At 63.8% G+C, this 56958-nt stretch carries 49 protein-coding genes, 2 tRNA genes and 1 riboswitch (2 of these 52 cut by a window edge); of the genes, 16 read left to right on the top strand and 35 right to left on the bottom strand.

Annotation, left to right across the window (positions count from 1 at the left end; genetic code table 11):
• Together nirB and HU750_RS02115 are read right to left on the bottom strand one after the other, a co-directional pair.
• Positions 1-1778, bottom strand: the 5' portion of a protein-coding gene (nirB, locus tag HU750_RS02120; RefSeq protein ID WP_186676167.1) for a nitrite reductase large subunit NirB. Its footprint begins 775 nt before the window's first position; 1778 of the gene's 2553 nt are visible here — the first part of the coding sequence; the start codon lies at positions 1776-1778; the stop codon falls past the left edge of the window.
• Between the two features lie 287 nt (positions 1779-2065).
• Positions 2066-6097, bottom strand: a complete 4032-nt coding sequence (locus HU750_RS02115; protein WP_186676165.1) for a bifunctional nitrate reductase/sulfite reductase flavoprotein subunit alpha — start codon at positions 6095-6097, stop codon at positions 2066-2068.
• A gap of 288 nt (positions 6098-6385) precedes the next feature.
• Here HU750_RS02115 and map point away from each other — a divergent pair, with 288 nt between their 5' ends.
• Positions 6386-7162 carry a type I methionyl aminopeptidase gene (map, locus tag HU750_RS02110; RefSeq protein ID WP_099453192.1) on the top strand — a complete coding sequence of 259 codons (777 nt, stop codon included), beginning with the start codon at positions 6386-6388 and terminating at the stop codon, positions 7160-7162.
• 229 nt (positions 7163-7391) lie between these two features.
• On the opposite strand, the gene HU750_RS02105 is transcribed toward map, so the two are convergent.
• Both HU750_RS02105 and HU750_RS02100 read right to left on the bottom strand, forming a co-directional pair.
• Positions 7392-7468, bottom strand: a tRNA-Asp gene (locus HU750_RS02105).
• Positions 7469-7481: 13 nt separating this feature from the next.
• Positions 7482-7557 (bottom strand) — tRNA-Val (locus HU750_RS02100).
• Positions 7558-7774: 217 nt separating this feature from the next.
• On the opposite strand from HU750_RS02100, the gene rdgC reads away from it, so the two are divergent.
• The 3 genes from rdgC (at position 7775) to sugE (ending at position 10374) form a co-directional block, all read left to right on the top strand.
• Positions 7775-8695, top strand: a complete 921-nt coding sequence (rdgC, locus tag HU750_RS02095; protein ID WP_085272776.1) for a recombination-associated protein RdgC — start codon at positions 7775-7777, stop codon at positions 8693-8695.
• A gap of 165 nt (positions 8696-8860) precedes the next feature.
• A complete protein-coding gene (locus HU750_RS02090; protein ID WP_027595888.1) occupies positions 8861-9826 on the top strand; it encodes a bile acid:sodium symporter family protein in 966 nt (321 codons plus the stop codon).
• A 230-nt stretch (positions 9827-10056) separates the two neighbouring features.
• Entirely contained in the window at positions 10057-10374 is a 318-nt protein-coding gene (gene sugE, locus HU750_RS02085) for a quaternary ammonium compound efflux SMR transporter SugE (RefSeq protein ID WP_019470182.1), read from the top strand.
• A 10-nt stretch (positions 10375-10384) separates the two neighbouring features.
• On the opposite strand, the gene HU750_RS02080 is transcribed toward sugE, so the two are convergent.
• Positions 10385-12262, bottom strand: a complete 1878-nt coding sequence (locus HU750_RS02080; RefSeq protein ID WP_186676163.1) for an MFS transporter — start codon at positions 12260-12262, stop codon at positions 10385-10387.
• Positions 12263-12515: 253 nt separating this feature from the next.
• Between HU750_RS02080 and bglX the strand changes: the two genes are divergently transcribed.
• The 3 genes from bglX to HU750_RS02065 all read left to right on the top strand — a co-directional run bounded on the left by bglX (position 12516) and on the right by HU750_RS02065 (position 19831).
• A complete protein-coding gene (gene bglX, locus HU750_RS02075) occupies positions 12516-14846 on the top strand; it encodes a beta-glucosidase BglX (protein ID WP_186676161.1) in 2331 nt (776 codons plus the stop codon).
• 115 nt (positions 14847-14961) lie between these two features.
• Positions 14962-16140: an MFS transporter gene (locus HU750_RS02070; protein WP_186676158.1), complete on the top strand. Its 1179-nt coding sequence runs from the start codon at positions 14962-14964 to the stop codon at positions 16138-16140.
• Positions 16141-16354: 214 nt separating this feature from the next.
• Positions 16355-19831, top strand: a complete 3477-nt coding sequence (locus HU750_RS02065; protein WP_186676156.1) for a hybrid sensor histidine kinase/response regulator — start codon at positions 16355-16357, stop codon at positions 19829-19831.
• Here the strand turns inward: HU750_RS02065 and HU750_RS02060 are convergent.
• Both HU750_RS02060 and HU750_RS02055 read right to left on the bottom strand, forming a co-directional pair.
• Positions 19803-21176, bottom strand: coding sequence for a DNA recombination protein RmuC (locus tag HU750_RS02060; protein WP_172960404.1), 1374 nt, complete (start codon positions 21174-21176; stop codon positions 19803-19805). The two genes, HU750_RS02065 and HU750_RS02060, sit on opposite strands and share 29 nt — an antisense overlap.
• 194 nt (positions 21177-21370) lie before the next feature.
• Positions 21371-21790 carry a tetratricopeptide repeat protein gene (locus HU750_RS02055; protein ID WP_186676146.1) on the bottom strand — a complete coding sequence of 140 codons (420 nt, stop codon included), beginning with the start codon at positions 21788-21790 and terminating at the stop codon, positions 21371-21373.
• A gap of 955 nt (positions 21791-22745) precedes the next feature.
• Between HU750_RS02055 and HU750_RS02050 the strand changes: the two genes are divergently transcribed.
• The 3 genes from HU750_RS02050 to HU750_RS02040 all read left to right on the top strand — a co-directional run bounded on the left by HU750_RS02050 (position 22746) and on the right by HU750_RS02040 (position 25114).
• On the top strand, positions 22746-22970 hold the full coding sequence (locus HU750_RS02050; RefSeq protein WP_027595881.1) for a hypothetical protein: 225 nt from the start codon (positions 22746-22748) through the stop codon (positions 22968-22970).
• Positions 22971-23219: 249 nt separating this feature from the next.
• Positions 23220-23702 (top strand): hypothetical protein, encoded by a 483-nt coding sequence (locus HU750_RS02045; protein WP_027595880.1) that lies wholly within the window; start codon positions 23220-23222, stop codon positions 23700-23702.
• A 146-nt stretch (positions 23703-23848) separates the two neighbouring features.
• Positions 23849-25114: an OmpP1/FadL family transporter gene (locus tag HU750_RS02040; protein ID WP_027595879.1), complete on the top strand. Its 1266-nt coding sequence runs from the start codon at positions 23849-23851 to the stop codon at positions 25112-25114.
• Between the two features lie 42 nt (positions 25115-25156).
• Here the strand turns inward: HU750_RS02040 and HU750_RS02035 are convergent, their stop codons facing one another.
• Positions 25157-26086, bottom strand: a complete 930-nt coding sequence (locus HU750_RS02035; protein ID WP_186676142.1) for a LysR family transcriptional regulator — start codon at positions 26084-26086, stop codon at positions 25157-25159.
• A gap of 115 nt (positions 26087-26201) precedes the next feature.
• Here HU750_RS02035 and HU750_RS02030 point away from each other — a divergent pair, with 115 nt between their 5' ends.
• Complete coding sequence (locus tag HU750_RS02030; protein WP_186676140.1) at positions 26202-26462, top strand: DUF2798 domain-containing protein; 261 nt, start codon at positions 26202-26204, stop codon at positions 26460-26462.
• Between the two features lie 51 nt (positions 26463-26513).
• Here the strand turns inward: HU750_RS02030 and HU750_RS02025 are convergent, their stop codons facing one another.
• The 15 genes from HU750_RS02025 to cobO form a co-directional block, all read right to left on the bottom strand.
• Positions 26514-27065, bottom strand: a complete 552-nt coding sequence (locus tag HU750_RS02025) for a glutathione peroxidase (RefSeq protein ID WP_186676137.1) — start codon at positions 27063-27065, stop codon at positions 26514-26516.
• A 46-nt stretch (positions 27066-27111) separates the two neighbouring features.
• The gene (locus HU750_RS27290) at positions 27112-27234 is read right to left on the bottom strand and encodes a hypothetical protein (RefSeq protein ID WP_258703717.1); all 123 of its coding nucleotides are present in this window, start codon (positions 27232-27234) and stop codon (positions 27112-27114) included.
• The gene (locus tag HU750_RS02020; RefSeq protein WP_189674418.1) at positions 27231-28433 is read right to left on the bottom strand and encodes an MFS transporter; all 1203 of its coding nucleotides are present in this window, start codon (positions 28431-28433) and stop codon (positions 27231-27233) included. The genes HU750_RS27290 and HU750_RS02020 overlap by 4 nt, the downstream gene beginning before the upstream one ends.
• 62 nt (positions 28434-28495) lie before the next feature.
• Positions 28496-28900 (bottom strand): MarR family winged helix-turn-helix transcriptional regulator, encoded by a 405-nt coding sequence (locus HU750_RS02015; RefSeq protein WP_186676135.1) that lies wholly within the window; start codon positions 28898-28900, stop codon positions 28496-28498.
• Positions 28901-28958: 58 nt separating this feature from the next.
• Positions 28959-30074 (bottom strand): glycoside hydrolase family 5 protein, encoded by a 1116-nt coding sequence (locus tag HU750_RS02010; RefSeq protein ID WP_514132415.1) that lies wholly within the window; start codon positions 30072-30074, stop codon positions 28959-28961.
• A gap of 174 nt (positions 30075-30248) precedes the next feature.
• Positions 30249-30983: an adenosylcobinamide-GDP ribazoletransferase gene (locus HU750_RS02005; RefSeq protein WP_186676122.1), complete on the bottom strand. Its 735-nt coding sequence runs from the start codon at positions 30981-30983 to the stop codon at positions 30249-30251.
• 1 nt (position 30984) lies between these two features.
• Entirely contained in the window at positions 30985-31551 is a 567-nt protein-coding gene (cobC, locus tag HU750_RS02000; protein ID WP_027595872.1) for an alpha-ribazole phosphatase family protein, read from the bottom strand.
• On the bottom strand, positions 31548-32603 hold the full coding sequence (cobT, locus tag HU750_RS01995) for a nicotinate-nucleotide--dimethylbenzimidazole phosphoribosyltransferase (protein ID WP_186676119.1): 1056 nt from the start codon (positions 32601-32603) through the stop codon (positions 31548-31550). Before cobT ends, cobC begins: the two co-directional genes overlap by 4 nt.
• The gene (gene cobU, locus HU750_RS01990) at positions 32600-33121 is read right to left on the bottom strand and encodes a bifunctional adenosylcobinamide kinase/adenosylcobinamide-phosphate guanylyltransferase (RefSeq protein ID WP_186676116.1); all 522 of its coding nucleotides are present in this window, start codon (positions 33119-33121) and stop codon (positions 32600-32602) included. The genes cobT and cobU overlap by 4 nt, the downstream gene beginning before the upstream one ends.
• 1 nt (position 33122) lies before the next feature.
• Positions 33123-34577, bottom strand: a complete 1455-nt coding sequence (locus HU750_RS01985; protein WP_085272765.1) for a cobyric acid synthase — start codon at positions 34575-34577, stop codon at positions 33123-33125.
• Positions 34574-35566: a threonine-phosphate decarboxylase CobD gene (gene cobD, locus HU750_RS01980; RefSeq protein WP_186676114.1), complete on the bottom strand. Its 993-nt coding sequence runs from the start codon at positions 35564-35566 to the stop codon at positions 34574-34576. The genes HU750_RS01985 and cobD overlap by 4 nt, the downstream gene beginning before the upstream one ends.
• Positions 35559-36467: an adenosylcobinamide-phosphate synthase CbiB gene (gene cbiB, locus HU750_RS01975; RefSeq protein ID WP_186676106.1), complete on the bottom strand. Its 909-nt coding sequence runs from the start codon at positions 36465-36467 to the stop codon at positions 35559-35561. Before cbiB ends, cobD begins: the two co-directional genes overlap by 8 nt.
• Positions 36464-37114 carry a 5,6-dimethylbenzimidazole synthase gene (gene bluB / locus HU750_RS01970; RefSeq protein WP_085272762.1) on the bottom strand — a complete coding sequence of 217 codons (651 nt, stop codon included), beginning with the start codon at positions 37112-37114 and terminating at the stop codon, positions 36464-36466. The genes cbiB and bluB overlap by 4 nt, the downstream gene beginning before the upstream one ends.
• Entirely contained in the window at positions 37111-38406 is a 1296-nt protein-coding gene (locus HU750_RS01965; RefSeq protein ID WP_186676105.1) for a cobyrinic acid a,c-diamide synthase CobB, read from the bottom strand. Before HU750_RS01965 ends, bluB begins: the two co-directional genes overlap by 4 nt.
• Positions 38403-39014, bottom strand: coding sequence for a cob(I)yrinic acid a,c-diamide adenosyltransferase (gene cobO / locus HU750_RS01960; RefSeq protein ID WP_095064096.1), 612 nt, complete (start codon positions 39012-39014; stop codon positions 38403-38405). The genes HU750_RS01965 and cobO overlap by 4 nt, the downstream gene beginning before the upstream one ends.
• A 120-nt stretch (positions 39015-39134) precedes the next feature.
• Positions 39135-39356, bottom strand: a riboswitch (cobalamin riboswitch).
• Between the two features lie 239 nt (positions 39357-39595).
• Here cobO and HU750_RS01955 point away from each other — a divergent pair.
• The gene (locus HU750_RS01955; protein WP_186676102.1) at positions 39596-40912 is read left to right on the top strand and encodes a PQQ-dependent sugar dehydrogenase; all 1317 of its coding nucleotides are present in this window, start codon (positions 39596-39598) and stop codon (positions 40910-40912) included.
• Positions 40913-41036: 124 nt separating this feature from the next.
• On the opposite strand, the gene HU750_RS01950 is transcribed toward HU750_RS01955, so the two are convergent.
• From HU750_RS01950 to HU750_RS01930, 5 genes are all read right to left on the bottom strand, one after another.
• Positions 41037-41570, bottom strand: coding sequence for a C40 family peptidase (locus HU750_RS01950; protein ID WP_099453169.1), 534 nt, complete (start codon positions 41568-41570; stop codon positions 41037-41039).
• A 139-nt stretch (positions 41571-41709) separates the two neighbouring features.
• Positions 41710-42351, bottom strand: coding sequence for a C40 family peptidase (locus HU750_RS01945; protein WP_186676100.1), 642 nt, complete (start codon positions 42349-42351; stop codon positions 41710-41712).
• A 127-nt stretch (positions 42352-42478) separates the two neighbouring features.
• Positions 42479-43186, bottom strand: coding sequence for a DnaA regulatory inactivator Hda (gene hda, locus HU750_RS01940; protein WP_027595859.1), 708 nt, complete (start codon positions 43184-43186; stop codon positions 42479-42481).
• A gap of 150 nt (positions 43187-43336) precedes the next feature.
• A complete protein-coding gene (locus HU750_RS01935) occupies positions 43337-44413 on the bottom strand; it encodes an AI-2E family transporter (protein ID WP_186676096.1) in 1077 nt (358 codons plus the stop codon).
• A 9-nt stretch (positions 44414-44422) separates the two neighbouring features.
• Entirely contained in the window at positions 44423-45478 is a 1056-nt protein-coding gene (locus HU750_RS01930) for a DUF2066 domain-containing protein (protein WP_186676095.1), read from the bottom strand.
• Between the two features lie 437 nt (positions 45479-45915).
• Here HU750_RS01930 and purM point away from each other — a divergent pair, with 437 nt between their 5' ends.
• From purM to HU750_RS01910, 4 genes are all read left to right on the top strand, one after another.
• Complete coding sequence (gene purM, locus HU750_RS01925; RefSeq protein WP_027595856.1) at positions 45916-46974, top strand: phosphoribosylformylglycinamidine cyclo-ligase; 1059 nt, start codon at positions 45916-45918, stop codon at positions 46972-46974.
• Entirely contained in the window at positions 46974-47627 is a 654-nt protein-coding gene (gene purN, locus HU750_RS01920; protein ID WP_085272756.1) for a phosphoribosylglycinamide formyltransferase, read from the top strand. Before purM ends, purN begins: the two co-directional genes overlap by 1 nt.
• Positions 47628-47635: 8 nt before the next feature.
• Positions 47636-48346, top strand: a complete 711-nt coding sequence (locus HU750_RS01915; protein ID WP_027595854.1) for a DUF3108 domain-containing protein — start codon at positions 47636-47638, stop codon at positions 48344-48346.
• A gap of 493 nt (positions 48347-48839) precedes the next feature.
• Positions 48840-49022, top strand: coding sequence for a hypothetical protein (locus HU750_RS01910; RefSeq protein WP_027595853.1), 183 nt, complete (start codon positions 48840-48842; stop codon positions 49020-49022).
• Positions 49023-49079: 57 nt separating this feature from the next.
• Here the strand turns inward: HU750_RS01910 and HU750_RS01905 are convergent, their stop codons facing one another.
• The 7 genes from HU750_RS01905 to HU750_RS01875 all read right to left on the bottom strand — a co-directional run.
• The gene (locus HU750_RS01905; protein WP_099453166.1) at positions 49080-49619 is read right to left on the bottom strand and encodes a DUF2058 domain-containing protein; all 540 of its coding nucleotides are present in this window, start codon (positions 49617-49619) and stop codon (positions 49080-49082) included.
• A 22-nt stretch (positions 49620-49641) separates the two neighbouring features.
• Positions 49642-50475 (bottom strand): nucleoside triphosphate pyrophosphohydrolase, encoded by an 834-nt coding sequence (mazG, locus tag HU750_RS01900; RefSeq protein ID WP_027595851.1) that lies wholly within the window; start codon positions 50473-50475, stop codon positions 49642-49644.
• A gap of 144 nt (positions 50476-50619) precedes the next feature.
• On the bottom strand, positions 50620-52860 hold the full coding sequence (gene relA / locus HU750_RS01895; protein WP_027595850.1) for a GTP diphosphokinase: 2241 nt from the start codon (positions 52858-52860) through the stop codon (positions 50620-50622).
• Between the two features lie 96 nt (positions 52861-52956).
• A complete protein-coding gene (rlmD, locus tag HU750_RS01890) occupies positions 52957-54315 on the bottom strand; it encodes a 23S rRNA (uracil(1939)-C(5))-methyltransferase RlmD (protein ID WP_099428505.1) in 1359 nt (452 codons plus the stop codon).
• Entirely contained in the window at positions 54316-55215 is a 900-nt protein-coding gene (gene cysM / locus HU750_RS01885) for a cysteine synthase CysM (RefSeq protein ID WP_025754883.1), read from the bottom strand.
• Positions 55216-55309: 94 nt separating this feature from the next.
• A complete protein-coding gene (locus tag HU750_RS01880) occupies positions 55310-56698 on the bottom strand; it encodes a sensor histidine kinase (RefSeq protein WP_186676094.1) in 1389 nt (462 codons plus the stop codon).
• Between the two features lie 3 nt (positions 56699-56701).
• Positions 56702-56958 carry the end of a response regulator transcription factor gene (locus HU750_RS01875; RefSeq protein ID WP_186676093.1) on the bottom strand. It continues 460 nt past the right edge of the window, so the window shows 257 of its 717 coding nt (coding positions 461-717); its start codon lies off the right edge, out of view — the gene reads right to left on this strand; it ends in the stop codon at positions 56702-56704.

The following is a 56958-nucleotide window of genomic DNA, read 5'->3' as shown; positions in this document are numbered from 1 at the left end:
GCCACTTGGCCGATCACGATCAGCTTGTCCGGGGTGATTTCGCCTCCAGGGATGCGCGGCACCACCGAGTAGGTACCGTTTTTCTGCATGTTGGCCATGAAGGTGTCGTTGGTGTCCTGCAGCGGCACCAGCGCCGGGTCCATGATCGGCTGGTTCCAGCACGAGGCGAGGATATTGCCCACCGCCGGCTTGCAGATATCACAACCGACGTGGCCTTTGCCATGGCGCGCGAGCAAGTCATTGAAGGTGCGGATGCCGCCAACCCGCACCAGCCCGTAAAGCTCCTGGCGGGTGTAGGCAAAGTGTTCGCACAGGCTTTTGTCGACGGTCACGCCGCGGGCGGTCAGTTCGTGCTCGAACACCTGCTTGAGCAGGGCCGCACAGCCGCCGCAACCGCTGGCCGCTTTGGTGCAGCCCTTGACCGCAGCGAGGTCGCTGCAGCCGCTGTCGATAGCGGCGCAGACTGCGCCCTTGCTGACGTTGTGGCACGAGCAGATGGTCGCGCTGTCGGGCAGCGCATCGGCGCCCAAGGCCGGCGCGCCGCCCGTTTGCGGCAAAATCAGGGCGGCCGGGTCGGCAGGCAGGGCGATGCCGTTTTGCGCGTACTGCAGCAGGGTATCGTAGTAGCTGTTGTCACCGACCAGCACCGCGCCGAGCACATGCTTGCCACTGGCATCCACCACCAGCCGGCGATAGGCCGCATTGGCTTCGTCGATGAAGCGGTAGCTGCGCGAGCCCGGCGTAGCGCCATGGGCATCGCCGATCGAGCCGACATCCACGCCCAGCAGCTTGAGCTTGGTCGACATGTCGGCGCCGGTGAACGGCACCGCTTCATCGCCCACCAGCAGCGCCGCCAGGTTGCGCGCCATGCTGTAGCCCGGCGCGACCAAGCCGAACACGCTGCCATTCCATGAAGCGCACTCGCCGATGGCGAAGATGCGGGCGTCATGGGTGCGGCAGTGATTGTCGATCACCACCCCGCCGCGGGCGGCAATCTCCAGCCCGCACGCGCGGCCCAGCGCATCCTGCGGGCGGATACCGGCAGAGAACACGATCAGGTCGGTTTCCAGGTGCTCGCCGCCGTCGAAGTTCATGCGGTAGCGATACGCCTCACCGGCGCTGATCGACTGGGTCGCGCGGGACAGGTGCACGCCTACGCCCAAGGCCTCGACCTGCGCCTTGAGCGCCGCGCCGCCCTCGCCGTCCAACTGCACCGGCATCAGCCGAGGGGCGAACTCCACCACATGGGCTTCCAGGCCGAGCGACTTCAGCGCATTGGCTGCTTCAAGGCCCAACAAGCCCCCGCCGACCACCACCCCTCGGCGGGCACCCTGGGCGGCGGCGCGGATGGCGTCGAGGTCGTCGAGGGTGCGGTAGACCAGGCGGGCATTGCCGCTGGAGCCTTCGATCGGGGGTACGAAGGGGTATGAGCCGGTGGCCAGGATCAACTGGTCGTAGCCATAGCGGCCTTCGGCGGTGACCACTTCGCGGCGCGCGCGGTCGATCTCCAGCACAGGCTCGCCCAGGTGCAGGTGCACGCCTTGGCGGGTATAGAAGCCTTGCTCGCACAGGGCCAGGGTTTCGGCACAGCTGCCGCCGAAGTACTCGGACAGGTGCACACGGTCGTAGGCACGTTGGCGTTCTTCGCCGAACACCCGCACCTCGAACCGCTCCAAGGCGTCCCGCTCGATCAGTTGCTCGACGCAGTGGTGGCCGACCATGCCGTTGCCGACAATGACCAGTTTCTCGCGCTGTCCGCCGTTCGCTGTTGCCTTCATAGCCGATCCTCGATCAAAAAAAAACGCCTGGAGCCGAAGCTCCAGGCGCCTTTGCCTGTACTCATCAGGGTGTGCCCCTGGTTGATCGCCGTTGATCAGTGGGGCGTGTTGTGAAGCTGGTAAAGCAGGGAGTGTGCCAAAGACTGCCTGTTGGGCCTCTTCGCAGCACAAGGCTGCTCCTACAGGGAGTGTGCAGAACCGGTAGGAGCAGCCTTGTGCTGCGAAGAGGCCGTTACAGGCACCCCAAACCGCACAGCCAAGGTGCACCCCTCCCCATCCCGGTGCACTCAATACACATCGCGCCGATAGCGCTTGGCCTTGCTCAATGCCTCTACATACGCATCCGCCGCAGCCTCGCTCATACCGCCATGCTGCGCGACGATGACACGCAAGGCGCTGTCCACATCCTTGGCCATGCGCTGGGCATCGCCGCACACATAAAAGAACGCGCCCGCTTCCAGCCACCGCCAGAGGTCAGCGCCCTGCTCGTGCATGCGCTGCTGCACATAGATTTTCTCGGGCTGGTCGCGCGAGAAAGCGGTATCCAGGCGCACATGGCCGGTCGCCTGCCACGCTTGCAACTGCGCTTGGTAATAGAAATCGCTGGCGGCAGACTGCTCACCGAAAAACAGCCAGTTCTGCCCACGGGCCCCACGCGCTTCGCGTTCTTCCAGAAACGCCCGAAACGGCGCGATACCCGTGCCTGGGCCGACCATGATCACCGGCACATTGTCGTCCTCAGGCAGGCGAAAATGCTTCGATGCCTGCGGGAAGATCGCCACCTTGATGCCTTGCGCACGGTCGGCCAGAAAGGTCGAGCAGGCCCCTTTGCGCTGCCCGTAACGCACCGTCGAGACCGTCAGGTGAACCTGGCCGGGGTGCGCCAACGGGCTGGAACTGATTGAGTACAAGCGCGGCTGCAACGGCTTGAGCAGGTCAAGCCAGGTGGCCAATGGCAGGTCTTGCGGGAACTCGTGCAGTACGTCTGCCAACTGCCGCCCCCACAACCAGCTCTGCAGCTCGGCCTTGTGCTCAGGCTGAAGCAGCCGGCGCAGGTCCGCCGCCGTCTGGCTGAACACCTGCAACTGCGCAGGGGTGACCTTGGCGATTTCCAGGTGGGCTTGCATGGCAACGGCCAACGGCAGCGCAGGCTGGCCTTTGACCTCAACCAGGGCCTGGCCATCGAGGCGCATCAGTGCCAGCAACTCCTCGACCAACGCCGGGCAGTTACGCGGCCATACGCCCAAGGCATCGCCCGGCTGGTAGGTAAACGTGCTGCCCGACAGGTCGAACACCAGTTGGCGAGTCTCCTTGCTGGCACCTGGGGCGTTGAGCACGCGGTTTTCCAGCAAGGTGGCCGACCAGGGTTGCTGCTTGCTGTAGGCCTCCACGGGCGCGGGTGCGCTGCTTGCCTGGGGCGCGGCGGCGCTACCCAACTGCGATGACAAGGCGTCGAGCCAGGTGGCGAACGCCTCATCGAAGTCCGGCTCGCAGTCCACCCGTGGCAACAACCTTCGCCCGCCCAGCTCGGCCAGGCGCTGATCGAGCTTGCGGCCAAACCCGCAAAACTGGTCGTAACTGGAGTCACCCAAGGCCAACACGGCGTAAGGCACGTCGGCACAATGGGCGCCCTCCTCGCCTTGCAGGGCTTGCCAGAACGCCGTCGCACTGTCGGGCGCATCGCCATCGCCAAACGTACTGGCGATCAGTACGACACTGGCCGCGCCGTGCAACTGCTGCGGGCTGACCGCTGCCATGCAACTGAGCTGCACGGCGAGGCCGGCGCCACGCAGGCGTTCGGCACAGCGTTCGGCCAGTGCCTCACCGTTACCGGTTTGCGAGGCCCACAGCACCTGATGCTGGGGCGCCGCAAGCGCCGGGTTAGGCAGTTCCGAAGGCTGGGCGAACAACCCCGCCAATAGCCCATCGACGAACAGCCGCCGGCTTGCGGCCAGCGGCGCACTGGCCGGCAGGCTGGGCACCCCCTCAGCGCGGGCCTGGTCCAGGCCGAGCAAAAAGCCCTGCACGTAATGACGCTCCTCCTCGGCCAGCACCGGGGCTGGCAGGGTGTCCAAGCCAAGCAGACGGGACAGGGTGGCGGTCGGCATGCGGGCAGGCTCCGGGTTGGCAGTGGCGGCGCTCAGGTCAACGGCGTCGATACGTTCGCCGGCAACCCGCTGCAGGGCCACGGCGCAGTGTTTGAAGGCCGGCTGCAGCGACAGCGGGTCGACGGCATCGCAGGTCACGGCATTGATCGCCAGCTGCTCGCCCATCACATCGTTCCAGTGGAAGGGGGCGAAACAGTTGCCCGGCATGACCCGATCACTGACCCGTGCCGGCAACAACGCCTGCCCCCGCCGCGAGCGGACGGCCACCTGGTCCTTGTCGCGAATACCCAGGCGCGCGGCATCGTCAGGGTGCAGCTCGACAAAGGGGCCGGGCTCGAGTTTGTTCAGCGCAGGCACCTTGCCGGTCTTGGTCAGGGTGTGCCATTGGTGCTGCACGCGGCCGGTGTTGAGCACCATTGGGTAGTCCGCGTCGGGCAGCTCGGGCGCAGGCAGCCAAGGGCGGGCGAAGAAGCGCGCTTTGCCACTGGCCGTCGGAAACGCCAGCGCCGGGCGCTTGCCCTGGGCGTCGAGCAACAGCGGCTGGCTGCTGCCGTCGTTCTGGTAACGCAGCGGGCTGCGCGGGGCCTCATGGCCTGGCGCGCAGGGCCACTGGCGCGGCTGCGCGCGCAGGTCGGTGTAGCCGATACCGCGCAGGTCGTAGCCGGTTGCCGGGTTGTGGAAACGGCGAATTTCTTCGTACACCGCTTCGGCATCGGGGTAGTCGAAGGCTTCGGCATAGCCCATGGCGCAGGCGATGCGGGCGATGATCTGCCAGTCCGGCAGGCTTTGGCCTGGGGGTACCACGGCGCGGGGCATCAAGGTCAGGTTGCGTTCACTGTTGATCATCACGCCCTCGCCTTCGGCCCACAGCGCGGCCGGCAACAGGATGTCGGCGTAGCGGTTGGTCTCGGTGTCGAGAAACGCATCCTGGGTGATCACCAGTTCAGCCTGGCCCAGGCCGTCGATCACCTGCTGGCGGTTGGCGACGCTGGCCACGGGGTTGCTGCAGATGATCCAGCACGCCTTTACCTCGCCGCGCTTCATCTGCTCGAACAGCGCCACGGTGCCCTCGCCGCCTTCGCTGCGTAGGCTGCCTGGGGCCAGCTGCCACTGGTTTTCGACAAAGGCGCGGTCGGCCGCCACCAACGCCGATCGCTGCCCCGGCAGGCCCGGCCCCATGTAGCCCATCTCGCGGCCGCCCATGGCATTCGGTTGCCCGGTGAGGGAGAACGGCCCGCTGCCAGGGCGGCAAATGGCGCCGGTGGCCAGGTGCAGGTTGCAGATCGCGTTGCTGTGCCAGGTGCCATGGATGCTCTGGTTAAGGCCCATGGTCCAGCAGCTCATCCAGTCCTTGGCACCGCCGAGCCACTCGGCGGCGGTGCGGATGTCGGCTTCGCTCAGGTCGGTGATGGCGGCGACGCGGGCGGGGCTGTAGTCCTCCAGGAATGCAGGCAGGTCTTCCCAGCCCTCGGTGTGACGGGCGATGAAGTCAGCGTTTGTATGGCCGTTCTGGTGCAGCAGGTGCAGCAAGCCATTGAGCAGGGCCATGTCGGTGCCCGGGCGTACCTGCAAGAACAGGTCGGCCTTGTCTGCGGTGGCCGTGCGCCGGGGGTCGACGACGATCAACCTGGCGCCGGCTTTCAGCCGGTCGAGCAGGCGCAGGAACAGGATTGGGTGACAGTCGGCCATGTTGGCGCCGATCACCAGAAACACCTCCGCGTGCTCGAAGTCCTGGTAGCTGCCAGGCGGGCCATCGGCGCCCAATGACAGCTTGTAGCCGCTGCCAGCGCTGGCCATGCACAGCCGTGAGTTGGACTCGATATGGCGGGTGCGGATAAAACCCTTGGCCAGTTTGTTGGCGAGGTACTGCGCCTCCAGCGACATCTGCCCCGACACATACAAGGCCACGGCATCGGGGCCGTGCTGGTCGATAATGCCGCGCAGGCGCTCGGCGGCCTGGGCGATGGCCTGGTCCAAGCCTGTGCGCGCCGGTTGCTGGCTGCGTTGCTGGCGCAGGTAGGCGTCTTCCATGCGCCCGGCCGCGCTCAGCGGTACGTGCGCGGTCAGGCCCTTGGTGCACAGGCGGCCAAAATTGCTGGGGTGCTGCTTGTCGCCGCTGATCTTGCTGACTTTGCCATCGGCCACGCTCATGACAATGCCGCAGCCGACGCCGCAATACGGGCAGACACTGCGTACTTCGCTGCTGCTCATGGGCCGGTCTCCTGGTAAAAACACAAAAGGCGCCGGCTGCCCCGGCTTGCATGGCAAGCGGGGCAACACGGCGCCTTTGTCGTGAAAATGTGCGGGCAATCGGCATTGATTGCCCTGGGTAGAGGCAAGCCAGCAATTACCGGGCCAGCTGTACTGGGCTCATCGCGGGCAAGCCCGCTCCTACAGGGCCTGCGCTATGGGAAGGTTTGGCGCACCATGCGGTGGCATCTCGCAGGCTCGCAGCGCTATGCTGGGGCACATTTCAGCCAGAGTTACTGCCCTCCCCCCATGTCCCAGGTGATCCTCAAAACCCCCGCCCAACTCGACGTGATGCGCAACGCCGGTCAGCTACTGGCCCAGGTATTTGCAGAGCTCGACCGTTTCATACGCCCTGGCGTAACCACGATGCAGATCAACGACCATGCCGAGGCGTTCATCGTCGACAGCCTGAAGGCACGCCCGGCGAGCAAGGGCCAGTATGGGTTCCCCTACGCGCTCAATACGTCAGTGGACCATGTGGTCTGCCACGGCATGCCGAAGGCTGATGAAGTGCTGAAGGAAGGGTCGATCATCAATGTCGACATCACCCTCGAACAAGGCGGCTATATCGCCGATTCGTCGAAGATGTATTGCCTTGGGGTGATCAGCGATGAGGCCCGGCGGTTGGTCGACACCACCTATGACGCGCTATGGAAAGGCATCGAGCAGGTGCGCCCGGGGGCGACGCTGGGTGACATTGGCCATGCTATCCAGGCCCATGCCGAAGCTGCGGGCTACAGCGTGGTGCGCGAATATTGTGGGCATGGCATCGGCCAGCAGATGCATGAAAAGCCGGAGGTGCTGCATTACGGGCAGCGCGGCATGGGCATGGCGCTCAAGCCTGGCATGGTGTTTACCATCGAGCCGATGATCAACCAGGGCGGGCGTGGGACACGGACGTTGAAGGACGGGTGGACGGTGATCACCCGCGACCATACGCTTTCTGCGCAGTGGGAACATACGGTGGCGGTGACTGAGGCGGGGGTTGAGGTGCTGACGTTGCGGGAGGAAGAACGCAAGCGTTGATACCGCAGCGCGGCACAGACCCTGTGGGAGCGGGTTCACCCGCGAACACCGGCGAAGCCGGTGCCCTACACCGCGTCGCCTTCTTCACGGGTAAACCCGCTCCCACAGGTCCCTGCTAACTGAATACGATAGGCTTGGCGCAGCAAAATTCAGCACAAACAAAAAAAGCGACCCTAAGGTCGCTTTTTCTGTAACTTCCGGGTGTTCAGTTGGCCCTGGAAGTTGAATATGGCGCAGCGGACGGGACTCGAACCCGCGACCCCCGGCGTGACAGGCCGGTATTCTAACCGACTGAACTACCGCTGCGCTATACATCGAGTGGTGGGTGATGACGGGATCGAACCGCCGACCCTCTGCTTGTAAGGCAGATGCTCTCCCGGCTGAGCTAATCACCCTTTCGTCTCGGTGTGGCGCGCATTCTACGGATGAGCCCCTACCCTGGCAAGCACTTTTTTCGACTTTTTTAAAAATTTTTTCGAAGCCTTTCAAAGACCTAGCAACGCTGGGCTTTTCTTCCTTTATATAAGGGTGCTGGCCCTCTGACAGGGTTGGACGGGAACCACCGCTCGGAGAATAATGCCCGCCTTATGCATTAAGGAGAGATTGCCCCTCATGTGGTTCAAGAACCTGCTGACCTACCGCCTGACCCAGGATGTTCCATTCGAAGCCGAAGCACTGGAAACCGCCCTGGCCAGCAAGCCGGCCCGTCCCTGCGCCAGCCAGGAGCTGACCACCTATGGCTTCGTCGCGCCATTCGGCAAGGGCGAAGACGCTCCCCTGGTGCACGTCAGCGGCGAGTTCCTGCTGATCGCCGCGCGCAAGGAAGAACGTATCCTCCCAAGCAGCGTGGTGAATGACGCCGTCAAGGAGAAGGTCGAAGAGATCGAGACCGAGCAGATGCGCAAGGTCTATAAAAAGGAACGCGACCAGATCAAGGACGAGATCATCCAGGCCTTCCTGCCGCGCGCCTTCATTCGTCGCTCGATGATCTTCGCCGCCATCGCCCCGCGCCTGGGCGTGATCCTGGTCAACTCGGCCAGCGCCAAGCGTGCCGAAGACCTGCTGTCGACCCTGCGTGAAGTCATGGGCTCGCTGCCGGTACGCCCCGCTACCGTGAAGATCGCGCCAGCGGCCACCATGACCGACTGGGTCAAATCGCAGCAAGCGGCCGAAGGCTTCTATGTACTGGACGAGTGCGAGCTGCGCGACACCGCCGAAGACGGTGGCATCGTGCGCTGCAAGCGCCAGGACCTGACCAGCGAAGAAATCCAGCTGCACCTGAGCACCGGCAAGGTGGTTACCCAACTGGCCCTGGCCTGGCAAGACAAACTGTCGTTCGTGCTCGACGACAAGATGGTCATCAAGCGACTGAAGTTCGAAGAGCTGCTGCAAGAGCAGGCCGAACAGGATGGCGGTGATGAGGCCCAGCAGCAGTTCGATGCCAGCTTCCTGCTGATGATGATGACCTTTACCGAATTCCTCCCGGTGCTGTTCGAGGCCTTGGGTGGGGAGGAGATTCCGCAAGGGGTCTAACCTTCATGCTTTGCCGGTGCTGGCCTGATCGTTAATCGTTGGCCAGTACCGGCCCTTTCGCGGGCAAGCCCGCTGCCACAGGTGCTTGCTCACCCAGTGGCAGCGGGCTTGCCCGCGAAAGGGCCCTGGAAACTCACCTCTTTATATAAGTACAAGGACTTTCCCATGCGCGCCCTCGCCGCCCTCAGCCGCTTCGTCGGTAACACCTTCGCCCTCTGGGTGTTGGTGTTCGCCGTGCTGGCCTTCCTGCAACCGCAGTGGTTCATCGCCTTGAAAGTGGCCATCGTGCCGCTGCTGGGGCTGGTGATGTTCGGCATGGGCCTGACCCTCAAGCTCGACGACTTCGCTGCCCTCGCCCGCCAACCCTGGCGCGTGATGCTGGGGGTGGTGGCGCATTTCGTGATCATGCCGGGCATGGCCTGGCTGCTCTGCCAGCTGTTCCACTTGCCCGCCGAGATCGCCGTCGGGGTGATTCTGGTCGGCTGCTGCCCGAGCGGCACCGCCTCGAACGTGATGGTCTGGCTGTCCAAGGGCGACCTGGCGCTGGCGGTGGCGATCGCCGCGGTCACCACCCTGCTCGCCCCGCTGCTGACCCCAGCGCTGATCTGGTTCCTGGCCTCGGCCTGGCTGCCGGTCTCGTTCATGGACATGTTCTGGTCGATCCTGCAGCTGGTCATGCTGCCGATCGTGCTCGGCGTGCTGGCCCAGCGCCTGTTGGGCGCTCGGGTGCAGGCCGCCGTGCAGGTGTTGCCGCTGGTGTCGGTGGTGAGCATCGTCATGATCGTCTGCGCGGTGGTGGCGGCCAGCCAGGCGAAGATCGCCGAGTCGGGGCTGCTGATCATGGCGGTGGTGATGCTGCACAACAGCTTTGGCTATTTGCTGGGGTACCTGACCGGCAAGCTGTGCAAGTTACCGCTGGCCCAACGCAAGTCGCTGGCGCTGGAGGTGGGCATGCAGAACTCCGGGCTGGGGGCAGCACTGGCGGCGGCGCACTTCTCGCCATTGGCCGCGGTGCCGAGTGCGTTGTTCAGCGTTTGGCACAATATTTCCGGGGCGTTGCTGTCGACCTGGTTCCGTCGCCTGGAAGCGCCTTCGTCAGCCGTTGAGAATGGCGAGCCAGCCAGGGATTGATGCTGCCTGGCCCGGCCTCTTCGCGGGCAAGCCCGCTCCCACAGGTACCCCACTGCTCTCGGGGCATGTGGGGACCTGTGGGAGCGGGCTTGCCCCGCGAAGAGGCCGGCACAGGCTTGCCCAGTATTCAGAAAATGTGCACCCTATTGCCCACTGTGAGGACGACCTCACGACGCACCGCGTGACCATTCCGGGGACGGCCCCATCCTTTACAACGATGGAGACACAGCATGTCCTGGATCATTCTTTTCTTCGCCGGCCTGTTCGAGGTCGGCTGGGCCGTCGGCCTGAAATACACCGACGGTTTCAGCAAGCCAATCCCCACCGTACTCACCGTCGGCGCCATGGTCATCAGTCTCGGCCTGCTGGGCCTGGCCATGAAGGAGCTGCCGCTGGGCACCGCCTATGCCATCTGGACGGGCGTCGGCGCTGTGGGCACGGTAATCGCCGGGATCATCCTGTTTGGCGAATCCATGGCCTTGGTGCGGCTGGTCAGTGTGGCGCTGATCGTCTGTGGCCTGATCGGCCTGAAAGTCAGCGCCAGCTGACCCGCGCGCGCTAACGCAGGTCGCCGCGCAAGCGGCTGACCTGCTCACGCAACGCATCCGGCTGCGCCGCCTCCACCGGGATGGCGGCGCCAGCCACGATGGTCACCCGCGACCACAAGCGCTTGAAAAACCCCTTGCCCGGGTCTCGGCTGAAGAAGCTGCCCCACAGCCCCTGCAACGCCAAGGGAATCACCGGCACCGGGGTTTCGCTGAGAATGCGGTTGACCCCGCCTTTGAACACATCGATCTCGCCATCACCGGTCAACTTACCCTCCGGGAAGATACACACCAACTCACCCGCCGCCAGGTACTCGGCGATACGCGCGAAGGCACGCTCGTAAATGGCCTCGTCCTCACCGCGCCCGGCAATCGGGATGGCACCTGCGGTGCGGAACACGAAGTTGAGCACTGGCAGGTTGTAGATCTTGTAGTACATGACAAAGCGGATCGGCCGGCGAATCGCACCGCCGAGCAGCAGCGCGTCAACGAACGAAACGTGATTGCACACCAGCAGCGCCGCCCCTTCATCCGGGATGCGCTCCAGGTCGCGGTGCTCCACGCGGTACATCGAGTGGCTGAGCAGCCAGATCAGGAAGCGCATGGTGAACTCGGGCACGATCCTGAAGATGTAGGCGTTGACCGCGATGTTGAGCAACGACACCACCAGGAACAACTGCGGGATGGTCAGTTCGGCCACCCCCAGCAGGACGATGGTGAGGATTGCCGAAACCACCATGAACAACGCATTGAGGATGTTGTTGGCGGCGATCACCCGGGCCCGCTGATCTTCGGCCGTGCGCGCCTGGATCAAGGCATACAGGGGCACGATATAAAAGCCGCCGAACACCCCGAGCCCGACAATCGACACCAGGATCCACCAGGCCTGGCTCATGCCCAGCAGCGCCAGCCAGTCGTGCGGCAGCGCCGCCGCCGGCACATCGCCGGAATGCCACCACCAGAGCAGGCCGAACAGGGTCAGGCCGAACGAGCCGAACGGCACCAGGCCGATTTCCACCTTGCGCCCGCTAAGCCGCTCGCACAGCAGCGAGCCGAGGGCGATGCCCACCGAGAACAGGGTCAGCACCAGGGTCACTACAGTGCCGTCGCCATGCAGCCAGTCCTTGGCGTACGCCGGGATCTGGGTCAGGTAGATGGCGCCGACGAACCAGAACCACGAGTTGCCGACGATCGAGCGCGACACCGCAGGCGTCTGCCCCAGGCCCATGCGCAGGATCGCCCAGGACTGCTTGAAGATGTTCCAGTCCAGGCGCATCTGCGGCGACACCGCGGCGGCGCGCGGGATCCAGCGGCTGGCCAAATAGCCCAGCACCGCAGTGCCCACCACGCCCCCGGCCACCACCGTGGCATAGCTGGCCGACGACATCATCACCCCGGCGCCGATGGTGCCGGCGAGGATCGCCAAAAAGGTGCCCATTTCGACCAGCCCGTTACCGCCCACCAGCTCTTCTTCACGCAGGGCTTGGGGCAGGATCGAATACTTCACCGGCCCGAACAGCGCCGAATGGGTACCCATGCCGAACAACGCCACCAGCATCAACGCAAGGTGATTGGTGATAAAGCCCAAGGCGCCGATGGCCATGATGCCGATCTCGGCCAGCTTGATCGCACGGATCAGCGCATCCTTGGCGAACTTCTCGCCAAACTGCCCACCCAGCGCCGAAAACAGGAAGAACGGCAGGATGAACAGCAGCGCGCAGAGGTTGACCCAGATCGAACGGTCACCGTCCCCCAGGCTGAGCTTGAACAGGATCGCCAGGATCAGCGATTGCTTGAACAGGTTGTCGTTGAACGCACCCAGCGACTGGGTGATGAAGAACGGCAGGAAGCGCCGCTTGCCGAGCAAGGTGAATTGCGAGGTGTGACTCATCGTCCTTGTTCCTGAATTGGGCCACCGACGGCTGTTGTTCTATCTAGAGCCCGAATGAAAGGCGTTGGCGTCAAGGCCAGACGAGCTCCATTCCAGCGCAGTGTGGGCGACTGCGGACAGTTATCGTACAGAACCTGGGATGCGTGCAAAGCATTGGAAGCCACATTACCACTGTCAACTGACAGTTCTGTCAGTAGCCGCTCAACCCCGCGCCTGCCACCCTGAGGCCATGTGAGCTAAGAGAACGCCAAGGATGGAGTGCGGTGCATTCAAGCAACCTGCCCGGCGCAGCACGTCGCTGCTTACCTTGGGGCTGACCTTGCTGCTTCATGCAGCCAATGTCTCTGCTACGGGCGGCTCGCCCTCCATGGGGAAGGAACAGTTCCTTGCGGCCCTGCTGGAGCAGATGAGCCTGCCCGAAAAGGTCGGCCAGCTACGCATGAAGCATTCCCCAGGCACCCCACCCTCCCAATATGCGCTCGATACCGTGGCCAAGGGCGCGGTAGGCGCACTGTTTACCGAGCCGGGGGTTACCCGCGAGCAGCTGCGTGCTTATCAAGATGCCGCCGTGCAGCGTGGCCGCCTGGGCATACCGGTGTTCTTCGCAGGCGATGTGGTACACGGCCACCGCACGGTATTTCCGATCGGCCTGGGCCAAGCGTCGAGCTGGGACTTGCAAGCGATCGGCAGCGCCGCGCGGATCGCGGCCATTGAAGCCAGCGCCGATGGCCTGGACATGACATTTGCACCCATGGTCGATTTAAGCCGCGACCCTCGCTGGGGCAGGATGTCTGAAGGTTTCGGTGAAGATCCGTACCTGGTCTCGCGTATCGCCGAGAGGGTGACACAGCAGTTGCAAGGCCCGACGCTTGGCGCGGCTGACAGCATCATGGCCTGCGTAAAGCATTTCGCTGCCTACGGCGCAGTCGAAGGTGGGCGCGACTACAACACAACCAACGTCAGCACTCATCAGCTGTTTCAGGATTACCTGCCCCCTTATCAGGCAGCCCTGGAGGCGGGTGCGGGCGCAGTAATGACGGCGTTGACCACACTCAATGGTGTGCCCGCCACGGCCAATAGATGGCTGCTGCGAGACATCCTGCGCCAGCAATGGCGCTATCGGGGGCTGGTGATCAGTGATCACAGCGCCGTACAAGAACTGGTCGCGCACGGGACTGCCGCCGGTGGCGAAGATGCCGCCCAGGCCGCTTTGGTCGCGGGCACTCAGATGAGCATGAATGATCGTTATTTCGAGCAAGCGCTGGCTCAGCTTATCGAACAGGGCGCAGTCCCTGTCAGCCTGCTCGACGAGGCCGTACACCAAGTCCTGGCCACCAAATATGACCTGGGGCTATTCCACGACCCCTATCGCAGGTTGGGCCACGCCCAGCACGGCGCGCAGCCTTCACACGACCCAAAGCCGCTCCATCGCGCTCAAGCCAGGGAGGTGGCCCGACGCTCTCTGGTCCTGTTGAAAAATCAGAATGCGCTGTTGCCGCTCGTCAAACGAGGTACCGTCGCGGTGATAGGGCCCCTGGCCGACAACCCGGTCGATATCCTTGGCAGTTGGCACGCCAGCGGCCAACCTGGCCAGGCCATCAGCCTTTACCAAGGGCTGAAGACGGCAGTCGGTGACGATGCCAAGCTGTTGTACGCGTTGGGAGCCAACATCAGCGATAAGCGCGATGACTTTCTACTGCTCGCCGACAAAACGGTGAACTTCGACCCGCGTCCGCCCCTGGCCTTGCTTGCCGAAGCGGTAGCCATCGCCCAACAGGCCAACGTCATCGTGGTGGCGTTGGGCGAAGCGCGGGGCATGTCCCATGAAGGCGCCAGCAAAACCGACCTGAACCTGCCCACTCAACAACGTGAATTGCTGCAAGCGCTGAAACGCACGGGCAAACCTTTGGTGCTGGTATTGATGAATGGCCGACCGCTGACCATCGTCGAGGAGAGCCAATGGGCAGACGCCGTGCTGGAGACGTGGTTCAGCGGTACGGAAGGCGGCAATGCCATTGCCGATGTGCTGTTCGGTGACTACAACCCTTCCGGGAAGCTGCCTGTCACCTTCCCGCGCAGCGTCGGCCAGATCCCGCTGTACTACGCACAGTTGAATACCGGGCGCCCCTTCGACCCGCAGCAGCCTTCTGCCTATCGATCACATTACTTCGATACCGATAACACACCGCTCTATCCTTTTGGATACGGCCTCAGCTATACCCACTTCAGCCTTTCACCGCTGACCCTGTCTACTCATCGCCTGCGACCTGGGCACGCTATGCAGGTAAGCGTGACACTCAAGAACGAAGGGCAACGCACGGGCGAAACGACCGTGCAACTGTACCTTCGCGATCGCGTCGCCTCCGTGAGCCGTCCGCTCAAAGAGCTCAAGGGCTTCCAGAAGGTGCTGTTGGCGCCCGGGGAGTCACGCCAGATTGTCTTCGACATCGATACCTCCATGCTCGCCTTCTACAACCAGCACCTGCAGCGGGTGACAGAGCCAGGTACGTTCGATGTGATGATCGGGCTGGACTCGCAAGATTTACAGAAAGCCTCCTTCGAACTCGATGGCACCCCACCCTGATCCTCACTGCAGCGGCTCTTCGCGCCGCTGAACGACCTGCCGACTGGAAACGCGCGAGACAAACCCTCACTGCCCACCTATTCTTGGCCTCTTGCCCAGTGACAAGGACGTGGCAATGCTCGCCGCCCTCAAGCGCTACCCACCCGCCGTACGCCTGCTGCTCATCACCACCTTCACCCTGACCCTGGCGCGCGCCCTGACCCTGCCCTACCTGGTGGTGTACCTGGCCGATAACTTCCAACTGCCGGTCAGCCAGATCGGCCTGCTGATCGGCGGCGCGTTGATCATCGCCTCGCTGCTCAGCCTGTACGGCGGCCACCTGGTGGACACCGTGCGCAACCATACCCTGGTGATCGCCAGCACCTTGGTGTTTGCCCTGGCCTTCATCGGCGCCATCGCCAGCCGCTCGGCCGCGCTGTTCTTCCTGTGCCTGGTACTGATCAACCTCGCCCTGGCGGTGGTCGACATCGCGGCCAAGGCCGGCTTTTGTGCGCTGCTGCCAGTGGACGAACGGGCCGAGGTGTTCGCCATCAAATACACCTTGAGCAACGTCGGCTATGCCGCAGGCCCCTTGCTGGGCGTCGCGATGCTGGAGCTGGACGACCACCTGCCCTTCATCGCCTCCGCCTTGATCGGCCTGGGGATGGGCCTGGCCTACCAGCGCCTGGGGGACCGCGGCCTGCAGGGCGATGCCCCGGCGCAATCGGGTGCCGGGTTCGCGCAAGTGGCGCTGGGCTTGGCGCGTGACCGGCGGCTGGTGTGTTTCACCTTGGGCGGGGTCCTCAGCGCGGTGGTGTTCGGCCAGTTCACTGCCTATTTGTCGCAGTACCTGGTGGTGACGACCACGCCAAGCGAGGCGGCGCGCCTGGTCGGCTACCTGGTGACCACCAACGCCATCACGGTGATTGCCCTGCAATACCTGATCGGCCGGCGCATCAGCCGCCAGCGCCTGATGCCTTGGCTGCTGGCCGGGATGGGCCTGTTCATCGCCGGGCTGCTGGGGTTTTCATGGGCAAGCACGGTGCCGATGTGGTGCCTGGCGATGCTGGTGTTCACCCTGGGGGAAATCATCGTGATACCCGCCGAGTACATGTTCATCGACCTGATCGCCCCAGAGCACCTGCGCGGGGTGTATTACGGCGCACAGAACCTGTCCAACCTGGGCGCGGCGCTGGGGCCGGTGATGGTCGGGTTTGCCCTCGGGCACTGGTGGCCGGGGGTAATCTTCTACCTGCTGGTGTTGTCGGTGATACTGGCGGGGGTGTTTTACTGGCGGGGTACCCGCAGGTATTGATGTTGCCTGTACCGGCCTCTTCGCGGGTACTGCGCAGCGCTCAAGCCGGTGGTGTTCCTGTGGGAGCGGGTTTACCCGCGAAGAGGCTGGTACAGGCGTAGGCCGATCCCTGCGACGACTCGCCACTGCGACCATCGTCGGCGCTGACGAACCTGCGCCTGCGTGCCAGACTGATTGATCGGGACCGCGTTACCTTTTTTGCTCCGGAGTTTTCATGTCGTTGTCCAGTGGGCTGATCGCCGTGGTCGCCCTGGCCTATATGGCCATCATGTTCGCCATCGCCTTTTACGGCGACCGACGCAGCACACCGTTGCCGCCGAAGCTGCGTGCCTGGGTGTACAGCCTGTCGCTGGCCGTCTACTGCACCAGCTGGACCTTCTTCGGTGCCGTCGGCCAGGCTGCCGAACAGCTCTGGGCATTCCTGCCGATCTACCTGGGCCCAGTGCTGCTGCTGATCTTCGCACCCTGGGTGCTGCAGAAGATGGTGCTGATCAGCAAGCAGCAGAACATCACCTCGATCGCCGACTTCATTGCCGCACGCTACGGCAAATCGCAGACCCTGGCCGTGGTGGTGGCGCTGATCTGCCTGGTCGGCGTGCTGCCCTACATCGCCTTGCAGCTCAAAGGCATCGTGCTGGGCGTCAACCTGCTGATCGGCGCCAACGCCGACGCCACCGGCACCCGCGTGCAGGACACTGCGCTGGTGGTATCGCTGGTGCTGGCACTGTTCGCCATTGTCTTCGGCACGCGCAGCCTGGACGTGACCGAGCACCACCGCGGCATGGTCCTGGCGATCGCTTTCGAGTCATTGATCAAGCTGTTGGCGTTCCTGGCCGTGGGCATCTTCGTGGTGTTCAACCTGTACGACGGCTTTGACGACCTGTTCAGCCAGGCGCGCCAGTCGATCCAGCTGGAAAGCTACTGGCAGGAGACCATCAACTGGCCGTCGATGGTGGTGCAAACCGCGGTGGCCATGATGGCGATCATCTGCCTGCCACGGCAGTTCCATGTCACCGTGGTGGAGAACATCGAACCGCAGGACATGCGCCTGGCCCGCTGGGTGTTCCCGATGTACCTGGTGCTGGCTGCGCTGTTCGTGGTGCCAATCGCCCTGGCCGGGCAGATGCTGCTGCCGGGCACGGTGATGTCCGACTCGTTCGTCATCAGCCTGCCGCTGGCCGAAGCCCACCCGAGCCTGGCCCTGCTGGCCTTCATCGGTGGCGCCTCGGCGGCCACTGGCATGGTCATCGTCGAAGCCGTGGCGCTGTCGACCATGGTCTCCAACGACATGCTGCTGCCCTGGCTGCTGCGCCGCAACAATGCCGAGCGCCCGTTCGAAGCGTTCCGCCATTGGATGCTCTCGGTACGCCGGGTGACCATCGTGGTGATCCTGCTGCTGGCCTATGTCAGCTATCGCCTGCTCGGTTCGACCGCGAGCCTGGCGACCATCGGCCAGATCGCCTTCGCCGCCGTGACTCAGCTCACCCCGGCCATGCTCGGCGCGCTGTACTGGAAGCAAGCCAACCGGCGCGGCGTGTTCGCCGGCCTCGCCGCCGGCATCTTCCTGTGGTTCTACACCCTGGTGCTGCCGATTGCCGCCCATAGCGTGGGTTGGTCGCTCGAGCTGTTCCCGGGCCTGGCGTGGCTGCATGGCAACCCGCTGAACCTGCCAATCAGCCCATTGACCCAAGGCGTGGTGCTGTCGCTGGCGGGTAACTTCACCTTGTTTGCCTGGGTGTCGGTGCTGTCGCGCACGCGGGTGTCAGAGCACTGGCAGGCTGGCCGCTTCATCGGCCAGCAGACCAGCGCCCGCCCTAGCAGCAAACCGCTGCTGGCGGTGCAGATCGATGACCTGCTGACACTGGCCTCGCGCTTCGTCGGCGAAGAACGTGCGCGGCAGAGCTTCATCCGCTTCGCCTACCGCCAGGGCAAAGGCTTCAACCCCAACCAGAACGCCGACGGTGACTGGATCGAGCACACCGAACGCTTGCTCGCCGGGGTGCTCGGCACGTCGTCGACCCGAGCCGTGGTCAAGGCCGCCATCGAAGGCCGCGACATGCAGCTTGAAGACGTGGTGCGCATCGCCGACGAAGCCAGCGAAGTGCTGCAGTTCAACCGTGCGCTGCTGCAAGGGGCTATCGAGAACATCAACCAGGGCATCAGCGTGGTCGACCAGAACCTGCACCTGGTGGCCTGGAACCGCCGCTACCTGGAGCTGTTCAACTACCCCGACGGGCTGATCAGCGTTGGCCGGCCGATTGCCGACATCATCCGCTACAACGCCGAGCGCGGCCTGTGCGGCCCGGGCGAGGCGCAGGTTCACGTGGCGCGGCGCCTGCACTGGATGCGCCAAGGCCGCGCGCATTCCTCCGAGCGGCTGTTCCCCAACGGCCGGGTCATCGAGCTGATCGGCAACCCGATGCCCGGTGGCGGCTTCGTCATGAGCTTCACCGACATCACCCCGTTCCGCGAAGCCGAACAGGCGCTGCGCGATGCTAACGAGGGCCTGGAGCAGCGGGTGGCGGAGCGTACCCATGAGCTGTCGCAGCTCAACCAGGCGCTGTCCGAAGCCAAGAGCCAGGCCGAGGCAGTGAGCAAGTCCAAGACCCGCTTCCTGGCCGCAGTCAGCCACGACCTGATGCAACCACTGAACGCCGCGCGGCTGTTCTCCGCCGCCCTGTCGCAACAGGCCGAGGGCATGAACGAGGAGGCCCAGCAACTGGTGCAGCACATGGACAGCTCGCTGCGCTCGGCCGAAGAGCTGATCAGCGACCTGCTGGACATCTCGCGCCTGGAGAACAACAAGATCACCCCGGACGCCAAGCCGTTCGCCCTCAACGAGCTGTTCGACACCCTGGGCGCCGAGTTCAAGGTACTGGCCGCCGAGAAAGGGCTGGAGTTCCGCCTGCGCGGCAGCCGCCTGCGGGTCGACAGCGACATGAAGTTGCTGCGCCGCGTGCTGCAGAACTTCCTGACCAACGCCCTGCGCTATGGCAAAAGCCCGATTCTGCTGGGTGCCCGCCGCCAGGGCGAACGCCTGTGGCTGGAAGTGTGGGACCGCGGCCCGGGGATCGCCGACAACAAGCTGCAAGAGATTTTCCAAGAGTTCAAACGCCTGGACAGCCACCAGACCCGTGCCGAAAAAGGCCTGGGCCTGGGCCTGGCCATCGCCGACGGCCTGTGCCGGGTACTGGGCCATAGCCTGGAAGTGCGCTCATGGCCCGGCAAAGGCACGGTGTTCCGCGTCAGCGTCCCGATCGCCCGCCAGGCGGCGCCCGCGCCCAGCGCGCCGGCGGAGCAGACGGGCCAACCGCTGGCCGGGCTGCAGGTGCTGTGCATCGACAATGAAGACAGCATCCTGATTGGCATGAACAGCCTGCTCAGCCGTTGGGGCTGCCAGGTCTGGACCGCCCGCAACCGCGCCGAATGCGAGGCCTTGCTGGCCAACGGTATGCGCCCACACTTGGCGCTGGTGGACTACCACCTGGACGACGGCGAAACCGGCACCGAGCTGATGGGCTGGCTACGCGCCCGGCTGGGCGAGCCGGTGCCTGGGGTGGTGATCAGCGCCGACGGCAGCAAAGAGACCATCGCCCTGGTGCATGCCTCAGGCCTGGACTACCTGGCCAAGCCGGTCAAGCCAGCAGCCTTGCGCGCCCTGCTCAATCGGCATCTGAGCCTGGTTCAGTAACCGCTTCGTCCGGCAGGGCTTCATCGGACAGCGCCCGCTCCAGCAAGTCTGCCGGCAGGCTCTTGCTGGCACGGGCACCCAAGAGCTTGAGCTGCTCACTGCGGCTGACCAGGTTGCCACGCCCTTCGCACAGTTTGTTGCGCGCCGCGGCGTAGGCCTTGTCCACCTGCTGCAAGCGGTTGCCTAGCTCGTCCAGGTCTTGGATGAACAGCACGAACTTGTCATACAGCCAGCCGGCGCGCTCGGCGATCTCGCGGGCGTTCTGGCCTTGGCGTTCCTGCTTCCACAAGCTGTCGATCACCCTCAGTGTGGCCAGCAGCGTGGTCGGGCTGACAATCACGATGTGCCGGTCGAAGGCTTCCTGGAACAGGTTGGGCTCGGCCTGCAGGGCCGCCGAAAAAGCGGCCTCGATGGGCACGAAAAGCAGGACGAAATCCAGGCTGTGCAGGCCTTCGAGGCGGTTGTAGTCCTTGCTCGACAGGCCTTTGACGTGGCTGCGCAACGACTGCACATGCTGCTTGAGCGCGGCCTCGTCATTGCTGCCAACAAACTGCTGGTAAGCCGTGAGGCTGACCTTGGCGTCGACCACGACCTGCTTGTCGCCGGGCAACATGATCAGCACATCGGGCTGGAAACGCTCGCCATCGGCGCTCTTCAGGCTGACCTGGGTCTGGTATTCGCGACCCTTTTCCAGGCCCGCGTGCTCCAGTACCCGCTCCAGGATCATCTCGCCCCAGTTGCCTTGGGTTTTCTGGCCCTTGAGGGCCTGGGTGAGGTTGGTGGCTTCGTCGGACAGGCGCTGGTTAAGCTGCTGCAAGCGCTCCAGTTCCTTGCCCAGGGAGAAACGCTCGCGTGACTCCTGCTGGTAACTTTCCTCGACGCGCTTCTCAAAGGCCTGGATGCGGTCCTTGAGCGGGTCGAGCAGTTGGCCCAGGTGCTGCTGGCTGGTCTGGGCAAAGCGTTGTTCGCGCTCGTCGAAGATTTTCGTGGCCAGGTCGGAGAACTGGGCGCGCAGGGTGTCGCGGGCCTCTTGCAGGTCTTCCAGGCGTTGTTGGTGGTTTTCCTGCTGCTCGCGCAGCTCCGCCTCCAGGCGTGCGCCTTGGGCTTCCAGGCGGCGCAGTTCGGCTTCACGGTTGGCGCGTTCGAGGCTCCAGGCGTGGGCGGCATCGCGGGCATTGTCGCGGTCGATCTGCAGCAACTCCAGCTCACGGCCCTGGGCTGCCAGTTGGGCTTGCTTGACGGTGTTGGCTTCGCTGAGGTCGCTGACTTCGTCGCGGCTGGCGTCCAGTTGCGCCTGCAACCCGGCCAGGGACAACTGGGCAGCGTTAAGGCGCTCTTCGAGCAGGGCTTGTTCACCCTGCCGGGCGCCCTGGCGACGCTGCACCTGCATGACCCACACCAGGCAGGGCAACGCACCTGCCACCAAGCCCAGCAGAATGCTGGCCAGATCCACTGTCATGGTTACCCCGATCGAACATGATGAATGCTGCGCAGCTTATCAGCCTGGGAACTGGCCTTGCGCCTTTTCACGCGTCACCATCAACCGGAAAACCACTGCCCCAGCAGCCGCCGCGCTTCCTGCGAGCCCTGCGCAGCGGCCAGCTCCAGCCAGTAGCGGGCTTGGTCCGGCTCGTTGGCCTGGCACAACCGGGCATATTCCAGCTGTGCGCGGCGATCACCGGCGCGGGCAGCCTGGCGCAGCAACGCGTGGCCGATACGCCGGTCGCGGGCATTGCCGCAATCACGGCACAGCATCTGCCCCAGCCGGCTCTGGGCCACCACCACGCCTTGGCGCGCAGGCTGTTTCAGCAAGCGGCCTGCCAAATGCTTGACCTGAGGCTTGTCACCCAGGCGCGGGCTGTCGAGCAGCCACAGGGCCACTTTCAGGGAGAAGCGTTTGGGTGGATGCACTGAGGAGGCGTCAGCAGGGTTGGCGAGGTGTTTACCGCGAAACTTCATGAGCAACAGGCAAGGTGACTCGAAAGGCGCGCCACTCTACTCCATTTTTTCTGGCATAGCCTGTCGATTTCTGGAGGATTGAAAAAAAATTTCGATGATCTTTTCTTGACGTTTTCGAGTGGATGACCAACCGGTCTAGCGGCGCCCGAAGATTGTCCGACAGTTCCCTGGGTTGCTGGCACACCCGTCCTAGAGCAAGCGCTTGGGACAATCCACAGTTCCTGTGGATAACTCGGTGGACAACCCCCTCCAGCAGCCCTTAAACCCCCGTAAAATGGGGCCTCCAGTCAAACTGACGATTTTTTCACCAGCTAAAATTAGTGTTTTTTTTCATTGACTTAACTCACCAGTCAAGGCATTGGCGACGCTGTAGAGGGCTGTTGCGGGTGTGTTACAGCGTGCGCGCCAAATGTGAACAACTGCCCCTCACGCCTTCATATGGGTGCACAAAAACAGCACATCCTCGGTAATGACAGCCCTTTGCCCCCCTTCCCAGCCCGCGAAAGAAGCGCCATACTGCTCGGCTAGCCTGGGCAGGTGCACAAACACTTGCCAAAGCACTATATCTGCGGTAAGGTGCGCCTCGTTAGTACCAAGCTGAAAGTCAATTCTGGCCAGAAGCGTCCTTGCAACGCTGCTCTCCCAAAAGCACGCATTGCTGAAACCAGGACCGGCCACACTCGATGATTCCCTCGCCAGCCATACGCTGCCCAAGCACGAATCACCTTGCAGATTGATCAGGATTCCACCCCGACGGCCTAGAACCTTGGCCCCGGCGTGCTGCCTGCCCTCTTAAGTACCTACCAGTCAGCCCAAGCGCCCACATTTGATTGCGCTCTCTCTGGCTGCTTTGTTCCAGTCAGGTTCGTTTCGTCCCTTAATAAAGGCGTCACTGGAACGTTTCTATCATGCACGGATCATACCCTCCGTGTTTAAAGCAGGAACCTCCAATAATATGCAAACTCATCCACACATTCAGGCTGCCATTGGCACCCTTTCCCAGGCCTTCTCGCCGTTGAAGTGCCTTATCGTTGCCCCTCGCAAGGGCAGCTTCAGCTTTACCCTGGTGGACGAACACGGCGTCGCCTGCCACACCGAACGCCTGTACCCTGAACAGTACAGCCGCAAGGAACCCCTGCAGGCAGTGATCGCCCGGACCCGTCAGTCGCTCACCGCGTGAGCGGCGAATACGGCGGCATTCAGGCGCTGAATCTTTGCCCAGGTAGCCTGCCTGATCGTTCTTGGCGTAATTGCCCCATGGCATATAGCCTTGAACGTCAGGCAGCAATCGATTTAAAAACAGCTCTTTACACCACGATTATCACACTACACTTCAACTCGAGCGGTGCTAACCGCTTCCGGCGGGCCTGATCATTCACCAGCTGCCAAGCTCCAGCGCCCGTCCGGCCCTTACTTGCTCGAGGGCATCATGGGTATCGCGGCGAATGAATTGTGTCTGTATGTGATCCGACCCACCCTGGTCTACCTGGACCGCCACTGCCCTAGCGCTGAAGCCTTGCTACTGGGCATCGCCGCCAGCCAGTCGGCCCTCGGCTCAGCCTTGCACGACCGGCGTGGCCATGGCCTCTACCGCATCGGCGAAACCCGTCACCAGGCGCTCTGGGACGAGTATCTCGCCCGCGACCCTGACCTCGCCAGCCTGGTCCGCGGCCTGGCCAGCCAACACGCCTTTCTTGGCGGTCCGCACCTGGAACTCACAGTAAACCTTCGCTATTCCACCGCCATCGCCTGGATGCTGGTCGAGGCGCAAGCCACGCCCCTGCCTGCCGCTGACGACTTGCTGGGCCTGGCACGCATCTGGCGCCAGGTTTTCCACCCTCAGGGTCGCCTGCGCGACTTCACCCACGCCTGGCATACCTGCATAGATCAGAGATTGCCTCAGGCATCTTAAGAAACGCCCTACAGCTTTACCGGAAAAAATGGAATTTTGGTCGGATTGTCCTACAAAACCGCTCTATCTCCTGTGATTGAGGCTATAGCGCGGCAGGCAATTTGTTGGTAGCTTTTCGCCCCGGAGATCCCAAGGAGTTTCTAATAATGAAAAAAGTAATGCTCAAAACCTCCCTCGGTGTAGCCGTTGCGCTTGCTTCCAGCCAACTGCTCGCCAGCGGCTTTGCCCTGAACGAACAGAGCATCAGCAGCATGGGGACAGGTTTCGCGGGACGTTCTTCTTCTGCCGAAGATGCCAGCACCGTGTTTGGCAACCCAGCCGGCATGTCCCGCCTCAAGCGCGAACAGATCACCGTGGGCGGCGCCGCCGTCATCGCCAAGTCCGATATCTCGGGCCGTGGCAGCAACCTCGGGGGGGAAACCGATGGTGACATGGTGCCTGTCGTTGGCGTACCCATGGGCTACTACGTCAAGCCGATCGATGATCACTGGAGCGTCGGTTTCGGCGTCTACGTGCCCTTCGGCCTGGTGACCGACTACGGCAGCGACGATGCTGCTCGCTACTGGGGCAAAAAGAGCCACGTCGAGGTGGTGACCTTCCAGCCAACCGTCAGCTACGCCTTCAACGACAAGGTTTCGATCGGTTTCGGTCCAACCATCAACCGCATCAAGGGTGAACTGGGCTCGAGCCTGATCAACCCGTTCAGCCCTGGCCGCAACGACGGCGAAGTGAAGATCAAGGGCGATGACACCGCCGTGGGCTACAACATCGGTATCCTGGTCCAGGCCACCGACAGCACCCGCGTCGGCCTGACCTACCACTCGATGGTCGACTACAAGCTCGAAGGCAAGACCCGCGTCAGCACCCCGCTGATCGGGCCGTTCAACGGCAACAAGTTCGATGCCACCCTGAAGATCAAGACGCCTGAGTCTGTCGATCTTTCGGTCACCCACGAACTCGACGACCAGTGGACCCTGTACGCAGGCAGCACCTGGACCCGTTGGAGCCGCCTGGAAGACATCACCGTGCAGAACGATGTGCCGGCACCGCTGGCAGGTTCGGCATTCCAGACCATCACCGAAGAGCAGAACTGGCACGACACTTGGGCACACGCCATCGGCGCGTCGTACAAGGTCAACAAGGAGTGGGTACTGCGTACCGGCTTCACCGTCGACCAGTCGCCAACCAACAACCACGACCGTTCACCGCGCATCCCGACTGGCGATCGCAAGGTGTTCAGCCTGGGTGCCGGTTGGAGCCCAAGCGAAGACATGACCATCGACGTGGCGTATTCCTACCTGTGGGAAGAGGACACCAAAGTCAACCAGGTCAGCGCGACCAAAGGCAGCTACCAGGCCAAGTACGAAAACAGCGCTCACGGCGTCGGTGCATCCCTCACCTACCGCTTCTGAGTCGCACCCGCAGTATGGAAAACCGCCCTCGTGGCGGTTTTTTCATGCCTGGATCTTCCAGCTGTCACCCAGGCATTCATGGAGGTAGTCCATGAATGCACGCACCTTCACGGTCATGGCAAAACGATCTGCCAGGCACAGGTAGATATCCATGGGCTCGGTTTGGGCATAGGCCTGGCCGTTGTCGCTGTATTCGAACACAGGCACCAGCGCGCCGGACGCCAGGTACGGTCGCACGATGAACTCAGCCAGCCGCGTGATGCCGCCATCGTGCAGGGCCATCTGCGTCAAGGCGTCGATATCGTCACTGATCAGCACGGTGCCGAAATCCGCGTCAAAACGCAGCCCGTCGCGCATGAAGCCCCACCGCAGGAAGCGGCCGTCGACCGGGTAGCGGAACACCAGGCAGCGGTGATCGCGCAACGCCTCGGGCGTGGCAGGCACTCCGGCGCTTGCCAGGTAACCGGGAGAGGCGCAGCAGATGAACGGAATACGGGCAATGTGCCTCGCCAGCAGGTGGTCCTCCAGCTGCGGGGCGATGCGCAGGCTGACATCGACGTCCTCATGTGCATGATTGACTCGTCGATCAGTCGTTACCAACTCTATCGAAAGCTGGGGGTATCGGGCACTGAATGCCGGAATCAAGGGCGCCAGCACATGGCGACCGAAAGCCGAGGTGGAGGCGATGCAGAGGCGGCCCTGAGGCTCGCTGTCGGGGGTGGTGACGGCCAGTTCGGCCTGGGCAAGGTCTCGGTCCACCTGCCTGACCCGCTCGTAGTAGAGCGTGCCGGCGGGGGTCAAAGCCATGCTGCGCGTGGTGCGGGTGAGCAAGCGCACCTGCAGATGCGCTTCGAGGCGTGCGAGGTTCTGGCTCACCGCCGCCGGGCTGAGCCCCAGGCTGCGCGCACCGGCAGCGATGCTGCCGGCCTCGACCACCTTGATGAAGCTGCGGATGGCATTGAGCAGGTCCATGTCGAGCCCTTGGGATTCGTAAGAATCTCTTTATAAAGAACTCAATGACGATGGTCTACAGCCCTGCCACCGACGATTGCTAACCTGCGCCTCCACTCAACTTTCTGGAGTTCGCATGAGCAACCTGTCCCCTACGCGCAGCCGGCGCAAACTGCGCCCCAGTGCCACACCGTACGTGTTCGCCTTCTACATGTCGTCGATCATGGCGTTATTGATGTGCTTCGTGATCACTGCGGCCAACGCCGGGGTGAACCCGCAGTATGTGAGCAACGTATTGAAGGCCTACCAACTGGCCATGCCGGTAGCGTTTCTCTGCGTGCTGATAGTCAGGCCGGTGGTGCTACGGCTGGTGGCGATTACCGTTCACCCCCATTAAAAGCCCCCCGTTGTAGGAGCAGCCTTGTGCTGCTCCTACAAAAAAGCGGCACTACGGCTGCGATGCGATGGCCTTCTCGATCGATGCTCTGAATGCCGGGTCGTCCGGCTTAGTCAGGCTAGAGAAGCTGCCAATCACCTTGCCCTTGCGGTCCACCACGTATTTGTAGAAATTCCACTTCGGCGCATTGCTCTGGCTCGCCAGCTCGCTGAACAGCGGGATCGCATCCTTGCCACGCACCGGCTGGGCCTTGGTCATGGTGAAGGTCACCCCGTAATTGGCGTAGCAGACCTTGGCAATCTTCTCGCTGTCGGCATCTTCCTGCTTGAAATCATTAGAGGGCACACCGAGCATCTCCAAACCCTGCTCGTGGTACTCCTTATACGTCGCCTCAAGCCCCTCGAACTGCGGCGCAAACCCGCAATAGCTGGCGGTGTTGACCACCACCAGCGGCTTGCCGGCAAAGCGCTGGCACAGATCAACCTGCCCTTTGCCACGCAGTTCGGGCAAGCTGCCCTGCAACAAGGCCGGGCAATCCGCAGCCCAGCTCGACGTGGCGGCAAGCAGGGCCAGCACAGGCACCGTCAACCAATGTGCACGCATCGTTCGTTTCTCCCGCAAGACAATCCTTGAACTTGCAGGGTAGCGCTTAACAAACCCCCATGCCCAGTTGCATCAACGCCAACCCACCCTGGTGCCACCCCCACCACACCAGCGCCAGCAGCACGATCGCGGCAACGGCGAGCAAGCCTTGGGCCAGGTAGCGCTTCATGCGGTCTGGGCCTGCAGGCGAGCGACCGGGCGTTCACGCACCGGCCAGTTGAGGGCGGCGGCCAGCAGGCTGAGCAGGATCGAAATCTGCCAGACCAAGTCGTAGTTGCCCGTGCGGTCGTAGACCACCCCGCCCAACCAGCCGCCCAGGAAGGCGCCCAACTGGTGGAAGAGGAACACGATGCCGCCCAGCATCGACAGGTTGCGCACACCAAACAGTGTCGCCACTGTGCCGTTGGTCAACGGGACGGTAGAGAGCCACAGCAGGCCCATGGCGATGCCGAACAGGTAGGCGCTGAATTGGGTCACAGGCGCCCAGAGGAACAACACGATCACGACTGCGCGGAGCAGATAAAGCCCTGTAAGCAGGCGCGGCTTGGACATGCGCCCGCCCAGCCAGCCGGCGGTGAAGGTGCCGACGATGTTGAACAGGCCCACCAGTGCCAACACCGTGGTGCCCGTGGTCGCAGCCAGGTGTTGGTCGACCAGGTAGGCCGGCAGGTGCACGCCGATGAACACCACCTGGAACCCGCAGACGAAAAAGCCCAGCGCCAGCAGCCAGAACCCGGTATGCGAGCAGGCTTCACGCAGGGCCTGGCCCAAGGTCTGTTCGGCGCCATGGCTGGGCAGCGGGCGGTCACGCAACAGGCCGACGAGGGGCACGATCAATGCCACCATCAGGCCCAGGACCAGCAACGCGGCGGACCAGCCCAGCCATTCGATCAAGCCAAGGGTGCCGGGCAGCATGGCGAACTGGCCGAATGAACCGGCCGCACTCGCAATCCCCATCGCCATGCTGCGTTTGTCGGCCGGCACTGCGCGCCCAACCACACCCAGGATGACCGAGAACGAGGTGCCGGAAAGGCCGATGCCAATCAGCAGGCCGGCGCTCAACGACAGCGACCAGGCGGAGTCGGCCATCCCCATGAACATCAACCCGGCGGCGTAGAGAATGCCACCGATGATCACTACCCGCGCCGCGCCCACACGGTCAGCCAAGGCACCGGCGAACGGTTGTGCCAGCCCCCAGATGAGGTTCTGCAACGCGATGGCGAAGGCAAACACACCACGCCCCCAGCCAAAGTCGGCGCTCATCGGCGCCAGGAACAGGCCAAAGCCGTGTCGCACACCCAAGGACAGCGCCAGTATCAACGCTGCGCCCACAAGCACCCACCCGCTGGTTCGCCACACCGAAGTCATTGTCGTTATCTCCAGCACATCGCAAGGTTTGCGGGTATATACCCGCTTATAGTCGCACCAGCTCAAGCCAGTTGTTCCAGCAAGCGCACCAATTCGTCACGCTGCCCAACGCCCAGGCGCTCGACCAGCAACCCTTGGGCCTGCTCCCAGGCCGGGTAAGCCGCTTGCAACAGCGTTTTGCCGGCTTCGGTCAGCAGCACCACGCGGTTGCGCTGGTCGTCGCCGTCAGCCAAGGCCACCAGGCCATCGGCTTCGAGCACCCGCAGGTTGCGCCCCAAGGTGCTGCGTTCGAGGCCCATGGCCTCGGCCAAGGTGGTGATGCTTGGGCGGTCAAGCCGCTGCAAGTGCCGCAATAGGGAAAACTGGGCGACATTGATGCCGAAGCCGGCAAGGGCCTCGTCATAATGCCGGCTCACCCCGCGGGCGGCACGACGCAGATGGGTACAGATGCATTCACTGGTCAGCATGGATACGTGTATATACCCGCATCATGAGTGTTGCAAGAGTTTTCAGCCAATGCGCACGTTACTCGAGACTCAGACGCTTGCGGATAGGCTCGAATTCCGCAGTGGGTCTACGTACCAAAGGGTCAGGCGCGCCCTGCTCGATGGCTTGCCAGTAACGCCATGGCACCTTGGCAGCCCCGAGCTCGTAGTCCATGCCATCCCAACTATCCTCACGAAAGCTGTAAAACGCCCAATGCAACTGGTTGCTGTCCAGCACAGTGAGCACATCCTCCAGATAGCGCCGACAGCCAGGTAACCGACGCATGCAACCAAACTCCCCCACAACCAGACGAGAACGCGGCACCTTCATCGCGTCGCTCCAGGCCAGCGGTTGCTGCAAGTACTGCTGCACACGCTGGCTATCCCACTGCTGCGTCTGCCCAGCGTATGGCGCAGGGCCTGGATAGCTGATGGGCTGCTTGCGCGACATGTTCGGCGCACTGGTAGCGGAATAGGGTTCATACATGTGCACGCTGTACAGCACCCGCTTATCGGCCAACGGCGCAGGCCAGTAAACAAAGGCATCTGCGGCAGCATACCAGCCCGCATCGACCATGATCGGTGTCCGCGGGTCCTGCTCACGGATTGCTGCTACTAATTGCCCATACAGCGCAGGCAGGTCCCTCGGGCCACCCTGCGCTTGCACATACCACTGCTTCATGCGCCCAGGCGCGGCATGTTCGGCCAAGCCACCCTGTTTTTCGGGAGCGGGCTCATTGATAAGGTTGTAGGCCGCGATGGCGGGATGGTCCTTCAACTCACGCGCCAGGTCCCGCCAGAATAGGGCTGCCTGTGACCAGTAGCGTTTGTCTTGCCAGAGGCGATCGTCGAACCGGCCTTGATTATTCTGCGACCAGCGCATGCCTGGTAGAGAGAGTGGGGCGATGACTACCTTGAGACCAGCGCGGTGAGCACGGTCCAGGGCTGCACGCAACTGCGCCAGATCGGCCGCAGGCAGACCTTGATAGTCATCCGCGTCACCTAACAGGAAGTCACGCTGCTCCGGTTGCCATTTGTCATAGGACAGCCGCACCCAGGTAGCACCATAGGCACGCAAGGCATCAAAGTAGGCTTGGTCCGGGGGCAGCCGGTTGAAACTGTTGCCGCCATGGCGGGGCGTATCCCAAAAGCTGATCAGATCCGCGGCGGTAACTGGCAAGGTGAGACAAATGATCAGGCTGGCAAACATCCAATGGCGCATGCGGAGCCTCCTCGGCCGTGTGGAAGGGAGGCCGAGGATAAACCCGAGTCGTTGATGTTCGTAGGTGCGGTAACGTTGCTGGACGTGCCTTGACCCTGCGAAGGCCATTCAGAAACCCAAGGCCAACCCCAGCACCACAGTCAGTTCCAGCAATTCGAGCATCGCCCCGGCGGTGTCACCGGTCGTACCGCCCAGGCGCCGACACATGAGGCGCCGCAACCAGGCGAACACTGCCACGGCTGCAACCAGCCCCCAGACCGCGCCCCAACCGCTCACGGCAAGGCACAGGGCTGCACTGGCGAGCAATACCCACCCGGCAGCAGCACGCGGCAGATGTTCGGCCAGCGCTTGCCCCAGGCCCCCGGGGCGTACGTATGGCGTACAGAGGAACAGGCCCAGCATCGCCGCGCGCCCCACCACCGGCGCCAGCAGCAGCTCAAGCCCTACCCCACGCTCGACCAGTACCCACAACGCACAGAACTTCAGCAACAGCACCAGCATCAGGGTGACCACGGCAATCGGCCCGCTACGCGGGTCTTTCATGATCTGCAGGGTGCGCTCACGATCTCCGAAACCGCCCAGCCAGGCGTCGGCGCTGTCAGCCAGACCATCCAGATGCAAGGCGCCACTGAGCAGCACCCACACCGTCAGCAGCAAAGCAGCATGAAGCGGCGCTGGCGTGCCCTGCAGCAGAATGCTGGCCAGCCACAGCAGCAGGCCGAACAGTAGCCCGACCAGTGGGTAGCACAACAGCGAGCGGCCTACTTGCTGCGGCGCCGGCATGCCCGGCAAACGCACCGGCAGGCTGCTGAGAAACTGCAGGGCAATCCAGAACGGCAGCATGTCAGTGAGCCTCGCCCAATTGACCGTCGTCACGCAGCACCAGGCGCACCAATGCGCCGTGGGCAACTTCCACCTGCAGCAACTGCTCCCGGGGCAGGCCACGTGCACGGGCCAGCAACAGGCGCATCACCCCGCCGTGGGTGACCAGCAGCACGCGCTTGCCGGCATGCTGCTGGCTCAAGCGCTCGACGCCCGCCAGTACACGCTCGGCAAACGCACTGACCGGTTCGCCATTGGGCGGGGTATAGCCATAAGGGTCGGCCCAGAAGCGCCCCAGCGCATCGGCCTGATCTTCCATGATCTGCGCCGCGCTGCGGCCTTCCCAGTCACCGAAATGCAGCTCCTGCAAGGCAGCCTCACGCTGTACCGGCAGGTGCAGGCGTGCACCGAGCTCATCGGCAAAACGCGCACAGCGCTGCAGCGGCGAACTGACCAGCACCTGCCACGGGCCCGCTTCGGCGACCGCGCTGCGCATCTGCGCCCAGCCCTTTTCAGTCAGGGCATCATCAAGACTGCCACGCAGGCCGCCCTGCTCCGTTTCGCCGTGGCGCAACAGGTCGAGGATCATGCCGGGCGGTCCGCCACGGCCGCTTCGGCAAACGTCGCCATCTGGCCGTGCAGCGCGCAGGCCAGGCGCAACAAGGGGACCGCAAGGGCGGCACCGCTGCCCTCGCCCAGGCGCAGGCCCAGCGCCAGCAACGGCTCGGCCTGCAACGCTTCGAGCAAGGCCTTGTGCCCTGGCTCCGCGCCCTGGTGGGCAAACAGCAGCCATGCCCGGCATTGCGGGTTGAGGCGTACCGCCACCAGCGCAGCAACGCTGCAGATAAAACCGTCCACCAGCACCGCGACGCCCGCTTGCGCGCAGGCGATGTAAGCGCCCGCCAAGGCGGCGATCTCGAAACCGCCGACACAGGCCAGCGCCTGCAGCGGGTCGTCAGCACGCAGGCCATGCAGGATCAGCGCACGCTCGATGACTTCGGCTTTGTGCCGCACACCGGCGTTGTCCAGGCCAGTGCCTGGGCCGCTCAACTCACGCGCTGGGCAGCCCAGCAAGTTACTGGCCAGGGCGGCGGCAGCGGTCGTGTTGCCGATGCCCATTTCGCCACCGATGAACAACTGCGCGCCCTGTTCGGCGGCCCGCAACGCGCTGTCGCGGCCGGCCTGCAAGGCGGACTGCAACTGGGCCTCGGTCATCGCTGGCTGGCGGGCGAAGTTGGCGGTGCCGGCGCCCAGGCGCAGATGCCGAACACCGGGCAGCGCCAGGCTGGGGTCGATGGTGCCGAGGTCGACCACTTCCAGGCTGGCTTGCAGCTGGCGCGCCAACACGCTGATCGCCGCGCCGCCGCCAACGAAGTTGCGCAGCATTTGCCCGGTCACGGCTTGCGGGTAGGCCGAAATGCCCTCCTCTACCACACCGTGGTCACCGGCGAAGATCGTGATCGCCAGTTGGTCCACCGTTGGCCGCTCACGGCCTTGCAGGGCCGCCAGGTGCACGGCCAGGCCTTCCAGTTGGCCGAGCGAACCGGCAGGTTTGGTCAGCTGTTGCTGACGGGCGCGGGCCTGGTCCATGGCGGCGTTGTCGAGGGGTTGGCAGGCATCACGCCACCAGGCTTGAGTCATAGTGCAGGTCCTTTGAGCATAAGGGGCAGGCCAGCCACGGTCAGCACCACGCGCTGACAGCGTTCAGCGACGGCCTGGTGTAGCCAGCCGGCCTGGTCGACATAACGCCGGGTCAGTTCACCCATGGGCACCACGCCCAGGCCGGTTTCGTTGCTGACCAAGACGACCGTGCCGGGCAACTGCGCCAGGCAGTCGAGCAGCGCATCGCGCTCCTCGGCCAGGCGCTGGTCGTTGTCGAGCATCAGCAGGTTGGTCAGCCACAGGGTCAGGCAATCCACCAACAGGCAGCGTCCTTCGGCCGCTTCGCGGCGCAGCACTGCCGCCAGTGCCAGGGGTTCTTCGATCAACCCCCAGTCAGCGGGCCGGCGTTGGCGATGCAAGCGCACGCGTTCGTTCATTTCGCCGTCCAGCGGCTCGCTGGTGGCGATGTAGGTGACCGGCAGACCGCTGTCGCTGGCCAGCTGTTCGGCCAGGCGGCTCTTGCCGGAACGGGCGCCGCCGAGGATCAGGTTGAGCATTTCAGGCGACTCCACACAGCGTGCGCAGGTGCGCGGTGTCCAGGTGTTTTTCCACCAGGTCCGCCAGGCGTTCGATATCACGCTCGCGCAGGGCCTGGTAGTCAATAGTCTCTGCATCGGCCAGCCCCGCCCAGCGCAGCAACGCGGCGCACGACTGGCTGCCTTCGAACAGGCCATGCAGGTAGGTGGCGAGGATCTGCCCATCGGCGCTGATGGCGCCGTCACAGCGGCCATCGTCCAGCTGCACGGCGGGGCGTTCCAGGGCCGGGCCCTGGGTGACGCCGGCATGGATCTCGTAGCCAGAAACCGGCGCGTTTTCCAGGGTCACGGTACCGGCAACGTTGCGCAGTTGCTTGTCGGCCTCCAGTACCGTGGCGTAGTCCAGCAGGCCCAGCCCAGGGCTGGAGCCCGCCGGCCCTTCCAGGCCCAGCGGGTCGTGCACCTGAGCCCCGAGCATCTGCAGGCCGCCGCAGATGCCGATGAGCTTGCCGCCATAGCGCAAGTGGCGGGCAATGGCGGTATCCCAGCCCCGCTCGCGCAGTTGCGCCAGGTCGCCCCGCACGCTTTTCGAGCCAGGCAGGATGATCAGGTCGGCAGGCGGTATCGGCTGGCCGGGCCCGATGAACTGCAAATCCACTTGCGGGTGCAGGCGCAGCGGGTCGAAGTCGGTGTGGTTGCTGATGCGCGGCAGCACCGGCACGATCACCTTCAGCACGCGCTCCCCTTTGGCCACCTGGCGTACATCGATGCCGTCCTCGGCCTCCAGGTGCAGGTCAGTGACATACGGCAACACGCCCAGCACCGGCTTGCCAGTACGCGCTTCGAGCCAGTCCAGCCCAGGCTGCAGCAAGGCTATGTCACCGCGGAAGCGGTTGATGACGAAGCCTTTGACCCGCGCCTGTTCACTCGGCGACAGCAGCTCCAGCGTGCCCACCAGGTGAGCGAACACCCCACCGCGGTTGATGTCGGCCACCAGGATCACCGGGCAGTCGACCGCTTCGGCAAAGCCCATGTTGGCGATGTCGCCGGCACGCAGGTTGATCTCTGCCGGCGAGCCCGCACCTTCGACCATCACCACCGGGTACGCGGCGCTCAGGCGCTGGTGCGACGCCAGCACCGCTTGCATGGCGATGGCCTTGTAGTCGTGATAAGCCACTGCATTCATGCTGGTGACCGCGCGACCGTGGATGATCACCTGGGCGCCAGTGTCGCTGTTGGGCTTGAGCAGCACCGGGTTCATGTCGGTGTGCGGCGCCAGCCGGCAAGCCTGGGCCTGCACAGCCTGGGCCCGGCCGATTTCGCCACCGTCGGCGGTCACTGCGCTGTTCAGCGCCATGTTCTGCGGCTTGAACGGCACCACGCCGACACCCTGGCGCAACAGCCACCGGCACAGCGCGGTCACCAGCGTGCTTTTGCCGGCATCGGAGGTGGTGCCTTGCACCATGAGCGTGGTCATGCCGTTTCCTTTTGATAGTCGGTCAGGGCCTGGGCCAGGCGCTGCTCGTCCGCCGCACTGGCAGGCAAGCCCAGGCGCACGGCGGCGGGCTGCTCGAACAGGCGCACCAGGATGCCGCGCCGGGCAAGAAAGTCATGCAAGTGCGCGGCACGCTCGCTGCGCACGTACTGGAACAGGTCGCAGCCGCCGCTCGGCGCCAGCCCGGTGCTGTGCAACAACGCAACGAGGCGCTGGCTGCTGGCGGCGCAGCGCTCGATCTGCACCTGGTGGGCAACGTGGTCGGCAAAGCAGGCTTGGGCCAGCACCCGCGTGGGGCCGCTGACAGTCCAAGGGCCGAGCAACTCAGCCAGCCGCTGCAGTACGCTGGGCTCAGCCGCAACAACCCCCAAACGCACACCGGCCAGGCCAAAAAACTTGCCGAACGAGCGCAGCACGATCAGGCCAGGCCGTTCGGCGCAGTCGACCACGCTATGGGCGGGGGTGTTGTCCATGAACGCCTCGTCGACCACCAGCCAGCCCCCATGCGCCGCCAGTCGCCCATGCCAGTCGAGCAGGCGCTCCCGGCTGACCTGGCGGCCGGTCGGGTTGTTGGGGTTGACCAGCACCAGCACATCGAGGCTGTCGAGCGCGCCTTCCACCTGGGCTTCATCCAGTTCGACCAATGTGTGCCCTGCCCGTTGCCAGGCATACGGGTGCTCGGCATAGCATGGGGTCAACACACCGACCCGGCCCGCCGGGCGCAGCAATGGCAAGGCCTGGATCGCGGCCTGCGAGCCAGCCACCGCCAACAGCTGGCGGGTGCCGTAATACTGCCGAGCGGCTTCTTCCAGGCCGTCTTCGGTCTCTGGCAGGCGCGCCCAGGCGTCGAGTGGAATCGGCGGGATCGGGTAAGGCCAAGGGGCAATGCCGCTGGACAGGTCGAGCCAATGTTCACGCGCGATCCCGTAGTGACGCACCGCACGCAGCAGACGACCACCGTGTTCAAGCATTCCAGTAAGCTCCCAGGCAGATCAGCAGTACCCACAGCCACACGCCCCGCTGCACCAGGCTCCAGCCGCGCTCAATGGCGTCGGCATCGGCCATTGGCCCTTCGCCCAGGCGCGGCCGCTCGTGCAGTTCACCGTGATACACCGCTGGGCCGCCCAGCTCGACCCCCAGCGCGCCAGCACCTGCCGCCATCACGGGGCCGGCGTTGGGGCTGTCCCACAGGGGCCCCTGGTTGCGCCAGCAGGCCAGGGCCAGGCGGGTTTTGCCGAGCAGCGCGTAGGTCAGCGCCACCAGCCTTGCGGGAACATAGTTGAGCACATCGTCGATGCGTGCCGCGCACCAGCCAAACCGCTCGAAGCGTTCGTTGCGATAGCCCCACATGGCATCCAGGGTATTACTCAAGCGGTACAACACCACGCCAGGCGCGCCCGCCACCACGAACCAGAACAGCGCGGCGAACACCGCATCGCAGCCGTTTTCCAGCACTGACTCGGTGGCCGCCCTGGCCACGGCGGGCTCGTCCAGCTCGCGGGTTTCGCGGCTGACCAAGTAGCCGACGCGCCGCCGCGCCTCTTCCAGGTTACCCTGGCGCAATGCGTTCGCCACCGGCAGCACGTGCTCGCCGAGGCTACGCAGACCCAACGCGCAGTACAGCGCCAGCACGTCGACCAGCCAGCCGATGTACGGCAGCCAGGACAGGATCAGTGCAACCAGGGTCAGCGGCACCACCGCGAGGAACCAGGCGCTTACGCCGTGGCTGCGCCAACCGCGCCCTCCAGCATTCAGGCGACGCTCCAGGTTGGCGGCCATGTTGCCGAACGCCACCAGTGGATGACGCCGCTGCGGCTCGCCCAGCAAGGCATCCAGGGCCACCCCGGCCACGGTCAGCAAGGCAACGCTCATGGCTGCTCCCCCCATTGGTTGTGATACAGCAGGTCACTCAAGGGGCGTTCTTCTGCCCAGTTTTCCAGCACCAGCATCGGTGCCGGGTAAAATTCGGCCACAGGCCCCAGGCACAGCACCGCCACCGGCTTGGCCCCCGCCGGCATGCCCAGCAGTTCGGCCAATGCCACGGGGTCGAACAGCGATACCCAGCCCATCCCCAGGCCCTCGGCACGCGCCGCCAGCCACAGGTTCTGGATAGCGCAGGCCAGCGAGGCGAGGTCCATTTCCGGCAAGGTACGGCGGCCAAAGATGTGCGGCTCGCGCTGGTCCATCAACGCGGCCACCAGCAGTTCAGCGCAGTCGTTGATGCCTTCGACCTTGAGCGTCATGAACGCATCGGCGCGTTCGCCCAGTGCATCGGCCGTGCGCAGCCGCTCTTCTTCGACCAACGCCTGGATGCGCGCACGCAGGTCGCGCTGGGTGATGCGGATGAACCGCCAGGGCTGCATCAGCCCGACGCTCGGTGCCTGATGCGCCGCAGCCAACAGGCGGGCGAGCAACGCCGGGGCCACCTCGCCACCGGCAAAATGGCGCATGTCGCGGCGTTCGCCGATGGCCCGGTACAGCGCGGCGCGTTCGGCGTCGCTGAAAGCGTGTTCGCTCATGGTCGCAACAGCGCCGCCGCCGCGTTCGGGTTGGAGGGGAAGTAGAAGTGCACGTAGGAAGCCGTCAGGCGGCCCAGGCGATACACCGCCTCGTTGCCACGCCCGCCATTAGGGCTCAGCCCCCGGGCGATCGGCGTCAGCTCGGTGTTGGTGAGCGAGTGATGGTAGGTGTGGCCACGCAGGGTGCCTTCGGGCAGTTCCACTGCCTGCAGGGCCAGTGCGGCCAGGCGCTTCTGCATGGTCGCCTCGCCCGTCAGCAAGCCGAGCAGTTCGGCACGCTCGCCCGCTACGTCGGTCAGTGCGTCGAGCAGGTAGAGCATGCCGCCACACTCGGCCAGCAACGGCTTGCCCTGGGCATGATGATCACGGATCGCCGCGCACATCGGCGTGTTGGCCGCCAGTGCGTGGTGGTGCAGTTCCGGGTAGCCGCCCGGCAAGTACAGGCTGTCCACATCGGGCAGTTCGCGGTCGTGCAGCGGCGAGAAGAACACCAGCTGCGCGCCGAGGTTGCGCAGCAGGTCGATATTGGCACCATAAAGGAAGGCGAACGCCTCGTCCCGCGCCACGCCAATGCGCACACCGGCCAATGAAGCGGCGGCCGGCTGCGGTTCCGGCTCGGCAAACGCCACGGGCGGTGGTAAAGCGGCATCGCAACTGGCACCCAGCGCTTCGGCCGCAGCATCCAGGCGGGCATCCAGGTCGTTCAGCTCGCTGGCCTGGACCAAGCCCAGGTGGCGGCTGGGCAGCTCGATACCGCGCTCACGTGACAGGCCGCCGTACCAGCGCAGCCCTTCGGTCAGGCTGCCTTCTAGCAGCTGCGCATGGCGCAAGCTGCCGACCCGGTTGGCCAGCACGCCGGCGAATGGCAGGTCGGCCTGGTAACGCGCCAGCCCCAGGGCCAGGGCGCCAAAGGTTTGGGCCATGGCCGTGCCGTCGATCACCGCCAGCACCGGCACGCCGAAATGGCGCGCCAGGTCGGCGCTCGACGGGGTGCCGTCGAACAGGCCCATGACCCCTTCGATCAAGATCAGGTCGGCCTCAGCGGCTGCTTCCCACAGCAGGCGACGGCTTTCCTGCGCGCCGATCATCCACAGGTCGAGCTGGTAGACCGGTGCGCCGCTGGCACGCTCCAGGATCATCGGGTCGAGAAAATCAGGCCCACACTTGAACACCCGGACCTTACGCCCAAGGTTACGGTGCAGCCGGGCCAAGGCTGCGGTCACAGTGGTCTTGCCCTGGCCGGAAGCCGGCGCCGCGATCAACACGGCCGGGCAATGTCGCAGTTCACTCACAGTTCAACGCCCTTCTGCGCACGGATACCCGCCTGGAAGGCGTGCTTGAGCATGCCCATTTCGGTGACGGTATCGGCCAGTTCGATCATTTCAGGCTTGGCCGCGCGGCCGGTAACGATCACGTGCTGCATCGGCGGGCGGGCTTGGATGTCGGACAGCACTTGATCGAGGTCGAGGTAGCCATGCTTGAGCGCGATGTTCAGTTCATCGAGCACCACGAACTGCACGGTCGGGTCTTGCAGCAGCTGGCGCGACACGGCCCAGGCGGCTTCGGCAGCGGCGATGTCGCGCTGGCGGTCCTGGGTCTCCCAGGTGAAGCCCTCGCCCATCACGTGGTAGCGCACCTGCTCCGGGAAGCGCCGGAAAAACAGCTCTTCGCCGGTGCTGTTGCGGCCTTTGATGAACTGCACCACGCCGCACTGCATGCCGTGGCCCAGGGCGCGGGCGAGCATGCCGAAGGCCGAGCTGCTCTTGCCCTTGCCGTTGCCGGTCAGCACCAGCAACAGGCCGCATTCATTGGGGGAATTGGCGATGCGCTCGTCGATGATCGCCTTTTTGCGCTGCATGCGCGCCAGGTGGCGTTCGTCGCGTTCGGTGGGTTCGCTCATCAGGGTTCTCCGCAGGCTGACGCCACGCGAGAAGCGGCGACAGGTCGATAGGCAGGCAGACGGAGAACGCGCAGGAGCCGTGGCTGGACACCACGGTGCACCGCGCATCACCCTCCGTGATGCCGTTGGCTGAATCAGGCCGGTCTCCGGGCTTGTGAGCGGGCCTTGGCCCACGCCTGCGCGCCTTCCCGGATGCTGGCATCCAGTGGCTGTGCGCGACATTTGACTCACTTACCGTTGCGGGGGCAGCGCCGGGCTCGCGCCTTTGCTGGCGCCCACCGGCTTCCCAGTTTCACCCTGCCCAGACGGGGCTGGCAGGGCACCTGAAACACGCGCGAAGGTTAGAGGGTTGGGGCGGGAGCGTCAATCGAACGCGTTTGCCTTGTGGGCGGTGGTTATGCACCGTGAGCGGGAAAGAAGCGTTCCACCCGTACCGCTTTGCGCTTCTGTTTACGTTAAGCCCCCCTCTCGTAGGCAAGAAACCATCGCGCAGAGTCACAGCTGTATGCTGCCGCTGGCTGAACCACTGCTGTACAGCCATGCTCTGAACTGTGAGCAAGCAACTTTAGAGGGCGGCGCACATGAAACGCATCGGTATCCTCTTACCCTGGGCGATGGGCGCCTGCCTGTCGGGCTGTGGCGAGACTGCCCTGCTGGACGTCAGTGAAGGCAGCGGGCCCACACCGCAATTGCCCACACCTAACAAGACCCTGATCCCGACCGTCAACGTCGCACCCGCCATCGGCTGGCCGGACGGCGGCAAACCCAAGGCTGCAGCCGGCACGCAGGTAACGGCCTTCGCCGACAAGCTCGACCACCCGCGCTGGCTCTATGTGTTGCCCAACGGCGATGTGCTGGTGGCTGAAACCAACGCCCCGCCCAAGCCTGAAGATGGCAAAGGCCTGCGTGGCTGGGTGATGGGCAAGGCGATGCAGCGCGCTGGCGCCGGCGTGCCGAGCGCCAACCGCATCACCTTGCTGCGCGATGCCGACCATGATGGGGTCGCGGAAGTGCGCACCACCTTCATCGAAGGGCTCAATTCGCCCTTCGGCATGGCGTTGGTGGGCAAGGACTTTTACGTGGCCGACACCGACAAACTGCTGCGCTTTCACTACGAGCCCGGGGCCATGCACATTCGCGGCGAGGGCCAGCAGGTGGTCGAACTGCCAGGCGGGCCGCTTAACCATCATTGGACCAAGAACGTGATCGCCAGCCCCGATGGCAAGAAGCTCTACGTGACGGTGGGCTCCAACAGCAACGTGGGGGAAAACGGCCTGGACAAGGAACAGGGCCGTGCGGCGATCTGGGAAGTGGACCCTGCCAGCGGCCAGCAGCGCGTGTTTGCCAGCGGCCTGCGCAACCCCAACGGCTTGGCCTGGGAGCCCCACAGCGGCGCACTGTGGACGGCGGTCAACGAACGTGACGAGATCGGTAGCGACCTGGTGCCGGACTACATCACGTCAGTCAAGGATGGCGGCTTCTATGGTTGGCCCTACAGCTATTACGGGCAACACGTCGACCAGCGGGTCGAGCCCCAGGCCCCGCAGAAAGTTGCTCAGGCACTGATGCCGGACTACGCGGTGGGCCCGCACACGGCATCGCTGGGGCTGACGTTCGCCGAGCCTGGCGTGTTGCCGCCGCCGTTCGGGCAGGGGGCATTCGTGGGCCAGCACGGCTCGTGGAACCGCAAGCCGCACAGTGGCTACAAGGTGATCTTCGTGCCGTTCGACGCGACCGGCAAACCTGTCGGCAAACCGGTCGACCTGCTGACGGGGTTTCTAAATGACGAAGGCAAAGCCATGGGGCGACCGGTGGGGGTGATCAATGATAAGCGCGGCGGTTTGCTGGTGGCGGATGACGTGGGGAACGTGATCTGGCGGGTGAGCAAGGCCTTGTAGGAGCAGCCTTGTGCTGCGAAGAGGCCGGTGAAGGCCCCTTACCTCTAAGACTTATGCACCGGCCTCTTCGCAGCGCAAGGCTGCTCCTACACAGTCAGCGATCAACTGCTGACTGCGCAGTGCCTCAGGGATTCTGCGCCAGGTGCCCTTGCGGAATCACGCGCTTGGCCTGTAGGTAAGCCTTGGCCCAGTAGCTGTTCGACAGGTAGTCCAGGCGCACCGTACCGCCGGTGGACGGCGCATGCACAAAGCGCCCTTCCCCAACGTAGATACCGGCATGGCTGACTTGCGAGCCGCCACTGGTGGCAAAGAACACCAGGTCACCCGACTGCAGCGCCTTGGCATCCACGGTGGGCGCGCGCATGACGATCATCTCACGCGTCGAACGCGGCAAGCTGATGCCGGCGGCATCGCGGTAGACATACTTGATCAGGCCGCTGCAATCGAACCCGGAGTCGGGCGTATTGCCGCCCCAGCGATAAGGCGTGCCCACCAGCCCGATCGCACGGATCAACACGTCGTCGGCAATCGGCGAACCATCCGGTTGGCTGTAGGTAACCTGCGGCTGAACCACAGGGGCCGGCGCAGGCGCGCGGCTGGAGCAGGCAGCAAGCAATGCCACCAGGGAAAGGAATGCGAAGCGCGCCATCATTACCATGGCCAGAACATCCTGTCTGAGACCGCTGGACCGCAGCCGAAAAGTGTTGAGAATTTAGATTAGACGCTTTCTGTAAATGCGCACGGCGGCGAGCTTTTTTCAAAGCATCGCCGCCGCGGCAGGATATATCATTTTGACATCAGTTGCGCGCGATGTTGGTCGGCGCCATCGCCAAGGCACGCTTGGCTTCGATGAAGGTCTTGCTCCAGTAGCGATCACCGAGGCTGTCGATGCGCACACCGCCGCTGCGGCGGCTGCTGGAGTGGATGAACTGGTTGTCACCCAGGTAGATGCCCGCATGGCTCACACGACCACGACCATTGGTGCTGAAGAACAGCAGGTCGCCTGGCTTGAGCTTGTTGCGCGCCACTTTCGGGGCATCGACGTTGATCATTTCACGCGTCGAACGCGGCAAGGTCATGCCGGCTTCTTCGCGGAACAGGTAACCGATGAAGCCGCTGCAGTCGAAGCCGGACTTCTCCGAGGTACCACCGAAGCGGTAGCGGGTGCCGATCAACGACATGCCGCGCTCGAGAATGCTGTCAGCCAGAACTGGCAACTGGTAAGGCTTGCTGCTGCTGGAGAAGGCCTCCAGGTCATCTTCAGTGGCCAGCTCTTCCGGTTCGCCGAATACCGACGAAGACGAGGCTTTGGCCTTGAACGCCGACTGTGCGGCGATCGGGGTGTGATCCTGGGGCTGAGATACCGGGGCTTGTGCCGCGCAGCCAAAAAGCAGGGTCACGAGTGCGAGGGGCACGAGGGGTGCGAAGCGCTTTAGCATGGGCACGACCGTGTCAGTAATCCTTTAGAAGGGGGAAACTATGCCCTCTATCATGGCCATTTGCAAATTTTATCGAAAAAGATGTGACTTTTTCGTTTTTCCGCTCTGGCCCAAGGATTTCAGGGGCTTACCAGCCCAGGGTTTCCTTCAGGAAGGGAATGGTCAGCTTGCGCTGCGCTTGCAGCGATGCCTGATCGAGGCGCTCGAGCAGGTCGAACAACGCGCTCATGCTGCGGGTACCGCGGGTGAGGATGAAATGACCAACCTCATCGGTGAGGTGCAGGCCACGGCGCGACGCGCGCAACTGCAGGGCACGCAGCTTGTCTTCATCAGACATGCCGCGCATCTGGAAGATCAGCGCCAGGGTCAACCGCGACTTGAGGTCAGCCAGTTTGATAGGCAGTTCGCGCGGCGAGCTGGAGGCCGCCAGCAGCAAGCGGCGGCCACTGTCGCGCAGGCGATTGAAGAGGTGGAACATGGCCTCTTCCCAATCAGCCTTGCCGGCAATTACGTGCAAGTCGTCGATGCACACCAGCTCGTATTGCTCGAGGTGGTCGAGCAATTCGACACCGCGCTCGAGCAACTGCGCCAACGGCAGGTAGACGGCGGGCTCGCCCAATTGCTGGAAACGGTGGGTTGCAGCCTGCAACAGGTGAGTGCGGCCGACACCCTGCTTGCCCCACAGGTAGATGAGGCTCTCGGTCCAGCCGGCGTCAGCTTCGCATAGGCGCTCGACGTAGCCCAATGCCGCAGCATTGGCGCCCGGATAGTAGTTGATGAAGGTGGCGTCATCGCGCAGGCGCACACCCAGGGGCAACTGGATCGGTGGTTTCATGCTCGCGGGCGGTCGCTAGGACCACGGGGGGCCTTTGGTGAACAGTGTGCAAAGTCTATACCCGGAGCGCGGGCGGCACAATCAGTGAGCAGAAGAGCGCAAACAAAATCAACAAGTTGCGGCTCTTTATGGGGGCCTTTCGGCCCCACCTCACAATTCTGGATCGACATCTGCGCCATACATGTCCGACTCTTTGTACAAATCGTGCGCATGCCGCAGCAGCACCATGATCACCGCCGCCACCGGCAGCGCCAGCAGCACCCCGGTGAAACCGAACAGCTCACCACCGGCAAGAATGGCGAAGATCACCGCCACCGGGTGCAGGCCGATGCGGTCGCCCACCAGCAAGGGCGTCAGCACCATGCCCTCAAGCGCCTGGCCGACCATGAACACCGCAACGATGCCCAGCATCGGATACAAGTCACCGCCAAACTGGAACAAGCCGGCCACCAGCGCCGCGCCGATACCAATGATAAAGCCCATGTACGGCACGATCGCTGCCAACCCCGCCAGCATGCCGATCAGCAAGCCGAGCTCGAGCCCCACCAGCATAAGCCCTGCAGAATAGATGACGCCCAGTGCGAGCATGACCATCAGTTGGCCGCGGACGAACGCGCCCAGTACCTCATGGCACTCCCCCGCCAACTCCACGATCTGCGGTTCGCGGTGGCGCGGCAGCAGGCTGCGCAGCTTGGCCATCATCAGGTCCCAGTCACGCAGCAGGTAGAAGCCCACCACCGGGATCAACACCAGGTTGGCCAGCCAGGCGATCAAGGCCAGGCTTGACGCCGTGGCCTGCGACAGTACGACACCGACGATGTCGGTGGTCTGGCCCATGTGCTCGCCAATGGCGGCCTTGATCTTGTCGAACTTCCAGAAGCCGTCGGCCAGGCCAAGACGGTGTTGCACCCAGGGCAACGCCACGTGCTGCAGCCAGTCGAGCATCTGCGGCGCCAGTTCGTACAAACGCACCAGCTGCTTGGCCAGCATCGGCACCAGCACCAGCAGCAAGGCCATGAGTATCAGGGTGAACAGGCTAAACACCACCACCACGCCCCAAGTGCGGGACAGCCCCAAGCGCTCCAGGCGGTCGACCAGCGGGTCTGCCAGATACGCCAGCAGGATGCCAATCAGAAAGGGCGTCAGAATATGGTGCAGGCTATATAACAGCACGGCGATCAGCAGTGCAGCGCCCAGCCAGATCCAGCGGCGCATATCGGTAACCATGGGTACTCCTTACCAGCGAAAACGCAGGCCGTCGAACGGCTTGGGCACATCAGGTTGCTCGGGGCTCACGCCTGTTGCAGCAGCAGGCACGGCAGGGGCAACGGGCGCCGGCTCAGCCGGTACCTCCTGCAACTTGGCAAGGCCGAGTTGGGCACGTAATTGGTCGCGGTTGGCCGTGACACCGTAAGTCAGCGTGCTGCCTTCAACCATTTGAAGCCGCGGCCCATAGGGTTCGAGTACGCGGCTCAGTTCGGCGTAGCGTTGCAGGTTCATCCCCTGCACCTGAACCTGCTGCTGGCTGCTGGCGCCTGGGCGGGTCACATAGCGCGGCGCCAGGCGGCTGCTAACCGCCAGCATCACCGCGTCGGCCAACGCCGCCTGGTCGGCGCCCTCGGCACTGCCCTGCTCGTGCTGGTCGCCTACCCACAGCTGCCATTTGCCTTGCCATTTGCCATCCGCCTCTTGGGCGTGTACCGCCAGCAGGGCATCGGCCGCGTAGCGTTCGGAGGCTTCGCGCAGCGGTTTTGGGTCATTGCCTTCGACCTGCTTGGCATTGGCCACCAACTGCTCTTGCAGGTCAGCCAGCGGCAGCCGCAATGGCAGGCCCCGGTGCTGGGCGGCACGGCGCAAGGGCTGGGCGGCGGATTGGCCGTCACCCACCAGGTTGCTGCCCTCGGCGTTTTCGTTGAGCCACCAGCCGAGGATCGATGGCCGGTTGCTGCCCCACAGGGCCAGGCCGGCCTTGCGCAAGGCGCGTTCGGTGCTGCCGGGGTCGAACTCGACCAGCACGGACTCGGGCGGGCCGGCTTCGGTACCGACCTGGTTGATGATTTGCTGCGGGTCTTTGCGCAGCTCGGCCAATGCCGGGCTTTGCGCCGCCTTCGGGTCACCGGTCAGGCGCAGGACCAACGTCTCGAGTGCCTTGCCGGTGGCCTGGGTACGGGCTTCAGCGCCCTGCCCCTGAAGTGGCTCGCGCACCTGATAAAGCCCGGAGACGGTCTCGGCTTGCGCGGCTAGCGAGATCAGGGCAAGACAACCTGCTGCCAGAGTGTTGAAAAGACGCATGGAGGATTCCTGTCCAGAAACAAGGTGGAACGGCCGTTGTCATGCAGGCTGTGACCGCGGTGGAACGAAAAATGCTCCTATATGGCTTACACCTTATACAGGGGCGCGCATGACTGCCAGGCGCAGGCCATGGGATTGTGGGTGTTTTCACGATCGAGCGCCGCCCGCGCGGCGCTTCGCAGCACAAGGCTGCTCCTACATTTTGTGGCCAATTATTCCTGAATGATGGGCGACCGCCTCATTAACTCCCTACCCAAAAAGCCTTTTTAACGCTTTCAAGCCCTGCCCGTCGGCCTGAGGATGGCCGCTGCACGGCAACCCTGATAAAATCGCGCGCCTTCACAGACCTCTGACGTTTCAGGCAGCCGCCGCAGTAAAGCCGGCCTTGGCCGTCACGGTCGTTTTTAAGAATCCCTCCCTCCTAAAGGCCTGGATCAATGAGCAAGCAACCCTCCCTGAGCTACAAGGACGCCGGTGTAGACATCGACGCCGGCGAAGCACTGGTCGAACGCATCAAGGGCGTGGCAAAACGCACCGCACGCCCTGAAGTCATGGGTGGCCTGGGTGGCTTCGGCGCCCTCTGCGAGATCCCGGCCGGCTACAAGCAGCCGGTTCTGGTCTCCGGCACCGATGGCGTCGGCACCAAGCTGCGCCTGGCCCTGAACCTGAACAAGCACGACAGCATCGGCCAGGACCTGGTTGCCATGTGCGTCAACGACCTGGTGGTGTGCGGCGCCGAGCCGCTGTTCTTCCTCGACTACTACGCCACCGGCAAGCTGAACGTTGACGTCGCCGCCACCGTGGTCACCGGTATCGGTGCAGGCTGCGAACTGGCGGGCTGCTCGCTGGTCGGTGGTGAAACCGCCGAAATGCCTGGCATGTACGAAGGCGAAGACTACGACCTGGCCGGCTTCTGCGTCGGCGTGGTAGAAAAAGCCGAGATCATCGACGGCTCCAAGGTTGCCACCGGCGACGCGCTGATCGCCCTGCCGTCTTCCGGCCCGCACTCCAACGGCTACTCGCTGATCCGCAAGATCCTCGAAGTGTCCGGCACCGACATCGAGAACACCCAGCTCGACGGCAAGCCACTGACCGACCTGCTGATGGCGCCGACCCGCATCTACGTCAAGCCGCTGCTGCAACTGATCAAGCAGACGGGCGCAGTCAAGGCCATGGCCCACATCACCGGTGGCGGCCTGCTGGACAACATCCCGCGCGTGCTGCCGAAAAACGCCCAGGCCGTGGTCGACGTGGCCAGCTGGCAGCGTCCAGCGGTATTCGACTTCCTGCAGGCGCAAGGCAACGTTGACGAGCATGAAATGCACCGCGTGCTGAACTGCGGCGTCGGCATGGTCATCTGCGTAGCTCAGGACCAGGTCGAAAACGCCCTGAACGTTCTGCGCGCAGAAGGCGAGCAGCCTTGGGTCATCGGCCGCATCGAAGAGGCCGCCGAAGGCGCCGCCCAGGTCGAGCTGCAGAACCTCAAGGCACACTGATGCCGAGCAAGACCTGCAATGTAGTGGTATTGCTGTCGGGTTCCGGCAGCAACCTGCAAGCCCTGATCGACAGCTGCCGCGGTGAAGACAGCCCGGTGCGCATCCGTGCGGTGGTGTCCAACCGCGCCGATGCCTACGGCCTGCAACGCGCCGCAGCCGCTGGCATCGACACCGCCGTACTGGACCACACCGCCTTTGACGGTCGTGAAGCCTTCGATGCCGCTCTGATGGCGCGCATCGACGGCTTTGCGCCAGACCTGGTGGTGCTGGCCGGCTTCATGCGTATCCTCAGTGGCGGCTTCGTCCGCCACTATCAGGGCCGCCTGCTCAATATCCACCCGTCGCTGCTGCCCAAGTACAAGGGCCTGCACACCCACCGACGGGCCCTGGAGGCAGGCGACGCCGAGCATGGCTGCAGCGTACACTTCGTCACCGAGGAACTCGATGGCGGCCCACTGGTCGTACAGGCTGTGGTACCGGTGAAGTCGGACGACACCGCTGAAAGCCTGGCCCAGCGGGTTCACCACCAGGAACACCTGATCTACCCGTTGGCCGTGCACTGGTTCGCCGAGGGGCGCTTGCGTCTGGACGAGCACGGTGCCTTACTGGATGGCCAGCCCCTGGCGGCCAGCGGTCATTTGATTCGATCCTAGGAGACTTTATGCGTCGTGCCCTGCTCTTGGCTCTCGCCGTGCTCGCCCTGCCCCTCCAGGCAGCTGATCTGAAGCCTTTTTCGGCCAGCTACACCGCTGACTGGAAGCAGCTACCCATGAGCGGCACCGCCGAGCGCAGCCTGGTGAAGAATGCCAACGGTACCTGGGACCTTAATTTCAAGGCTTCCATGATGATCGCCAGCCTGACCGAGCAAAGCACCCTGCGCTTGGAAAACGACACCCTGCTGCCGCAGAAGTACCACTTCGAGCGTGGCGGCCTGGGCAAGGCGAAGAAGGTCGACCTGAACTTCGACTGGACCAGCAAGAAAGTCACCGGTAGCGACCGTGGCGATGCGATCAACCTGCCGCTCAACCGCGGCGTGCTGGACAAGTCGTCCTACCAACTGGCGCTGCAGCATGATGTGGCGGCCGGCAAGAAGAGCATGACCTACCAGGTGGTCGACGGTGACGAGATCGACACCTACGACTTCCGCGTCCTGGGCACCGAGAAGGTGACCACCAAGACCGGCCAGGTCGATGCGGTCAAGGTCGAGCGCGTGCGCGACCCTAGCCAGAGCAAGCGCATCACCGAGCTGTGGTTCGCCAAGAGCTGGGACTACCTGCTTGTGCAACTGCGCCAGGTCGAAACCGATGGCAAGGAGTACGTGATCGTGCTGCAGGATGGCACGGTCGATGGCAAGCCGGTGAAGGGTAACTGATCCGCAGCCTGAAGCACCCGGAGCCCCGCCTTGTGCGGGGCTTCTTTTTGAGGTGCTTGCCATAGCATCTTCAGCGCCTATGAGATCGAGCGCCGCCCGCGCGGCGCTTCGCGAGCAACGCTCGCTCCTACGTTTGTTTTTGGCCAGTAACGCCTGTGACAGGCGCACGCGACCGCCTGGTTTGTTCGACGCGATATCGAGTCACGCGCCAAGGCGGTCGCGCGCGTTTGCCCCAGGAATAATTGGCCCGAAACAAACGTAGGAGCGAGCGTTGCTCGCGATGCGCCGCGCGGGCGGCGCTCGATTTGCGCCCCACACTCAAGCCCCAAGCCAAGCACCTGGCAGCCTTCACCCTCTCTCAGCAAGCAAACCGCAGCCCCTGAGCTACATGAAACTTGTTTCATCCCTGTTTTATTTACTTAGCCTGCTAACAAACTCTATAAAGGAGGTGTGCGACACAATGTCGCAACCAACCTAGCAGTGGAGTTTACCGATGACAGTCCAAGTAACCGAACGCGACGAATCGAAAATGTCCCACGAAGGCCTGGCCGCTGGCGTGCGGATCTGGGATGTGCACCAACAAGGCCAATTGGTCGGGATGTTCCACAATGAGCACGAAGCCCACCAGTATCGTGTAGAGCTTGAGGACCTGGAAAGTCAGCGCACTACACAATGACCCTGCAATGCCACAGTCTTTGAACAAAAAACCCCGCCTAGGCGGGGTTTTTCATGCTTACCACATCAAATCGTCAGGGATCTTGTAAGCCGCGTACGGGTCATCGTCGTCGGCTTCCTCGACATGGGTGTTGAGCAGCAGTACGCGATGCGGGTCGCGTTCCTGAATCTTCACCGCCGCTTCACGCGGAATCACTTCGTAGCCGCCGGCAAACGACACGACCGCCAGCGAGCCATTGCTCAGCTTGCTGCGCATCAGGGCATTGACGGCAATGCGCTTGACCTTCTTGTCGTCGACGAAGTTGTAGTAGTCCTCAGTGTTGAGCTTGGGCAGGCGGGTCGCTTCGATCAATTGCTTGATCTGCGCGGCGCGGGCCTTTTGCTCGGCCTTTTCCTGCTGCTGGCGGTTCAACTCCTGGTCACGCTTGGCCTTTTCAGCCATGGCTTCCTTGGCCAGGCGCTGCTGGGTGTCGTCCACCTCGACCTGGCCCTTGTGCTCCAGGCGCTTTTGTTTCTTCTGGGCTTTATTGGTCTGCGAGACCTGTTTCTGGTTGACCAGACCGGCTTTGAGCAATTGGTCGCGAAGGGAAAGGCTCATGAATGTTCACTCACTTAACAGCTCAGCCGCAGCTGGGCAGGTTCTTTTCCTGACGTTTGGCTTCACCCCAAAGGGCATCCAGCTCGTCAAGGTTACAGTCTTCGATGGGCCGACCGCTGTCGCGCAATGCCTGTTCGATAAAACGGAAACGTCGCTCGAACTTGCGATTGGCACGGCGCAGGGCATGTTCCGGGTCTTGCTTGAGGTGGCGGGCCAGGTTGACGGTGGCGAACAACAGGTCGCCGACCTCATCTTCCAGCGCATCGGCATCACCGTCGGCCATGGCCTGCAGGACTTCGTCCAGTTCCTCGCGGACCTTGTCCAGCACCGGCAATGCGTCGGGCCAGTCGAAACCGACCGTGGCCGCACGCTTTTGCAGTTTGGCTGCCCGCGACAATGCAGGCAATGCCGTTGGCACGTCATCGAGCAGCGACAGCTGTTCGGGTTCGCTTTTTTCGGCGCGCTCCTCGGCTTTGATCTCTTCCCAGCGCGACTTGACCTGGGTCTCGCTCAAGCTGGGCGTGTCCACCGGTGCATACAGCTCGCCGGTGGGGAATACGTGCGGGTGGCGGCGGATCAGCTTGCGGGTGATGCTGTCGACCACCCCGTCAAACTCGAAACGCCCCTCTTCCCGGGCCAGCTGGCTGTAGTAGACCACCTGGAACAACAGATCGCCCAGCTCACCCTGCAAGTGCTCGAAATCGCCGCGTTCGATGGTGTCGGCAACCTCGTAGGCTTCTTCGATAGTGTGCGGGACGATGCTGGCGTAGTCCTGCTTCAAGTCCCACGGGCAGCCATATTGCGGGTCGCGCAGGCGGGCCATGAGGTGCAGCAGGTCTTCGAGGGTGTAGGTCATAGGGCTATTCCTTGGCGGGGGCTTTGCCCCCGATCGCCGGCAAGCCGGCTCCCACAGGTACTGCACAGGCCTTGAAGCCAGTGGGATAGCTGTGGGAGCTGGCTTGCCAGCGATGGGCCGCAAAGCGGCCCCAACTCACAGGGTTCAAGGGGTACGGTTACGCCGCGTCTCGATGATGTTCGGCAACTGCGAGATCCGCCCCAGCAAGCGCCCGAGCGCATCCAGGCCCGGAATCTCGATGGTCAGCGACATCAACGCCGTGTTGTCTTCCTTGTTCGAGCGGGTGTTGACCGCCAGCACGTTGATCTTCTCGTTGAGCAGCACCTGCGACACGTCACGCAACAAGCCTGGGCGGTCGTAGGCACGGATGACGATGTCGACCGGGTAGGTCTGCACCGGGATCGGCCCCCAACTCACCTGGATCATCCGCTCTGGCTCCTTGCCTGCCAGTTGCAGCACCGAGGCACAGTCCTGACGGTGGATGCTTACGCCGCGGCCCTGGGTGATATAGCCGACGATGGCATCGCCCGGCAGCGGCTGGCAGCAGCCGGCCATCTGCGTCAGCAGGTTGCCGACACCCTGGATCTGGATATCGCCGCGCTTGCCGGTACGCGGGCCCGTGGGCTTGCGCTGCACCAGCTCGATCTGCTCGATACGCTCAGGCTCCAGCAACTGCTGGGCAGCGTTGACCAGGTGAGCCAGGCGTAGATCACCCGCGCCGAGCGAGGCGAACATGTCTTCGGCGGTCTTGACGTTGGTCTTCTCGGCCAGGCGCTCGAAGTCCACCTGCGGCAGGCCCAGGCGGCTGAGTTCGCGCTCGAGCAAGGTCTTGCCGGCGGCGACGTTCTGGTCGCGTGCCTGCAGCTTGAACCAGTGAACGATCTTGGCCCGTGCCCGCGAGGTGGTGACGTAACCCAGGTTGGAGTTCAACCAGTCACGGCTGGGGTTGCCGTGTTTGCTGGTGATGATCTCGACCTGCTCGCCGGTCTGCAGGCTGTAGTTCAGCGGCACGATACGCCCGTTGATCTTGGCGCCGCGGCAGTTGTGGCCGATTTCGGTGTGCACGCGGTAGGCGAAGTCTAGCGGCGTAGCGCCCTTGGGCAGGTCGATGGCATGGCCGTCCGGGGTGAACACGTAGACCCGGTCCGGCTCGATGTCGACGCGCAGCTGCTCGGCCAGGCCGCCGATGTCACCCAGCTCTTCATGCCACTCGAGCACCTGGCGCAGCCAGGAAATCTTCTCTTCGTAGTGATTGGAGCTCGGCTTGACGTCGGTGCCCTTGTAGCGCCAGTGGGCGCAAACCCCAAGCTCGGCTTCCTCGTGCATGCCGTGGGTGCGGATCTGCACCTCCAGCACCTTGCCCTCCGGGCCGATCACCGCCGTGTGCAGCGAGCGGTAGCCGTTTTCCTTCGGGTTGGCGATGTAGTCGTCGAATTCCTTGGGGATGTGCCGCCACAGGGTATGCACGATACCCAGCGCGGTGTAGCAATCGCGGATCTCCGGGACCAGCACACGCACCGCACGCACATCGTAGATCTGGCTGAATTCCAGGCCTTTGCGCTGCATCTTGCGCCAGATCGAATAGATGTGTTTCGCCCGGCCACTGATGTCGGCGTTCACGCCGGTGGCCAGCAGCTCGTTCTGCAGCTGGTTCATCACGTCGCTGATGAAGCGCTCGCGGTCCAGCCGGCGCTCGTGCAGGAGCTTGGCGATCTGTTTGTACTGGTCGGGTTCAAGGTAGCGGAAGGACAGGTCTTCCAGCTCCCACTTGATGTGACCGATGCCCAGGCGATGCGCCAGGGGGGCATAGATGTCGAACACCTCGCGCGCGACGCGCAGGCGTTTTTCGTCGTCGGCGGCCTTGACCGCACGGATTGCGCAGGTGCGCTCGGCCAGCTTGATCAGTGCAACGCGCACGTCGTCGACCATGGCCACGAGCATCTTGCGCAGGTTCTCGACCTGCGCCTGGGAGCCCAGCACCAGCGACTGGCGCGGGCTGAGGCTGGCACTGATGGCCGCCATGCGCAGCACGCCGTCGATCAGCTTGGACACCACCGGGCCAAAACGCTGGCTGACTTCGGCCAGGGTCACCTTGCCTTCACGCACCGAACGGTAAATGACGGCGGCTACCAGCGAATCCTGGTCGAGCTTGAGGTCGGCGAGAATCTCGGCGATCTCCAGGCCCGCCTGGAAGCTGGACGTACCGTCGGCCCAGGAATGCTTGGCAGGGTTACCTTTCTTCTCGACTTCGTGAGCGAATTCGCAGGCCTCTTTCAGCGCTGCGCGATCCAGGGCTGAATCGACGCTTACCACATGATCCAGCCATGCTTCGAGATTGATACTGCCGTCAGTGTTGACCGGCTGGTGCACTCTCACCTGTACCATCTTTGTTTTACCTTTCCATACAGCGCACCACGCGGGTGCGCAGGCTTCCACCGTGTGGCCGCCATTCCCTGGCAACCGCACCAACGGGCCAGTCTGCTAGCCCGCTTCGAATAACGCCATGGCCTCGACATGCGCCGTCTGAGGAAACATGTCGAGAATCCCGGCCCTTTTTAACCGGTACCCCTGTCCGACCAGCACCTGGGCGTCTCGCGCCAGCGTGGCCGGGTTGCACGATACGTAGACCAGCCGCTTGGCCTTGAGGCGTGCGATGTCTTGCACCACCTCGAAAGCACCGTCGCGCGGTGGGTCCAAGAGTACCGCAGAAAAGCCTTCGGCGGCCCACTCGGCACCTGCCAAAGGCTGCGATAAATCGGCCTGAAAAAACCGTGCGTTATGCACATTGTTGTTTCGGGCATTGGCCGCGGCCCGATCGACCATGGCCTGTACACCTTCCACCGCCACCACTTCACGCGCCTGCCGCGCCAACGGCAGGGCAAAATTACCCAGGCCACAGAACAGGTCAAGCACACGTTCGTCGGCTTGCGGTGCGAGCCAGGCTAACGCCTGCTCGATCATCGCCGTATTGACTTGGGCGTTAACCTGCACGAAATCACCGGGGCGCCAGGCCAATTCCAGCTGCCAGGGTTCGAGGGTAAAGCCCAGGGTCGTGGCCGCGTCTACCGGTGCCGGTTCACCCTCGCCCTGCAGCCAGAGCTGCGCCTTGGCCTCGTCGCAAAATGCCTGCAGGCGGGCCAGGTCATCCGCCGGCAGCGGTGCGACATGGCGCACCAGCAGCGCCTCAGCGGTGCCGCTGAACAGTTCCACATGGCCGATGACCTGCGGTTTGCTCAGCGAACGCAGCGCCGTCGGCAAGTGGCGCAGAATCGACTGCAAGGGCTGTACCAGCACTGCACAGTCGTCGATGGAAATGATGTCCTGGCTGGCTTCGGCACGGAACCCGACCTCCAGCTGACGCGCCTTGATGTCCCAGCGCACAGCCACCCGCGCCCGGCGCCGGTAGCCGAATTCCGGCCCGCTCAGGGGGGCGGCCCAGGCCTCGGGTTGCACGCCGGCAACCCGCTGCAGCTGTTCGGCCAGGGTGCGTTGCTTGAGCGCCAGCTGCGCTTCATGGGGCAGATGCTGCAGGTTGCAGCCGCCACAGCGGGCATAGTGCCGGCAAGGTGCTTCGCGCCGCTCGGGGCTGGCCTGCAGCACGCGCTCCAGGCGCGCCTCCACGACTTTGCCGCGGGCATTGAGCACACGGGCCTCGACGGCTTCACCGGCCAACGCGCCACTGACGAACCAGGTACGCCCTTCATGGAAAGCGATGCCACGGCCGTCACCGGCCAGGCGCTCGATATCCAGGCGCTGTTTCTTGCCCACGGGAACCTGGGGGCTACGGTTGCCACCGGCTGGCTGGAAGCGCAGGCCGCTGTTGCTTTTCTTCTTGGACATTTAGCTCGGATCAAACAGGCCAGTGGACAGGTATCGGTCACCACGGTCGCAGATGATTGCGACCATTACCGCGTTTTCCACCTCGCGAGACAGGCGCAGCATCGCCGCGACCGCACCACCGGAAGACACGCCGCAGAAAATGCCCTCTTCACGGGCAAGGCGGCGGGTGGTGTCTTCGGCTTCCTGCTGGGACATGTCGACCACGCGATCGACGCGGGTGGCGTCGAAGATCTTCGGCAGGTATTCCTCGGGCCAGCGACGGATGCCCGGAATCGCCGAGCCTTCCATCGGCTGCAGGCCGATGATCTGCACGGCTGGGTTCTGCTCTTTAAGATACTGCGAGCAGCCCATGATGGTGCCGGTGGTGCCCATCGAGCTGACGAAATGGGTGATAGTGCCCTGGGTCTGCTGCCAGATTTCCGGGCCGGTGCTGTTGTAGTGGGCGATCGGGTTGTCGCCATTGGCGAACTGGTCGAGCACCAGGCCGCGGCCCTCGGCCTGCAGCTTCTCGGCGAGGTCGCGGGCACCTTCCATGCCCTCTTCCTTGGTCACCAGGATCAGCTCGGCGCCGTAGGCCGTCATGGCGGCCTTGCGCTCGGCGGTGGAGTTGTCTGGCATGATCAGGATCATCTTGTAACCCTTGATCGCTGCCGCCATCGCCAGGGCGATGCCAGTGTTGCCCGAGGTCGCCTCGATCAGCGTGTCACCCGGCTTGATCTGGCCGCGCAGTTCGGCGCGGGTGATCATCGACAGCGCCGGGCGGTCCTTGACCGAACCGGCGGGATTGTTACCTTCGAGCTTGAGCAGGAGCGTGTTGCTGGTCTCTCCGGCAATGCGCTGCAGGCGAACCAGGGGCGTATTGCCGACGCAATCGGCGATGGTTGGGTACTGCAAGGTCATGGCGTATTTCACAATCCGGACGGCAGGGGCGCCTATCATACCGGCAATCCTTTGCGCGCCATATCACGCAATCTGTGATGCATATAGCTACAAGCTATAACGAGGCGACCTGCGGCCGTGGGTTGTCCTTGGCAGTGGCCGGCACATGGAGCGGCAAGCGCATGCACAGGCGCAGCCCGCGCTTGCCATTTTCTGCCCACAAGGTCCCGCCCTGGCGCTGGATGGCACTGCGCGCAATGCTCAAACCCAGCCCGAAACCGCCGTCCCCAGGCCGCGAACCGTCCAGCCGCGAGAACGGCGCGAAGATCCGTTCCAGGTCCTCTTCTGCAACCCCACCGCCCTCGTCTTCCAGCCACAGCCGCCAGTGGTTACCGTCGCGCTGCCCACCCAAGCGCACCACGCCGTTAGTCGGCGAGTGGCGGATGGCATTGCGCAGCATGTTCTCCAGCGCCTGGGCCAGGTGGTTGAGGTTGCCCTGCACCCAGCAACTGGCGGGCAGTTCGCAGCGCAGGCGTTCGGGCGACCAGCCGCTTTCGTAGCTGGCATCCTCGGCGAGCAGGTCCCACAACGCTTGAACCTGGATGGGCTCAAGGTTCATCGGCGCACGCTCGGCATCCTGCCAGGCCAATTGCAGGGTGCCCTCGACCAATTGCTGCATGCAGTCCACTTCACGCGCCAGGCGTTCGCGCAGGTGCTGCAGGTCGGTTTCGCCATCGCAGGCCACACGTAGCCGGCTGAGCGGCGTGCGCATTTCGTGCGACAGGTCGCGCAGCATCTGTTGCTGCATGGCCACCGTGCCCTGCAGCCGTTCGGCCATCTGGTCGAACGCGCGGGCCAGCTCGCCAAGTTCGTCATGCCGGGCGATGGTGCGCGAATCGAGGCGTGCCGACAGCTGGTCGGCACGCCAGGCATTGGCCTGCTCACGCAGTTGGTTGAGCGGCACGATCAGCATGCGGTACAGCCCAACGCACAGCAGCAAGGTGAACAGAGCGGGGATGATGCCGTTGGTCAGCACCCGCCACAGCATGCGGTACTCGCCGGGGTTGAGGCGCTCTGGCAGTTCGATCACCAGCATGCCCTGCTCCGGCGCCCCTGGGAACGGAATGCGCAGCCACGGCTGGTCGACACTGCGCCGGCTCATCGGCCAGTCGACGCCGCGCAGACGCGTCAGCCGTTGCATGATCTGGGGGTTCAGGGTGGCGCTGTCGAGCGGTCGCAGGTTGATGTCGAGCACGCCAACCCAGCCACGCTCGCGCTGGTGCATGGCCTGCACCCAGCGGTCCAGCCCCGCGCGCCCGTCACTGCGCCAGGCCTGCTCGGCCTCAGCCGCATAACCGCGCAGCAGTTGGCGTGCCGGTTCGGTCAGGAAGGCGTTCTGGGTTTCCATGTGCCGGCCCCAGGTGTAGCTCAGGCCGATCATCAGCAGGCAGAAGCCCACCAGCAGGATGGCCAGCTTCCAGAACAGCGAATGGCGGTCGAGCATGGCTCACTCCATCTCGCTGGCGCTAAGCACGTAACCTTTGCCCCAGACCGTGCGGATCTGCCGTTCGTGGTAGCCGATGCCCTTGAGCTTGCGGCGGATCTGGCTGACATGCATGTCCAGGCTGCGATCATGCCGCGAGTAACCGCGCTGCAAGACCTGCTGATAAAGGAAGGGTTTGCTCAGCACCTCGTCCAGGTTGCGGTTGAGGATCTCGAGCAGGCGGTATTCGCTGGGGGTCAGGCCTGCCAGGCGCCCTTCGA

Source organism: Pseudomonas sp. SWRI50 (assembly GCF_014269095.1).
Taxonomy (GTDB): Bacteria; Pseudomonadota; Gammaproteobacteria; order Pseudomonadales; family Pseudomonadaceae; genus Aquipseudomonas; species Aquipseudomonas kermanshahensis.
This window is presented reverse-complemented; position numbering and strand designations above follow the sequence as displayed.

What these genes read in the sequence shown, in the direction of transcription:
- rdgC (WP_085272776.1), top strand. Translation starts at nt 7,775, where the DNA reads ATGTGGTTCAAGAACCTGCTGACCTACCGCCTGACCCAGGATGTTCCA.
- HU750_RS02070 (WP_186676158.1), top strand. Translation starts at nt 14,962, where the DNA reads ATGCTCGCCGCCCTCAAGCGCTACCCACCCGCCGTACGCCTGCTGCTC.
- HU750_RS01945 (WP_186676100.1), bottom strand. Translation starts at nt 42,351, where the DNA reads ATGCTAAAGCGCTTCGCACCCCTCGTGCCCCTCGCACTCGTGACCCTG.
- HU750_RS02020 (WP_189674418.1), bottom strand. Translation starts at nt 28,433, where the DNA reads ATGACTTCGGTGTGGCGAACCAGCGGGTGGGTGCTTGTGGGCGCAGCG.
- cobO (WP_095064096.1), bottom strand. Translation starts at nt 39,014, where the DNA reads ATGAGCGAACCCACCGAACGCGACGAACGCCACCTGGCGCGCATGCAG.
- HU750_RS01905 (WP_099453166.1), bottom strand. Translation starts at nt 49,619, where the DNA reads ATGAGCCTTTCCCTTCGCGACCAATTGCTCAAAGCCGGTCTGGTCAAC.
- HU750_RS02045 (WP_027595880.1), top strand. Translation starts at nt 23,220, where the DNA reads ATGGGTATCGCGGCGAATGAATTGTGTCTGTATGTGATCCGACCCACC.
- HU750_RS02050 (WP_027595881.1), top strand. Translation starts at nt 22,746, where the DNA reads ATGCAAACTCATCCACACATTCAGGCTGCCATTGGCACCCTTTCCCAG.
- cobT (WP_186676119.1), bottom strand. Translation starts at nt 32,603, where the DNA reads ATGACTCAAGCCTGGTGGCGTGATGCCTGCCAACCCCTCGACAACGCC.
- HU750_RS01910 (WP_027595853.1), top strand. Translation starts at nt 48,840, where the DNA reads ATGACAGTCCAAGTAACCGAACGCGACGAATCGAAAATGTCCCACGAA.
- HU750_RS02005 (WP_186676122.1), bottom strand. Translation starts at nt 30,983, where the DNA reads ATGCTGCCGTTCTGGATTGCCCTGCAGTTTCTCAGCAGCCTGCCGGTG.
- mazG (WP_027595851.1), bottom strand. Translation starts at nt 50,475, where the DNA reads ATGACCTACACCCTCGAAGACCTGCTGCACCTCATGGCCCGCCTGCGC.
- HU750_RS02065 (WP_186676156.1), top strand. Translation starts at nt 16,355, where the DNA reads ATGTCGTTGTCCAGTGGGCTGATCGCCGTGGTCGCCCTGGCCTATATG.
- cobD (WP_186676114.1), bottom strand. Translation starts at nt 35,566, where the DNA reads ATGCTTGAACACGGTGGTCGTCTGCTGCGTGCGGTGCGTCACTACGGG.
- rlmD (WP_099428505.1), bottom strand. Translation starts at nt 54,315, where the DNA reads ATGTCCAAGAAGAAAAGCAACAGCGGCCTGCGCTTCCAGCCAGCCGGT.
- HU750_RS01950 (WP_099453169.1), bottom strand. Translation starts at nt 41,570, where the DNA reads ATGGTAATGATGGCGCGCTTCGCATTCCTTTCCCTGGTGGCATTGCTT.
- HU750_RS02015 (WP_186676135.1), bottom strand. Translation starts at nt 28,900, where the DNA reads ATGCTGACCAGTGAATGCATCTGTACCCATCTGCGTCGTGCCGCCCGC.
- HU750_RS02115 (WP_186676165.1), bottom strand. Translation starts at nt 6,097, where the DNA reads ATGAGCAGCAGCGAAGTACGCAGTGTCTGCCCGTATTGCGGCGTCGGC.
- map (WP_099453192.1), top strand. Translation starts at nt 6,386, where the DNA reads ATGTCCCAGGTGATCCTCAAAACCCCCGCCCAACTCGACGTGATGCGC.
- sugE (WP_019470182.1), top strand. Translation starts at nt 10,057, where the DNA reads ATGTCCTGGATCATTCTTTTCTTCGCCGGCCTGTTCGAGGTCGGCTGG.
- HU750_RS27290 (WP_258703717.1), bottom strand. Translation starts at nt 27,234, where the DNA reads ATGAAGCGCTACCTGGCCCAAGGCTTGCTCGCCGTTGCCGCGATCGTG.
- HU750_RS02030 (WP_186676140.1), top strand. Translation starts at nt 26,202, where the DNA reads ATGAGCAACCTGTCCCCTACGCGCAGCCGGCGCAAACTGCGCCCCAGT.
- purM (WP_027595856.1), top strand. Translation starts at nt 45,916, where the DNA reads ATGAGCAAGCAACCCTCCCTGAGCTACAAGGACGCCGGTGTAGACATC.
- cysM (WP_025754883.1), bottom strand. Translation starts at nt 55,215, where the DNA reads ATGACCTTGCAGTACCCAACCATCGCCGATTGCGTCGGCAATACGCCC.
- HU750_RS02080 (WP_186676163.1), bottom strand. Translation starts at nt 12,262, where the DNA reads ATGAGTCACACCTCGCAATTCACCTTGCTCGGCAAGCGGCGCTTCCTG.
- HU750_RS01985 (WP_085272765.1), bottom strand. Translation starts at nt 34,577, where the DNA reads ATGACCACGCTCATGGTGCAAGGCACCACCTCCGATGCCGGCAAAAGC.
- cobU (WP_186676116.1), bottom strand. Translation starts at nt 33,121, where the DNA reads ATGCTCAACCTGATCCTCGGCGGCGCCCGTTCCGGCAAGAGCCGCCTG.
- bluB (WP_085272762.1), bottom strand. Translation starts at nt 37,114, where the DNA reads ATGAGCGAACACGCTTTCAGCGACGCCGAACGCGCCGCGCTGTACCGG.
- HU750_RS02090 (WP_027595888.1), top strand. Translation starts at nt 8,861, where the DNA reads ATGCGCGCCCTCGCCGCCCTCAGCCGCTTCGTCGGTAACACCTTCGCC.
- hda (WP_027595859.1), bottom strand. Translation starts at nt 43,186, where the DNA reads ATGAAACCACCGATCCAGTTGCCCCTGGGTGTGCGCCTGCGCGATGAC.
- HU750_RS02040 (WP_027595879.1), top strand. Translation starts at nt 23,849, where the DNA reads ATGAAAAAAGTAATGCTCAAAACCTCCCTCGGTGTAGCCGTTGCGCTT.
- purN (WP_085272756.1), top strand. Translation starts at nt 46,974, where the DNA reads ATGCCGAGCAAGACCTGCAATGTAGTGGTATTGCTGTCGGGTTCCGGC.
- HU750_RS01880 (WP_186676094.1), bottom strand. Translation starts at nt 56,698, where the DNA reads ATGCTCGACCGCCATTCGCTGTTCTGGAAGCTGGCCATCCTGCTGGTG.
- HU750_RS02055 (WP_186676146.1), bottom strand. Translation starts at nt 21,790, where the DNA reads ATGAAGTTTCGCGGTAAACACCTCGCCAACCCTGCTGACGCCTCCTCA.
- HU750_RS01915 (WP_027595854.1), top strand. Translation starts at nt 47,636, where the DNA reads ATGCGTCGTGCCCTGCTCTTGGCTCTCGCCGTGCTCGCCCTGCCCCTC.
- cbiB (WP_186676106.1), bottom strand. Translation starts at nt 36,467, where the DNA reads ATGAGCGTTGCCTTGCTGACCGTGGCCGGGGTGGCCCTGGATGCCTTG.
- HU750_RS02035 (WP_186676142.1), bottom strand. Translation starts at nt 26,086, where the DNA reads ATGGACCTGCTCAATGCCATCCGCAGCTTCATCAAGGTGGTCGAGGCC.
- relA (WP_027595850.1), bottom strand. Translation starts at nt 52,860, where the DNA reads ATGGTACAGGTGAGAGTGCACCAGCCGGTCAACACTGACGGCAGTATC.
- HU750_RS01955 (WP_186676102.1), top strand. Translation starts at nt 39,596, where the DNA reads ATGAAACGCATCGGTATCCTCTTACCCTGGGCGATGGGCGCCTGCCTG.
- cobC (WP_027595872.1), bottom strand. Translation starts at nt 31,551, where the DNA reads ATGATCCTCGACCTGTTGCGCCACGGCGAAACGGAGCAGGGCGGCCTG.
- HU750_RS01935 (WP_186676096.1), bottom strand. Translation starts at nt 44,413, where the DNA reads ATGGTTACCGATATGCGCCGCTGGATCTGGCTGGGCGCTGCACTGCTG.
- bglX (WP_186676161.1), top strand. Translation starts at nt 12,516, where the DNA reads ATGGAGTGCGGTGCATTCAAGCAACCTGCCCGGCGCAGCACGTCGCTG.
- HU750_RS02025 (WP_186676137.1), bottom strand. Translation starts at nt 27,065, where the DNA reads ATGCGTGCACATTGGTTGACGGTGCCTGTGCTGGCCCTGCTTGCCGCC.
- HU750_RS01930 (WP_186676095.1), bottom strand. Translation starts at nt 45,478, where the DNA reads ATGCGTCTTTTCAACACTCTGGCAGCAGGTTGTCTTGCCCTGATCTCG.